The 56,871-nt window shown below is 69.6% G+C and carries 48 protein-coding genes and 3 tRNA genes (2 of these 51 only partly in view); 32 read left to right on the top strand and 19 right to left on the bottom strand.

The genetic code is table 11. The features are described from left to right. Positions 1-370, top strand: partial view of an L-lactate dehydrogenase gene (locus tag ABNQ40_RS29295; protein WP_109490519.1) — the 3' portion only. The gene continues 581 nt to the left of window position 1, outside the view; only the last 370 of its 951 coding nucleotides appear in the window; the start codon falls outside the window, past its left edge; it ends in the stop codon at positions 368-370. Positions 371-372: 2 nt separating this feature from the next. Here ABNQ40_RS29295 and ABNQ40_RS29290 read toward each other — a convergent pair whose 3' ends face one another. Next, complete coding sequence (locus ABNQ40_RS29290; RefSeq protein WP_247880131.1) at positions 373-1,431, bottom strand: LysR family transcriptional regulator; 1,059 nt, start codon at positions 1,429-1,431, stop codon at positions 373-375. On the opposite strand from ABNQ40_RS29290, the gene ABNQ40_RS29285 reads away from it, so the two are divergent. Beyond that, the gene (locus ABNQ40_RS29285; protein ID WP_247880132.1) at positions 1,409-2,470 is read left to right on the top strand and encodes an NAD(P)H-binding protein; all 1,062 of its coding nucleotides are present in this window, start codon (positions 1,409-1,411) and stop codon (positions 2,468-2,470) included. The two genes, ABNQ40_RS29290 and ABNQ40_RS29285, sit on opposite strands and share 23 nt — an antisense overlap. 167 nt (positions 2,471-2,637) lie before the next feature. Here ABNQ40_RS29285 and ppa read toward each other — a convergent pair whose 3' ends face one another. Further along, positions 2,638-3,195, bottom strand: a complete 558-nt coding sequence (ppa, locus tag ABNQ40_RS29280) for an inorganic diphosphatase (RefSeq protein ID WP_012975242.1) — start codon at positions 3,193-3,195, stop codon at positions 2,638-2,640. Positions 3,196-3,359: 164 nt separating this feature from the next. On the opposite strand from ppa, the gene ABNQ40_RS29275 reads away from it, so the two are divergent. From ABNQ40_RS29275 to ABNQ40_RS29260, 4 genes are all read left to right on the top strand, one after another. Then, entirely contained in the window at positions 3,360-5,201 is a 1,842-nt protein-coding gene (locus tag ABNQ40_RS29275; protein ID WP_109490521.1) for an extracellular solute-binding protein, read from the top strand. Between the two features lie 92 nt (positions 5,202-5,293). Further along, positions 5,294-6,790 carry an ABC transporter substrate-binding protein gene (locus ABNQ40_RS29270; protein ID WP_109490522.1) on the top strand — a complete coding sequence of 499 codons (1,497 nt, stop codon included), beginning with the start codon at positions 5,294-5,296 and terminating at the stop codon, positions 6,788-6,790. Between the two features lie 36 nt (positions 6,791-6,826). Continuing rightward, positions 6,827-7,789 (top strand): ABC transporter permease, encoded by a 963-nt coding sequence (locus ABNQ40_RS29265; protein ID WP_109490523.1) that lies wholly within the window; start codon positions 6,827-6,829, stop codon positions 7,787-7,789. Next, complete coding sequence (locus ABNQ40_RS29260; RefSeq protein ID WP_109490524.1) at positions 7,786-8,613, top strand: ABC transporter permease; 828 nt, start codon at positions 7,786-7,788, stop codon at positions 8,611-8,613. Before ABNQ40_RS29265 ends, ABNQ40_RS29260 begins: the two co-directional genes overlap by 4 nt. 25 nt (positions 8,614-8,638) lie before the next feature. Here the strand turns inward: ABNQ40_RS29260 and ABNQ40_RS29255 are convergent, their stop codons facing one another. Both ABNQ40_RS29255 and gpt read right to left on the bottom strand, forming a co-directional pair. Then, positions 8,639-10,291: a hypothetical protein gene (locus ABNQ40_RS29255; RefSeq protein ID WP_109490525.1), complete on the bottom strand. Its 1,653-nt coding sequence runs from the start codon at positions 10,289-10,291 to the stop codon at positions 8,639-8,641. Positions 10,292-10,450: 159 nt separating this feature from the next. Continuing rightward, positions 10,451-10,945 (bottom strand): xanthine phosphoribosyltransferase, encoded by a 495-nt coding sequence (gene gpt / locus ABNQ40_RS29250; RefSeq protein ID WP_042693907.1) that lies wholly within the window; start codon positions 10,943-10,945, stop codon positions 10,451-10,453. Positions 10,946-11,178: 233 nt separating this feature from the next. Here gpt and ABNQ40_RS29245 point away from each other — a divergent pair. Continuing rightward, positions 11,179-11,255: transfer RNA gene (locus ABNQ40_RS29245), tRNA-Arg, on the top strand. Between the two features lie 170 nt (positions 11,256-11,425). Here ABNQ40_RS29245 and ABNQ40_RS29240 read toward each other — a convergent pair. Beyond that, the gene (locus tag ABNQ40_RS29240; RefSeq protein ID WP_146255540.1) at positions 11,426-13,525 is read right to left on the bottom strand and encodes a methyl-accepting chemotaxis protein; all 2,100 of its coding nucleotides are present in this window, start codon (positions 13,523-13,525) and stop codon (positions 11,426-11,428) included. A gap of 466 nt (positions 13,526-13,991) precedes the next feature. On the opposite strand from ABNQ40_RS29240, the gene ABNQ40_RS29235 reads away from it, so the two are divergent. From ABNQ40_RS29235 to ABNQ40_RS29190, 10 genes are all read left to right on the top strand, one after another. After that, positions 13,992-14,068, top strand: a tRNA-Arg gene (locus ABNQ40_RS29235). A 144-nt stretch (positions 14,069-14,212) separates the two neighbouring features. Then, positions 14,213-15,163, top strand: a complete 951-nt coding sequence (pip, locus tag ABNQ40_RS29230) for a prolyl aminopeptidase (protein WP_109490540.1) — start codon at positions 14,213-14,215, stop codon at positions 15,161-15,163. Positions 15,164-15,228: 65 nt separating this feature from the next. After that, positions 15,229-16,071: a bifunctional DNA-formamidopyrimidine glycosylase/DNA-(apurinic or apyrimidinic site) lyase gene (mutM, locus tag ABNQ40_RS29225; protein ID WP_109490541.1), complete on the top strand. Its 843-nt coding sequence runs from the start codon at positions 15,229-15,231 to the stop codon at positions 16,069-16,071. A 13-nt stretch (positions 16,072-16,084) separates the two neighbouring features. Further along, entirely contained in the window at positions 16,085-16,537 is a 453-nt protein-coding gene (locus ABNQ40_RS29220) for a hypothetical protein (RefSeq protein ID WP_109490542.1), read from the top strand. A 108-nt stretch (positions 16,538-16,645) separates the two neighbouring features. Beyond that, entirely contained in the window at positions 16,646-17,422 is a 777-nt protein-coding gene (locus ABNQ40_RS29215; protein WP_109095875.1) for an enoyl-CoA hydratase, read from the top strand. Between the two features lie 195 nt (positions 17,423-17,617). Next, entirely contained in the window at positions 17,618-17,878 is a 261-nt protein-coding gene (rpsT, locus tag ABNQ40_RS29210) for a 30S ribosomal protein S20 (protein WP_098740746.1), read from the top strand. A 523-nt stretch (positions 17,879-18,401) separates the two neighbouring features. After that, positions 18,402-19,970, top strand: a complete 1,569-nt coding sequence (gene dnaA, locus ABNQ40_RS29205; RefSeq protein WP_109490543.1) for a chromosomal replication initiator protein DnaA — start codon at positions 18,402-18,404, stop codon at positions 19,968-19,970. Positions 19,971-20,082: 112 nt separating this feature from the next. After that, positions 20,083-21,009, top strand: a complete 927-nt coding sequence (locus tag ABNQ40_RS29200; RefSeq protein ID WP_158285641.1) for a diguanylate cyclase domain-containing protein — start codon at positions 20,083-20,085, stop codon at positions 21,007-21,009. Between the two features lie 163 nt (positions 21,010-21,172). After that, complete coding sequence (locus ABNQ40_RS29195; RefSeq protein ID WP_193548475.1) at positions 21,173-22,372, top strand: extracellular solute-binding protein; 1,200 nt, start codon at positions 21,173-21,175, stop codon at positions 22,370-22,372. A 19-nt stretch (positions 22,373-22,391) separates the two neighbouring features. Further along, on the top strand, positions 22,392-23,459 hold the full coding sequence (locus tag ABNQ40_RS29190) for an ABC transporter ATP-binding protein (protein WP_109490545.1): 1,068 nt from the start codon (positions 22,392-22,394) through the stop codon (positions 23,457-23,459). Between the two features lie 223 nt (positions 23,460-23,682). On the opposite strand, the gene ABNQ40_RS29185 is transcribed toward ABNQ40_RS29190, so the two are convergent. From ABNQ40_RS29185 to ABNQ40_RS29165, 5 genes are all read right to left on the bottom strand, one after another. Next, a complete protein-coding gene (locus tag ABNQ40_RS29185; RefSeq protein WP_199235445.1) occupies positions 23,683-24,765 on the bottom strand; it encodes a Tim44 domain-containing protein in 1,083 nt (360 codons plus the stop codon). Between the two features lie 114 nt (positions 24,766-24,879). Then, positions 24,880-25,332 carry an RNA-binding S4 domain-containing protein gene (locus ABNQ40_RS29180; RefSeq protein ID WP_109490547.1) on the bottom strand — a complete coding sequence of 151 codons (453 nt, stop codon included), beginning with the start codon at positions 25,330-25,332 and terminating at the stop codon, positions 24,880-24,882. A 183-nt stretch (positions 25,333-25,515) separates the two neighbouring features. Next, positions 25,516-28,053 carry a helicase-related protein gene (locus ABNQ40_RS29175; protein ID WP_109490548.1) on the bottom strand — a complete coding sequence of 846 codons (2,538 nt, stop codon included), beginning with the start codon at positions 28,051-28,053 and terminating at the stop codon, positions 25,516-25,518. A 98-nt stretch (positions 28,054-28,151) separates the two neighbouring features. Next, positions 28,152-28,286, bottom strand: coding sequence for a hypothetical protein (locus ABNQ40_RS29170; RefSeq protein WP_282187239.1), 135 nt, complete (start codon positions 28,284-28,286; stop codon positions 28,152-28,154). 154 nt (positions 28,287-28,440) lie between these two features. After that, positions 28,441-29,031 (bottom strand): Spy/CpxP family protein refolding chaperone, encoded by a 591-nt coding sequence (locus tag ABNQ40_RS29165; protein ID WP_109490549.1) that lies wholly within the window; start codon positions 29,029-29,031, stop codon positions 28,441-28,443. Between the two features lie 242 nt (positions 29,032-29,273). Between ABNQ40_RS29165 and ABNQ40_RS29160 the strand changes: the two genes are divergently transcribed. From ABNQ40_RS29160 to tagF, 6 genes are all read left to right on the top strand, one after another. Then, positions 29,274-30,017 carry a response regulator gene (locus ABNQ40_RS29160; protein ID WP_098740737.1) on the top strand — a complete coding sequence of 248 codons (744 nt, stop codon included), beginning with the start codon at positions 29,274-29,276 and terminating at the stop codon, positions 30,015-30,017. Continuing rightward, the gene (locus ABNQ40_RS29155; RefSeq protein WP_109490550.1) at positions 30,014-31,495 is read left to right on the top strand and encodes an ATP-binding protein; all 1,482 of its coding nucleotides are present in this window, start codon (positions 30,014-30,016) and stop codon (positions 31,493-31,495) included. Before ABNQ40_RS29160 ends, ABNQ40_RS29155 begins: the two co-directional genes overlap by 4 nt. A 337-nt stretch (positions 31,496-31,832) precedes the next feature. After that, complete coding sequence (locus ABNQ40_RS29150) at positions 31,833-34,319, top strand: transglycosylase domain-containing protein (RefSeq protein ID WP_109490551.1); 2,487 nt, start codon at positions 31,833-31,835, stop codon at positions 34,317-34,319. A 182-nt stretch (positions 34,320-34,501) separates the two neighbouring features. Continuing rightward, positions 34,502-35,833, top strand: coding sequence for a type IVB secretion system protein IcmH/DotU (gene icmH / locus ABNQ40_RS29145; protein ID WP_247880133.1), 1,332 nt, complete (start codon positions 34,502-34,504; stop codon positions 35,831-35,833). 10 nt (positions 35,834-35,843) lie between these two features. Further along, complete coding sequence (tssM, locus tag ABNQ40_RS29140) at positions 35,844-38,024, top strand: type VI secretion system membrane subunit TssM (protein ID WP_109490553.1); 2,181 nt, start codon at positions 35,844-35,846, stop codon at positions 38,022-38,024. Then, on the top strand, positions 38,021-38,719 hold the full coding sequence (tagF, locus tag ABNQ40_RS29135; RefSeq protein ID WP_247880134.1) for a type VI secretion system-associated protein TagF: 699 nt from the start codon (positions 38,021-38,023) through the stop codon (positions 38,717-38,719). Before tssM ends, tagF begins: the two co-directional genes overlap by 4 nt. 15 nt (positions 38,720-38,734) lie before the next feature. Here tagF and ABNQ40_RS29130 read toward each other — a convergent pair whose 3' ends face one another. Then, positions 38,735-40,291, bottom strand: coding sequence for an adenosine deaminase (locus tag ABNQ40_RS29130; RefSeq protein ID WP_109490554.1), 1,557 nt, complete (start codon positions 40,289-40,291; stop codon positions 38,735-38,737). A 194-nt stretch (positions 40,292-40,485) separates the two neighbouring features. On the opposite strand from ABNQ40_RS29130, the gene ABNQ40_RS29125 reads away from it, so the two are divergent. The 4 genes from ABNQ40_RS29125 to ABNQ40_RS29110 all read left to right on the top strand — a co-directional run bounded on the left by ABNQ40_RS29125 (position 40,486) and on the right by ABNQ40_RS29110 (position 44,856). Further along, a complete protein-coding gene (locus ABNQ40_RS29125) occupies positions 40,486-42,144 on the top strand; it encodes a tetratricopeptide repeat protein (RefSeq protein WP_109490555.1) in 1,659 nt (552 codons plus the stop codon). Between the two features lie 6 nt (positions 42,145-42,150). Then, positions 42,151-43,464 (top strand): MFS transporter, encoded by a 1,314-nt coding sequence (locus ABNQ40_RS29120; RefSeq protein ID WP_247880135.1) that lies wholly within the window; start codon positions 42,151-42,153, stop codon positions 43,462-43,464. A gap of 105 nt (positions 43,465-43,569) precedes the next feature. Then, positions 43,570-43,836 (top strand): hypothetical protein, encoded by a 267-nt coding sequence (locus ABNQ40_RS29115; RefSeq protein ID WP_109490556.1) that lies wholly within the window; start codon positions 43,570-43,572, stop codon positions 43,834-43,836. Between the two features lie 300 nt (positions 43,837-44,136). After that, complete coding sequence (locus ABNQ40_RS29110; RefSeq protein WP_391348164.1) at positions 44,137-44,856, top strand: hypothetical protein; 720 nt, start codon at positions 44,137-44,139, stop codon at positions 44,854-44,856. A 49-nt stretch (positions 44,857-44,905) separates the two neighbouring features. On the opposite strand, the gene ABNQ40_RS29105 is transcribed toward ABNQ40_RS29110, so the two are convergent. Then, positions 44,906-45,997 carry a PA0069 family radical SAM protein gene (locus ABNQ40_RS29105; RefSeq protein WP_109047763.1) on the bottom strand — a complete coding sequence of 364 codons (1,092 nt, stop codon included), beginning with the start codon at positions 45,995-45,997 and terminating at the stop codon, positions 44,906-44,908. Between the two features lie 219 nt (positions 45,998-46,216). On the opposite strand from ABNQ40_RS29105, the gene ahcY reads away from it, so the two are divergent. Beyond that, positions 46,217-47,515 (top strand): adenosylhomocysteinase, encoded by a 1,299-nt coding sequence (ahcY, locus tag ABNQ40_RS29100; protein ID WP_109490691.1) that lies wholly within the window; start codon positions 46,217-46,219, stop codon positions 47,513-47,515. Between the two features lie 76 nt (positions 47,516-47,591). Here ahcY and ABNQ40_RS29095 read toward each other — a convergent pair whose 3' ends face one another. The 4 genes from ABNQ40_RS29095 to ABNQ40_RS29080 all read right to left on the bottom strand — a co-directional run bounded on the left by ABNQ40_RS29095 (position 47,592) and on the right by ABNQ40_RS29080 (position 51,570). Continuing rightward, positions 47,592-48,770 carry a TIGR03862 family flavoprotein gene (locus ABNQ40_RS29095; RefSeq protein WP_247880159.1) on the bottom strand — a complete coding sequence of 393 codons (1,179 nt, stop codon included), beginning with the start codon at positions 48,768-48,770 and terminating at the stop codon, positions 47,592-47,594. Positions 48,771-48,932: 162 nt separating this feature from the next. Further along, positions 48,933-49,199 (bottom strand): hypothetical protein, encoded by a 267-nt coding sequence (locus ABNQ40_RS29090; RefSeq protein ID WP_098740726.1) that lies wholly within the window; start codon positions 49,197-49,199, stop codon positions 48,933-48,935. A 252-nt stretch (positions 49,200-49,451) separates the two neighbouring features. Beyond that, positions 49,452-50,423, bottom strand: coding sequence for an SH3 domain-containing protein (locus ABNQ40_RS29085; RefSeq protein WP_109047761.1), 972 nt, complete (start codon positions 50,421-50,423; stop codon positions 49,452-49,454). Between the two features lie 10 nt (positions 50,424-50,433). Next, positions 50,434-51,570 (bottom strand): hypothetical protein, encoded by a 1,137-nt coding sequence (locus ABNQ40_RS29080; protein WP_247879532.1) that lies wholly within the window; start codon positions 51,568-51,570, stop codon positions 50,434-50,436. Here ABNQ40_RS29080 and ABNQ40_RS29075 point away from each other — a divergent pair. Continuing rightward, positions 51,548-52,240, top strand: coding sequence for a ribbon-helix-helix domain-containing protein (locus ABNQ40_RS29075; protein WP_348982895.1), 693 nt, complete (start codon positions 51,548-51,550; stop codon positions 52,238-52,240). The genes ABNQ40_RS29080 and ABNQ40_RS29075 overlap by 23 nt on opposite strands. Positions 52,241-52,302: 62 nt before the next feature. On the opposite strand, the gene ABNQ40_RS29070 is transcribed toward ABNQ40_RS29075, so the two are convergent. Continuing rightward, complete coding sequence (locus ABNQ40_RS29070; protein WP_109047758.1) at positions 52,303-53,181, bottom strand: TIGR01459 family HAD-type hydrolase; 879 nt, start codon at positions 53,179-53,181, stop codon at positions 52,303-52,305. A 55-nt stretch (positions 53,182-53,236) separates the two neighbouring features. Next, on the bottom strand, positions 53,237-54,487 hold the full coding sequence (locus ABNQ40_RS29065; protein WP_109047757.1) for a glycosyltransferase family 4 protein: 1,251 nt from the start codon (positions 54,485-54,487) through the stop codon (positions 53,237-53,239). 115 nt (positions 54,488-54,602) lie between these two features. Between ABNQ40_RS29065 and ABNQ40_RS29060 the strand changes: the two genes are divergently transcribed. Both ABNQ40_RS29060 and ABNQ40_RS29055 read left to right on the top strand, forming a co-directional pair. Further along, positions 54,603-55,397 (top strand): alpha/beta fold hydrolase, encoded by a 795-nt coding sequence (locus tag ABNQ40_RS29060; RefSeq protein ID WP_109047756.1) that lies wholly within the window; start codon positions 54,603-54,605, stop codon positions 55,395-55,397. A gap of 96 nt (positions 55,398-55,493) precedes the next feature. Beyond that, a tRNA-Ser gene (locus tag ABNQ40_RS29055) sits at positions 55,494-55,584 on the top strand. 202 nt (positions 55,585-55,786) lie between these two features. Here ABNQ40_RS29055 and ABNQ40_RS29050 read toward each other — a convergent pair. Then, positions 55,787-56,281: a MarR family winged helix-turn-helix transcriptional regulator gene (locus ABNQ40_RS29050; protein ID WP_244592894.1), complete on the bottom strand. Its 495-nt coding sequence runs from the start codon at positions 56,279-56,281 to the stop codon at positions 55,787-55,789. A gap of 414 nt (positions 56,282-56,695) precedes the next feature. Between ABNQ40_RS29050 and ABNQ40_RS29045 the strand changes: the two genes are divergently transcribed. Beyond that, positions 56,696-56,871: the 5' end (the start) of a fumarylacetoacetate hydrolase family protein gene (locus ABNQ40_RS29045; RefSeq protein ID WP_109047755.1), read on the top strand. It continues 508 nt past the right edge of the window; 176 of the gene's 684 nt are visible here — the first part of the coding sequence; it begins with the start codon at positions 56,696-56,698; its stop codon lies beyond the right edge, outside the window.

Here is a 56,871-nt window from a genome sequence, read left to right as displayed (position 1 = left end):
CGCCCAGCTCCGCCGCCGCCTGACGGGCGACGACCGCGCCGCCATCGACGAGGGTGTGCGCCGCGCCGCCTACCGCATCATCAACGGCAAGGGCCACACCGCCTTCGGCATCGGCGGCGGGCTGGCCCGGCTGGTCTCGGCCATTGGCGCCGACGAACGGATGGTGGCGACCTGCGCCATGCTGACCGACGATGTCTGCGGCGTGCCGCAGGTGGTGCTGTCGCTGCCGCGCGTCATCGGCGCCGGCGGCGTGGTGGACACAATCCTGCCCAACCTGTCGGCGGAGGAGGAGACGGCGCTCCGCCGCAGCGCCGAAATCCTGAAGGAAGCCGCCGACGGCGTCGAACGCCGGATGGGCTGGAGCCGTTGACGCTACGTCACAGGATCCGCCGACACATGGTCCTTTAGCCCCGCCGCCAGCCCGTCGAAGACGGCGCGGCAGCGGGGGGTGGAGCGCAGATCCTCGTGCATGGCGACCCACATGCCCATCGGCATGTCGAAGGCGTCGGCCAGCAGCCGGACCAGACCGGGAGTCCGCCGCGCCAGCGGGACCTGGCAGATGCCGATGCCGAACCCGGCCTCGATGGCCGACAGCTGGGCCAGATGGCTGTCGGACCGCAGGGCGAAGCGGGGCAGGGTGAGGCCCGGCGCCCGCCGCATCATGGAGCGGATGTCGGGCGTCTCGCGGTCGAAGCCGATCAGGCTGTGGCGGCCGAGATCCTCCAGACACTGCGGAATGCCGTGGCGGTCGAGATAGTCGCGGCGGGCGTGCATGCCGAGCCTGACGATGCCGATCCGCCTGACCAGCAACGCCTGCTGGTCGGGTTCCACCATCCGCACCGCCACATCGGCATCGCGTTGCAGCAGATCGTCGACGGCGTTCGACAGCACCAGTTCGATCTCCAGGGCGGGGTGGCGTTCGCGCAAGTCTGCCAGGATCGCCGGCAGGATGCGGGCGCCCACCACCTCGCTGGCGGTGACCCGCACCGTGCCGCGCACCTCCGCCCCGCCCCCCGTCGTCCCACCACCCGTCCCGCCATAGCCCGATGCGGTGCGCCACAGGCTGGCCGCCGCCGCGTCCAGCGCCTCCGCCTGCGGTTTCAGCGCCAGTGCCGCGTCGGTGGGATCCAGTCCGTGCGGCGAGCGCACGAACAGCGAGCCGCCGACCGCCTCCTCCAGCGCCGCGACATGGCGGGCCAGCGTCGGTTGTGTCAACCCCAGGGCGCGCGCCGCTGCCGACAGCGACCCTTCGCGGATCACGGCCAGGAAACTGCGGTAAAGGTCCCAACTGGGCGGCGGCTGGCTCATCGATTTCAGTATAGCGGTTAGCCGCAGTTCGACAATTCCGTTCAGCCCTCTCCCAGGTCCATCCTCCTCCATCACCAAGCGGAAGGCGATGGAGGCGGCGATGGCAGGACAGATGACCGGCATGCAGGCGACCGGTAAGGGCAGGATCGCACTGGTTCTGGGGGCGACCGGCGGGGTCGGCGGCGAACTGGCGCGGGCGCTGGCGGCGCGCGGCTGGACTGTGCGCGGCCTGCGCCGCAAGCCGGCCGAGCAGGTGCAGCCGCAGCCGGGCAGCATCGAATGGGTGGTCGGCGATGCGATGAACGCCGCCGACGTGGCGGCGGCGGCCGAGGGGGCGGCGCTGATCGTCCATGCGGTGAACCCGCCCGGCTACAAGGATTGGGACCGGTTGGTTCTACCCATGGTCGACAACAGCATCGCCGCGGCCTGCGCGAACGGCGCCCGCATCCTGCTGCCCGGCACCGTCTACAATTACGGCCCCGACGTCTTCCCACTGATCCCGGAAACCGCGGCGCAGACCCCGCTGACCCGTAAGGGCGCCATCCGGGTGGAGATGGAGCGCCGCCTGCACCGCGCGGTGCAGCAGGGGGCGAGGCTGTTGATCCTGCGCTGCGGCGACTTCTTCGGACCCAAGGCCGGCAGCAGCTGGTTCAGCCAGGGCCTGCTGACGCCCGGCAAGCCGCCGACCCGCATCAACCAGCCGGGCCGGCCGGGGATCGGCCATCAATGGGCCTATCTGCCCGACGTGGCGGAAACGGCGATGCGCCTGCTCGACCGCGAGGCGGAGCTGGGCGACGATGCGACGTTCCACATGGACGGCCATTGGGATGCCGATGGAAGCCGGATGGCCGCGGCCATCGCCCGTGCGCTCGGCAAGCCCGGCCTGCCGGTGCGGCGGATGCCCTGGTGGCTGCTGCGGCTGGCCGGTGTGGCGGTGCCGCTGTTCCGCGAACTCGGCGAGATGCGCTATCTCTGGCAACGCCCGGTGCGGTTGGACAACCGCCGCCTGCTGGCCTTCCTGGGCGAGGAACCGCACACGCCGCTGGACCTCGCGGTGCGCCGGACCCTTGAAGGGCTGGGGCATCTCCCCGCGCAGCCGGCGGACATGCCGGAGGCGGGGAGATGCATGCCCGACCGTGTGGCCTCAGGTCAGCTTGGCTGAATGTCTGCAAGTCTTAGCGGAACCATCTTCGGCCGTCATCCCCGCGAAGGCGGGGATCCAGGAAACCTAGCAATCAAGTGCTTGAGTGATCTGGATTCCCGCCTTCGCGGGAATGACGGCCGAGAGAGGTCGTGGAAACTCACAAACTCTGAGGCCGCACGCTACCCTCAGACCACCGGACCCGGATTGCCCTTGTTGGCTTCCAGGGCGCGGGCGAGGCCTTCCTCGATCTTCTTGGCGGCCTCTTCGGCGTTGCCCCAGCCGCGGACCTTCACCCACTTGTTCTTCTCGAGATCCTTGTAGTGCTCGAAGAAGTGGGCGATCTGCTCGGTCACGATGGCCGGCAGGTCGGTGTAGTTCTTCACGTCGGTGTAGAACGGGTGCAGCTTGTCGACCGGAACGGCCAGCAGCTTCTCGTCCTCGCCGGCCTCGTCCTCCATGTACAGCACGCCGATGGGGCGCGAGCGCAGGACCGCGCCCGGGACGACGCCGTGCTGGCCGACGACGCAGACGTCCACCGGGTCGCCGTCACCCGACAGGGTGTGCGGGATGAAGCCGTAGTTGCAGGGATAGAACATCGCGGTGTGCAGGAAGCGGTCGACGAACACGGCGCCCGAGTCCTTGTCGACCTCGTACTTCACCGGCTGGCCGCCGATCGGAATCTCGATGACGACGTTCACGTCCCAGGGCACATTCTTGCCCGCGGCGAGCTTGCTCAGATCCATGTATCGCGTTCCTTCGACTGGCGTATTCAGGGCACATTCTTGTTTTGGCGCCGATGCCCGGTCCGGCGCCACGCGGGGCGGGAGTTTAGGCGGAACGCATCCTGAGTCCAAGGAACTTGCGCGGGCTCTTGCGCAGGTGCGGCAAAGCGGCAACCCTGCCGGTCATGCCCAGTCCGATCCTCCTTCCGATCGTCCTTCTTTTCACCCTTCTGGCCGTGCTGGCGCCCCATCCGGCTTCGGCGGAATCGCCGCATCACGGCATCGCCATGCATGGCGATCTGGCCCTGCCGGCGGACTTCACCGCCCTCCCCTACGTCAACCCGGCGGCACCCAAGGGCGGGACCATCCGGCAGGCGGTGACCGGCAGCTTCGACAGCCTGCACCCGCACATCGTCAAGGGCGTGCCGGCGCTGGGCATGGGCTACGTCTTCGAGACGCTGCTGACGCGCTCGTGGGACGAGCCCTTCTCGCTCTATGGCCTGCTGGCCGACCGGGTCGAGGTGGCGGACGACCGCTCTGCCGTCACCTTCCACATCGACCCGAAGGCGCGCTGGCATGACGGCACGCCGCTGACCGCCGCCGACGTGCTGTTCTCGCTGGAGGCGCAGCGGCAGCACGGCACCCCCAACCGCCGCCTGTTCTACGCCAAGGTCACGGCGGCCGAGGCGCCCGACCCGCAGACCGTCCGCTTCGCCTTCGCCCCCAACCCCGACGGCAGCATCGACCGCGAGATGCCGCTGCTGATGGGGCTGATGCCGATCCATTCGAAGGCCTTCTGGGCCGGGCGCGATTTCAGCCGGACGACGCTGGAGCCGATCCTGGGCAGCGGCCCCTACCGCGTCGCCTCCGTCGATCCCGGCCGCCGCATCGTCTATGAGCGGGTGCGCGACTATTGGGGCCGCGACCTGCCGGTCCGTGTCGGGCAGTTCAATGCCGACCGGCTGGAGTTCGACTATTACCGCGACGATTCGGTGGCGTTGGAGGCCTTCAAGGCGGGGCAGGGAGACGTTCGTTACGAGAGCGATCCGGCCAAATGGGCCACCGGCTACGACGGTCCCGCCTTGCGGGACGGCCGCATCGTCAAGGAGGAGTTGCCCAACCACCGCCCCGAACCGGCGCGCGGCCTGATCTTCAACACCCGCCGCCCGCTGTTCGCCGATGTCCGGGTCCGCCGGGCGCTGGGGATGGCGCCGGATTTCGACTGGATCGGCCGCAGCCTGTTCCACGGTCTGCTGACCCGCACCGCCAGCTATTATCCCAACTCCGAGCTTGCCGCCCAGGGACTGCCGCAGGGCGAGGAGTTGCAGGCGCTGACGCCCTTCCGCGACCGCCTGCCGCCCGATCTCTTCACCAAGCCCTTCACCCTGCCGGACATCGGCAACGGTAGCAGCAACGCCGGCAGCAATGGTGGCAGCAACGGGCCGGCCGGCCTGCGCGCCAACCGGCGCGAGGCGCTGCGGCTGCTGGAGCAGGCCAGCTGGCGGGTGCGCGACGGCCGGCTGACCGACGATGCTGGAAACCGTTTCGCCTTCGAAATCCTGCTGTCCGATCCGTCGGAGGAGCGGGTGGCGCTGGAGTTCGCCCGCTCGCTGGAGCCACTGGGGATCGCGGCCCGCGTCCGCACGGTGGACAGCGCCCAGTTCCAGGCCCGGCTGGAGCGTTTCGATTTCGATATGACCATGCGCTGGTGGGCCTCCACCCTCTCGCCGGGCAACGAGCAGCTCTATTATTACGGATCCGATGCGGCCGGACAGGAGGGTAGCCGCAACCTTGCCGGCATCCGCGACCCGGTGGTCGATGCGCTGGCCCGCTCCATCGCCGCCGCCACCACAAGGGCCGCCCTGGTCGGCCGGGTGCGGGCGCTCGACCGCGTCCTGCTGTGGGGGCATTACATGGTCCCGCTCTATCACAGCCCGGTCGACCGCATCGCCCGCTGGGCGACTCTGAACCGTCCCGCCGTCACCCCGCTCTACGGTCCGATGCTGGAAAGCTGGTGGGTGGAATAGGCACAGGGCTTCCCTTGCGCTCTCCCTCGCCGCACCGCATCATCGCGGCAAAGAGACCGTCGGTAACGACGAGACGGGGGAGTTTGCCAACCATGCCGACCGCCAAGCAGCGCTTCACCCTTGCCGCCGCCACCGCCGCGCTGGCGCTGGCCGCCGCATCGCAGGCGGCGCTGGCCCAGCCGCGCACCGACCTCGTGGTCGGCATGGCGCTGGAGCCGCCGCATCTGGACCCCAGCGCCGGTGCGGCCGGGGCGATCAAGGAAGTCACCTACGCCAACCTGTTCGAGCCGCTGCTGCGCGTCGATGCCGACGGCAGGCTGGTGCCCGGACTGGCGGAGCGCTGGAGCGTGTCGGAAGACGGGCTGACCTACCGTTTCACCCTGCGCCCCAACGCGAAGTTCCACGACGGCACGACCGCCGATTCCGCCGACGTGAAGTTCACGCTCGACCGTGCCCGCGCCGCCGAGTCGGTGAACGCGCAGAAGGCCTATTTCGCTCCCATCGCCCAGGTGGAGACGCCGGACCCGCAGACGGCGGTCGTCACCCTGTCGCGCCCCGACGGCCTGTTCCTGTTCCACATGGCGAGCGGCGACGCCGCCATCGTCGCCCCGGAATCGGCGGCGACCAACAAGCAGAAGCCCGTCGGCACGGGTCCCTTCAAGTTCGACCGCTGGGTCGCCGGCGACCGCGTCGTGCTGGTGCGCAACCCCGACTATGACGGGGCGAAGCCGAAGATCGACCGCGTCACCTTCCGCTTCATCAGCGATCCGGCCGCCCAGGTGGCGGCGCTGAAGGCCGGCGACATCGACGCCTTCACCCTGTTCAGCACCTACGAGGCGCTGCCGGAATTCCGCAACGACCCGAACTTCACGGTCATGGTCGGCTCGACGGAAGGCGAGACGCTGCTGTCGACCAACAACGCCCGCAAGCCCTTCGACGATGTCCGCGTCCGCCGCGCCATGGCCCATGCCATCGACCGCCAGACGCTGATCGAGGGCGTGCTCTACGGCAACGGCGTCGCCATCGGCAGCCATTTCCCGCCGCACCGCGAGGGCTATGTCGACCTGACCGGGATGTATCCCTACGACCCAGCCAGGGCGAAGGCTCTGCTGGCTGAAGCGGGATATCCCAACGGCTTCGACACCACGCTGCGCCTGCCGCCGCCGCCCTATGCGCGCCGCGGCGGCGAACTGGTCGCCGCCATGCTGGCCGAGGTCGGCATCCGCGCGAAGATCGAGCCGGTGGAGTGGGCGGCCTGGCTGGAAAAGACGTTCAAGGGCAAGGACTACGATCTGACCATGATCGCCCACACCGAGCCGCTGGACATCGACATCTACGCCCGACCCGACTACTACTTCAATTACAGGAGCGAGCGCTTCAACGCCCTCAACGACGAGCTGAACCGCACCCAGGACCCGGCGAAGCGCAACACCCTCTACGGCGAGGAGCAGAAGCTGTTGGCGGAGGATGCGGTCAACGGCTTCCTCTTCATGCTGCCGTCGGTGACGGTGCAGAAGGCCGGCCTGACCGGCATGTGGGTGAACCGCCCGGTCCAGGCCAACGACGTCACCGGCGTTTCCTGGAAATAAAGCCAAGCAAGTAAGGCCAAGTAAGGATAGACCCGCGTGCTTGCGTTCCTGCTGCGACGGCTGGTCAGCCTGACCGTCACCGTCTGGCTGGCCACCATCGTGGTCTTCACGGTGCTGCAACTGGTTCCCGGCGACCCGGCGCTGCTGATGCTGGGCATCGATGCCCAGCCCGACACGCTGGCGGCACTGCGCAGCCAGATGGGCCTCGACCGGCCCATCCTTACCCGCTACCTGCACTGGGCCGGCGGGCTGGCGCGCGGCGACCTCGGCGTCAGCCTGACCTATGCCCGCCCGGTGGCCGATCTGGTGGCGGAGCGGCTGGCGGTGACCCTGCCGCTGTCCCTGCTGTCCCTCGTCCTCAGCACAATGCTGGCCCTGCCGCTCGGGCTGCTGGCGGCGGCGCGGCGGGGCAGGGGGGGCGACTGGGCGGTGCTGGGCTTCGCGCAGCTCGGCGTGTCGATGCCCAGCTTCTGGATCGCCATCCTGCTGATCCTGCTGTTCTCGCTGACCCTCCACTGGTTTCCGGCCGGCGGCTTCCCCGGCTGGAGCGCCGGCATCGGCCCGGCGTTGCAGGCGCTGCTGCTGCCGGCATTGGCGCTGGCGGTGCCGGAGGCCGCCATCCTCGCCCGTGTCACCCGCACCGCCGTGCTCGACACGCTGGGCGAGGACCATATCCGCACCGCCCGCGCCAAGGGGGTGGGCCGCATGGCCGTCCTGCTGCGCCATGCCCTGCCCAACGCCCTGATCCCGGTGGCGACGGTGTTGGGATTGCAGATCTCCTTCCTGGTGGCCGGCGCGGTGGTGGTGGAGAATGTCTTCACCCTGCCGGGGCTGGGCCGGCTGCTCTATCAGGCCATCGGCCAGCGCGACCTGATCGTGGTGCAGGGGGTGGTCGTGCTGCTGGCGCTGTTCGTCGTGCTGGTGAGCGCCCTGGTCGACATCGCCTGCGCGCTGGCCGATCCACGGCCCCCGGCCGCAGGGCAAGGAGGGGTGCCGTGAAGCGCCGCCTTCCGCTCTCCCTCCATCTCGGCGCCGGGCTGACCCTGCTGCTGGTCGCCATGGCGCTCTTGTCGCTGCTGTGGACGCCCTACCCGGCGGAGCAGGTGCGGGTGATCGCCCGGCTGAAGCCGCCCACCGCCGCCCACTGGCTCGGCACCGACCATTTCGGGCGCGACGTGCTGTCGATGATCATGGTCGGCGCCCGCAACTCGCTGGCCGTCGGCGCGGCGGCGGTCGGGCTGGGGCTGCTGGGCGGGGTGCCGCTGGGGCTGCTGGCCGCCGGACTGGGACGCTGGGGGGACGAGGCGGTGGCGCGGCTGGGCGATCTGGTCTTCGCCTTTCCCGCCGTGCTGACGGCGATCCTGCTGACCGCCGCCCTGGGCGCCGGGGCGATCAACGTCGTCGTGGCGCTGGCCCTGTTCAATGCCGCGGTGCTGGCCCGCGTCACCCGCGGCGCCGCGCTGGCGGTGTGGCGGCGGCCCTTCGTCGGGGCGGCGCTGGCGCTGGGGCGGGGGCCGCTGTCGGTGACGCTGGTGCATGTGCTGCCGAACATCGCCGGCATCGTCGTGGTCCAGGCCACAGTCCTGTTCGCCGTCGCCATCGTCAACGAGGCGGCGCTGAGCTATCTCGGCCTCGGCATCCAGCCGCCCAGCCCCAGCTGGGGCAAGATGCTGGGCGACGCCCAGACCCACCTGTTCACCGCCCCGTTGCAGGCGGTCTTTCCGGGTGTGGCGATTGCGCTGAGCGTCATGGGGCTGACGATGCTGGGGGATGGCTTGCGCGACTGGCTCGACCCACGGCACCGGTCGTCTGGGATACTATGAGCCGGGGTGATGTGAAAGGCAGGGCTCACCCCGCCTGCCGCGTCCGCTCCGACAGTTCGATCAGGTCCATCAGCTCGTTGCTCTTCCAATAGCGCGACTTGCCCACCTCGGTGCGCGCCGTGGCGACGAGGTCGTCGATGATCGCCTGCTCGTCGCCGCCAAGCACGCCGCCGCGCTCCAGACGGTGCGACAGCAGGCGGGTCATGTTGTGGCTGAAGGTGGGAATCCAGGCGCTGACCCGCTGGCCGAACACGCCGGCGATGGCGTTGATGCGCAGGAGATGCTCCATCCGCTCGTCGAGCGGATCGGCGTCCTCGAACTTCATCGCCTTCTCGACGTTGGCGCGCAGCTCCTCTAGCAGGGTTTCGCGCCACTTCACCAGATCGTAGGTCTCGAAGCCGAAATCGCGCGACATCGCCTGCCAGCGCCACAGCAGCCGGTCCAGCCAGACGATGTCGGCATGGTCGATCACCGGCTGGCGCCGGGCGGCGGCGGCCTGGGCGGAGCGTTCCATCGCCACCGCGGCGACGCGGCTGCCGATGATCTTCGCCGCCTGGGTCCAGGCATTGCGGAAGGCCGGCTCGCTGCGCCGGTCCTCCATCAGCCCGGCCGAGGTCGCCGCGTGGACCAGCTGGTCCAGCCGCTGCACCAGCGCCTCCAGCCGCGCCTTCTCCTTGGCGCTGGGCCGGATGGCGGAGCCGGGAACGCGCTCGTTCAGCTTCAGGACGACGCTCAGCGCCGCGGTCAGCGCGCGGGTGACGCCGATGAAATGGCCGGTCAGCGCCGCGGTCATGGCGTCGCCGCGGCCGGGATCGACGCCGCTCTGCCGGATATAGAGCGCCGCCACCGGGTAGTTGCGATTCACCGACAGCACCGACAGCGGCAGCATGGCCGCCAGATCGTCGCCGCAGCGGTCGCGCAGCGATTCGGTGGCGTCCAGCAGCAGGTCGGCCAGCCGGTTCGCCTCCATCTCGCTGCTGCAACTGGCGGGGAAATCCTCCAGCCGGTCGGCGACCGGCTTCACCGGCCCCTCGGCGTTGGTCAGGACCAGATGCATCAGCCGCAGCGTGGCGAGGTCGATGTGCGGCGTCTTTTCCAGAAAGCCCGACATCAGGCGGGTGCGGCGCGGCCGGTTGCGCGACATGCCGGCCAGCAGCTCGTCCGCCGCCTTCTTGTTCGCCAGCACGGCGTCGAGATGCTTCACCGACGCGACGCGCATCCGCTCCTTCATCACCATGGCGACGGGGGAGCGCAGGATGCGGTCGATCACGTCGCCGCGCGCCATCTCGTCCAGCGTTTCCTGCGCCTCGACCGCCAGCAGGGGGAAGGCGTCGCGGCTCAGCGCCTCCCACAGGGCGCCGACATCGACCCGTTGCAGCATGCCGGGGATCGAGACGCCGGAATGGTACAGCACGTCGTCGTCGATCAGGAAGGCTTCGAACAGGTTGGTGAACAGGCGGCGGGCGCGGTTGGTGCGCTGGCGGTTCAGATACTCGATGACATACTGGCGGACGAGCTGGACCCGGTCGGTCGGCTCGCTGTCCATGCCTTCGATCTCGCTCAGCAGGCTGTAGACGAGGCTGGCCGGCAGCCGCGTCACCAGGGCGTCGATCTTCTGGCGCAGGTCTTCCTGGTGCAGCTCATCCGGGCGGAGGTCGCCGGTCAATTCGTCGCTCATGCGCGGGCCGCCACGCGATGTTGAAGGCGTCGGCGGGCGCAGGTGCTCCGCCGCGCGTCATTTAGGACGCAAACTGTAAATTTTTATGTAATGAACCGGGCGGGCCCTCCCCGGCCGGATGGGGCCGGACGGGAAGGACGAGCTTCGGTCGGGCGCCGGTCAGCCGTTCCGCTGCTTGGCGATCGGCTGCGAGAATTGCAGCTCGATGTCCCAGGGGAAGTGGATCCAGGTATCCTGGCTGACTTCGGTGATGAAGGTGTCGACCAGCGGCCGGCCGGCCGGCTTGGCGTAGACGGTGGCGAAATGCGCCTTCGGCAGCATCTTGCGCACGATCTCCGCCGTCTTGCCGGTGTCCACCAGGTCGTCGATGATCAGCCAGCCCTCGCCGTCGCCGGCATTGGCGCCTTCGACGCCCTTCAGGATCGTCGCGTTGCGCTGCTGCTGATGGTCGTAGCTGGAGACGCAGACGGTGTCGATCATGCGGATCTCAAGCTCGCGCGCGATGATCGCCGCGGGAACCATGCCGCCGCGCGTGATCGCGATGATGCCCTTCCACGGGCCGCGGTCGATCAGGCGCCAGGCCAGCGCCTTGGCATTGCGGTGGAGCTCTTCCCAGGACACCGGGAAATGCTTGTTGAAGGGGGCTTCGGCCACGGTACTGACTCTCCAAAAACAGCAAGTGGACTGTATAACCCAGCCGCCGCCGCCCGGCAATCCGGGGCGATTCGGCCGTCCGGGACCCACGGTCGCAGGGGCCGCCGCAGGGGGCTCCCGGCCGGGGCGAAAATTCGTGAAAAAAGCGCTTGCGGGGCAGGGGGCTTCTGAGTATGTTGCGCGCCTCGACGCCGACGGCCTGCCGCCGACGCCGGGATCGAAAGATACATAGCGCGCCCGTAGCTCAGCTGGATAGAGCATCAGACTACGAATCTGAGGGTCAGGAGTTCGAATCTCTTCGGGCGCGCCATCTTTCCAAAATCCGATACTGACGACTGGGCGGCCTCTGGCCGCCTTTAGTGTTTTCAGGCCCAGGCCCTGGCCAAGTCTTTGCCGGTCAAGTCTTCGCGTAGGCTGCGGTCCTGCGGAAAAGGGCGGGACCACTGGCCCCGCCCGGTCCTCGACCGGCGACGTCCGCCGTTACGCCCGCCGGATTTCCGCCAGGAAGCCGCCGACGTCGTCCTTCAGTGCTTCCGCCTGCCGGTTCATCAGCTCCGCCGCCTCCAGCACGTCGGCGGCGACGGTGCGCGACTGCTCCACCGTCCGGGCGAGGTCGGAGATGCTGGCGGAGATGCGGCCGGCGGCGGTCGACACCTCCTGCACGTTGCGGGCGATCTCGTTGGTCGCCGCCCCCTGTTCCTCCACCGCGGCGACGATGCCGGTGGTGACGCCGTTCATCTGCCGGATCACCGTCGACACCGACCGCACGCCGTCGACGGCGTCCTGGGTCATGGCCTGGATGCGGGCGATCCGGTCGGTGATGTCCTGGGTGGCGCGCCCCGTCTGCGTGGCGAGACCCTTGACCTCGCTGGCGACGACGGCGAAGCCCTTGCCCGCTTCGCCCGCCCGTGCCGCCTCGATGGTGGCGTTCAGCGCCAGAAGGTTCGTCTGGCCGGCGATGTCGCCGATCAGGGTGACGATGGCGCCGATGGCCTCGCTGGCGGCGGCCAGCTCGACGATGATCCTGTCGGTCCGCTCCGTCCGCTCGATGGCGTCCTGCGAGATGGTGGCGGATTCCGCCATGCGCCGGCTGATCTCGCCGATGGAGGCCGACAGCTCCTGCGCCGCGGCGGCCACGGTCTCGACGCCGGCGGAGGCCTCGTGGGCCGCGGCGGCGACGGCGCCGCTGTCGCCGGCCGACTGTTCCGAGATCCGCGTCACCGCTGCCGAAGTGCCCATCAGATGGGCCGCGGCGCTCTCGACCGACTCCAGGCTGGTGCCGACCCGGCCGCTGAAATCGCCGCACAGCCGGTCGACCGCCGTGGTGCGCGCCGCCGCCGCCGCCTGGGCGGCGACCTGCGCCTGCACCATGTCGGCATGCTGGCGCCCGTTGTCGCGCAGCACCAGCAGCGCCTGCTGCATCCGGCCGATCTCGTCGCCGCGCCCGTCGTTCGGCAGCTCGACCTCGTAATCGCGCTGGGCCAGCCGGTCGATGGCTACGGTCAGGATGTGGATCGGCCGGGTCACCCGGCGCCACACCAGCAGCAGCCCGGCGGCCGACAGCCCGATGGCCAGCGCCAGGATGACGGACTGGGTGAACAGTTCGCGCTCGGCCCCGCTCGCCTTCAAGTCGGCGTGGGCCACCATCTCCTCCAGCGCGGCGTTGACCAGCGCGTTGAGCGGCGCCTGGTCGGCGGCCTCGCGCTTCACCCAGGCCTCCGCGGTGATGTCCGGCTTGCCGCCGGTGGACAGGGCGTCGAGGACGGTCTTGCGCCGGGCGCCGCCGGTCTCGAAGAACTTGCTCTGGGCGGCCTCGACGGCCTCGACGATGCGCTTGGGCGTGTCGGGACGCTTCGCCGCATCGGTGATGATCCTCCAGGCCGTATCGATCCGGCCGCGCTCCTCCGCCGCCGTCAGGATTTCCGCCTGGGTCCAGGGCCGGCCCTCGCCGATGGCGGTGCTGGCCGACAGGATTTCGGTGGAGGTGCGCAGGCGGACGACCCAGGCGGCGCGCTTCAGGGACAGAAGCTGGTCGGTGGTCGGATCGACCAGGGCCATGCCGGCATCGACGGCGTCGGTCGCCGCCTGCACCGAGGCCAGGTAGGCATCGGCGACCTTCGGCCAGGACTCTGCGGTGGCGCGGTCGCGCGTCGCCTTCGGCGTGCGCAGCGCGGTGTCCACCTGCCCGCGCAGCTGGTTCAGGGCATCGTGGCTCGACCGGATCGCCATCGCGTACTTGCCGAAACCGGCAGGGTCGAGCCGGTCGAGCGCCGCCATGCCGGGGGCGAAGGCGGCCTCGGCCTTCCCCCGCAGCTCTGCCACCGCTTTCACCGTTGCGTCATCGGCCACTGTGTCGGCCCGCAGCGGGACCAGCGTCGTGGCGCGCTCCAGCCGCACCGAGCGCAGGGCCTCGTAAAGCTGCTGGCTGGTCGCGGCGAGCGTGGCGACGCGGCCGGCATCGCGGGCGTTGCGCGCCGTATCGACGAGGTCCGAGACGCTCGTGAAGACCGCGAGCAGTCCGATGGTACCGATCACCACGCTGAGAACCGCTCTGAGCGAAGTCTTTCGAAGCTGAATCATGGACGGGTCACACTTCATCCGTATATGCGGCGATACCGCTTCGTTGCTGGTGAGCGTCCCGCTCCCTACAAGGTGACCGTTCTTCTTCAAGCCGGACCATCGATTCCAATGAACAGCCATGGTTGCCGTTCATTGTTTTCTGTCCGACGGGGCGGTTCTTCAACTGTTTGGCGCAAATTCACAAGCGTACGCTCGTCAATACCGCATCATAGGCCGGGAAATCTCTTATGAAACCTTAATCTTGCGACGATATGTCACACAAAAAACCGCTTTCATTGCCAGATCCGCAAGTCGCCGGTGCCCATCCGGGCGGCATGGGAAGCGGATGTATCGTGAACGGATCGTCGGCCGGGCAGGGCGCGATTTTTCGATAAAAAAGCGCTTGCGGGGCAGGGGGCTTCTGAGTATGTTGCGCGCCTCGACGCCGACGGCCTGCCGCCGACGCCGGGACTGAAGGATACACAGCGCGCCCGTAGCTCAGCTGGATAGAGCATCAGACTACGAATCTGAGGGTCAGGAGTTCGAATCTCTTCGGGCGCGCCATTCTTCAAAAGCACAGTGATCGACATGCAAGGCCGCCTCCGGGCGGCCTTTGTCGTTTGGGGTTCCGCTTCTGAGCCTCGTCGCGCTGGCGCAAGCCCCGGTGGCTCCTCTACACTCGGGGCCCGCACCACTGGATGCATGGCCATGCCCCGCAGCGACTTCTATCCGCCCATCGACCCGTTCCAGACCGGCACGATTGCCGTCGACGGGATCCACACGGTCTATTGGGAGCAGGCGGGCAACCCGCGCGGCGTGCCGGTGATGTTCCTGCATGGCGGTCCGGGGGCCGGCGCCTCGCCCACCCACCGCCGCTTCTTCGATCCCGCCCATTACCGCATCGTCGTGATGGACCAGCGTGGTGCCGGCCGCTCCACGCCCTTGGGCGAAACGCGCGAGAATACCACCGAACGGCTGGTCGAGGACATCGAGACCCTGCGCCGCCATCTCGGCATCGAGCGCTGGCACCTGTTCGGCGGCTCCTGGGGTTCGACGCTGGCGCTCTCCTATGCCCAGACCCACCCGGACCGCTGCCTGGGGCTGATCCTGCGCGGCATCTTCCTGATGCGGAAGAGCGAGATCGACTGGTTCCTCTATTCCATGCGCATCCTCTTCCCCGAGGCCTGGGCCGCCTTCGCCGGCCATATCCCGGAAAACGAGCGCGGCGACCTGCTGGAGGCCTTCTGGAAGCGGCTCGATTCGTCCGACCCGACGGTGCGCATGGCCGCCGCGCGGGTGTGGAGCATCTATGAGGGAAGCTGTTCCTCGCTTCTGCCGTCGCCCGACCTGATCGCGGCCAGCGGCGAGGACCGCCACGCCCTCGGACTGGCGCGGATCGAGGCGCATTACTTCCGCTCCAACCGCTTCACGCCGGAGGACAAGCTCCTGCGCGACGTCGACCGCATCCGCCATCTGCCGGCGGTGATCGTGCAGGGCCGCTACGACATCGTCTGCCCGGTGATCTCCGCCGACGCTCTGCACCGCGCCTGGCCGGAAGCCGACTACCGCATCGTTCCCGACGCCGGCCATTCCGCCATGGAACCCGGCATCCGCGCCGCGCTGATCCAGGCGACCGAGCGGTTCAAAGAGTACCGTTGAGATCCACCCTCTCCCGTCCCGGGAGAGGGCTTTAACTTCTGCCCCTCCCACCCCACACTCTGCCGATGCCTGAACTTCCCGAAGTCGAGACGGTGTGCCGGGGCCTCGCCCCGCATCTCGAAGGCCGGCGGCTGGTCCGTGTGGAACAGCGGCGGCCGAACCTGCGCACCCCCTTTCCGCCGCGCTTCTGCGAAAGGCTGACCGGGCGTGTGGTCACGTCGGTGCGGCGGCGCGCCAAATACATCCTGATGCATCTGGATGACGGCGGCGTGCTGATCGCCCATCTCGGCATGTCCGGCCGCATGATCATCGCGCCGGAACGGCCCGACGCCTTCGACAAGCACGATCATGTGGTGTTCGAGACCGATGCCGGCACCATCGTCACCTTCAACGACGCCCGCCGCTTCGGGCTGATGGACCTGACGGTGGCCGACGCGCTGGGCGACCACCCGATGCTGCGCAATCTGGGGCCGGAGCCGCTCGGCAACGAATTCTCCGGCCCCGACCTCGCCCGCCGTCTGGCCGGCAAGATCACCCCGATCAAGGCCGCCCTGCTCGACCAGAGCATCGTCGCGGGTTTGGGCAACATCTATGTGTCGGAGGCGCTCTACCGATCCGGCATCCTGCCGACCCGCACCGCCGCCAGCCTGACCGCCGGGGAGGTCGACCGCCTCGCCGCCGCGGTGCGCGAGGTGCTGGAGCGCGCCATCGCCGCCGGCGGCTCCTCGCTCCGCGACTACCGGCAGGCGTCGGGGGAGCTGGGCTATTTCCAGCACCAGTTCGCCGTCTACGACCGGGAGGGGGAGGGCTGCCCCGACTGCGACTGCGATCCTGCCCGGACGGGGGGCGTTCAGCGGATTGTACAGTCGGGCCGCTCGACTTTCTTTTGTGCGGCGCGCCAACGGTGATATAGCTGGGAGCATGACGGCTCTACCGGCCATGCTCCGGGCGGCGTCCGCCGCTTTCCTCCTTGCCGGCCCCGCAGTTGCGGGCCTGGGGAGCTTCCTCATTCCCATTCCTTCGGTACTGGCAGCCCAGCTTGCCGCAGCCGAGTCCGGGCCTTTCGTCCCCGGCACCACCGACGTTCCGGTGATGCCCGGGCTGGCGTCCGCCGAATCGGAGCCGCTGGTCTTCGACAAGCCGGGCGGACGGATCGTCCAGGCCGTGCTGTCGGGCGACGTGCCGCGACAGGCGGTGCTGGCCTTCTACGACCAGACCCTGCCGCAGCTGGGCTGGCGCCGGACCGCCGACCGCGTCTTCGTCCGCGAGGGCGAGGAATTGCGGCTGGAGTTCCCGCAGGCTGCCCAACAGGCCGCCCAAAAGGCGAAATCCGCCGCCGGGACCGCCGTCCGCTTCACTTTGACGCCGCGCTGACCGCGGGAACACCCGCCATACTCGCGGCAGCCCTAGCCATCGAACACCCTCAACAACCACGAGTCCCGGAAGCAACCGGGCTCGCCCCATCGGGAGAGTGCTGCAGCCATGTCCTATGAAACCATCCTCGTCGAGACGCGCGGCCCGGTCGGCCTGATCACGCTGAACCGTCCGAAGGCGCTGAACGCGCTGTGCGACCAGCTGGTGACCGAGCTGGGCCAGGCGCTGGACGCCTTCGAGGCCGATCAAGCCATCGGCGCCATCGTCGTCACCGGGTCGGAGCGGGCGTTCGCCGCCGGCGCCGATATCAAGGAGATGGCCGGCTTCTCCTATATGGATGTCTACAATTCCAACTTCATCACCGCGAAGTGGGAGCGGCTGGCCAAGTGCCGCAAGCCGACCATCGCCGCGGTCGCCGGCTTCGCGCTGGGCGGCGGCTGCGAGCTGGCGATGATGGCCGACTTCATCCTGGCCGCCGACACCGCCAAGTTCGGCCAGCCGGAGGTCACCATCGGCACCATCCCCGGCGCCGGCGGCACCCAGCGCCTGACCCGTTTCGTCGGCAAGTCCAAGGCGATGGAGATGGTCCTGACCGGCCGCATGATCGATGCCGCCGAGGCCGAGCGCTGCGGCCTCGTCTCCCGCATCGTCCCGGCCGCCGAGCTGGTCGAGGAGGCGGTGAAGGTCGCCACCAAGATCGCCTCGCTGTCGCAGCCGGTCATCGCCATGGCGAAGGAGGCGGTCAACGTCGCCTATGAGTCGACGCTCGCCGAGGGCATCCGCTTCGAACGCCGCCTGTTCCATTCGACCTTCGCCACCGAAGACCAGAAGGAAGGCATGGCCGCATTCGCCGAGAAGCGCCAGGCCGGCTGGAAGAATCGCTGAGTCGTCGCGCCAGCTTCGACTCTGCCGCTGGAACCGTCCCCTGCATCTTGCGGGGGACGGTCCAGATCCCATCAAGATGTCGTTCAAGTACGATTAGTCAAAATCATCGGGCGTCCACGCCTTGACTCGCGGTGCGCTGCCGCGTATAAGGCGCGCTCGCATCACGACAGCCGTGTCGTTCGGAGTAGGGTTTCCATGGCCAATCATAAGTCCGCTGAAAAGCGCATTCGTCAGACCGAGCGTCGCACGGAAGTCAACCGTGCCCGCGTCAGCCGCATCCGTTCCTTCGTGAAGAAGGTCGAGGGCGCGATCGAGAGCGGCGACAAGTCCGCCGCCGCCGAGGCGTTCAAGTCCGCTCAGCCGGAGCTGATGCGCGGCGTGTCGAAGGGCGTGCTGCACAAGAACACTGTGTCGCGCAAGCTGTCGCGTCTGTCGGCTGCGATCAAGGCTCTCTGATAGAGCTTTCATACGCTGCTTTCAAAAAGCCGCGCCCGTGACTCGGGGCGCGGCTTTTTGCGTTTAAAGTAAATCTGTCGATGCTCGACAATTGTCTTAGATTGTTCTGAGGGTCGTGTATGAGATTCGGGATCGGTCATGCGGTCAATGCGAACGTTTTTATCTTTTTGGCCCGTTCGCCATCTGTCCCATTGCCAGATTTCCGCAGCATGGTTAGACTTTTGGTCCATTCGGTCGGGCGAAATAGGGTGATGCAACACTCTGTGTCCGTCTGAACACAGCAGCGAAATACTGAAGGTCTTACGCCGGATCAGGGCTTGTTGAGTCCCGGTCGTTCGCACGATCTTCTTTTACTTACAAGCTGTCGCGCCTGGGGCGGGATTTTCAATCCCGTCGACTCCGGCGTGTGCTTTTTGGATATAGTGTTCCGTTCGGTTTTTCCTTGCCCGGAGTCTTTCGGGCTGGACCAGACGGCGGCCATCCGGTTTTGGCCGGCCGGCGGAAGGAGCGGGGGTAAGGGAGCATGTCGGTCGGCGTGTCGTTGGATCAGCAGTGGGCGCGCATTCGCGGACGCCTGAAGGAAGAGGTGGGCGAGATCGCCTACCGGAGCTGGCTTCAGCCGCTGTCCGTCGCCAGCCTGATCGGCGGCGAGGTGTGCATCGTCGTGCCCACGCGATTCATGCGCGACTGGGTGCTGACCCACTATGCCGACCGCATCCGCGCCCTCTGGTCCGGCGAGAATCCGGAGGTGCAGTCGATCGACGTCATCGTCGCCTCCACGAATCCGCCGGCGGCGCTCGTCGCCGACAATGACGACATCGACGACGACCGCCCCGCTCCGCCCAGAGGCATCGAATCGCGCGGTTTCGATTCGCGCGCTGCCGATTCCCGTCCCGCTCTCCGCCCGGCCCCGCCGCCAGGGGCGCCATCCTGGTCGTCGATGCGCCCGTCCGAATCCGGATTCTCCGGCGAGCAGGCCCCGTCCACCGTCTACACCTCGGCCTCCTATGGCGGGGCGTCGGACGAATCGCCGACCGCGGTGCCTGCGATTCTGGAGGACCGGTCCGACCTGTCGGCAGCGCTCGACCCGCGATTCACCTTCGAGAATTTCGTCGTCGGCAAGCCGAACGAGCTGGCCCACGCCGCCGCAAGGCGCGTCGCCGACGCCACCACCGTGACCTTCAACCCGCTGTTCCTCTATGGCGGGGTGGGGCTGGGCAAGACCCACCTGATGCACGCGCTGGCCTGGCAGATCCGCAAGAACGACCCGAACCGCAAGGTGCTGTACCTGTCGGCCGAGAAGTTCATGTACCAGTTCATCCGGGCGCTGCGCTTCAAGGACACGATGGCCTTCAAGCAGCAGTTCCGCTCGGTCGACGTGCTGATGATCGACGACGTGCAGTTCATCAGCGGCAAGGACTCAACCCAGGAGGAGTTCTTCCACACCTTCAACGCGCTGGTCGACCAGAACCGGCAGGTCATCATCTCCGCCGACAAGAGCCCGTCCGACCTGGAAGGCATGGAGGAGCGCCTGCGCTCCCGCCTCGGCTGGGGGCTGGTCGCCGACATCCACCCGACCACCTACGAGCTGCGGCTGGGCATCCTCCAGGCCAAGGCCGACGCGCTCCAGGCCAGCATCCCGATGAAGGTGCTGGAGTTCCTCGCCCACAAGATCACGTCGAACGTGCGCGAGCTGGAAGGGGCGCTGAACCGCATCGTCGCCCATGCCGAGCTGGTCGGCCGCTCCATCTCGCTGGAGACGACGCAGGAGGTGCTGCACGACCTGCTGCGCGCCAACGACCGCCGCGTCACCATCGACGAGATCCAGAAGCGGGTGGCGGAGCATTACAACATCCGCGTCGCCGACATGCATTCCGCCCGCCGCGCCCGCGCGGTGGCCCGCCCGCGCCAGATCGCCATGTATCTGGCCAAGCAGCTGACCGCCCGCTCCCTTCCGGAGATCGGCCGCAAGTTCGGCGGCCGTGACCACACCACGGTCATGCATGCGGTCAAGAAGGTGGACGAGCTGCGCGCCACCGATCCGTCCTTCGCCGAAGATGTCGAGCTGCTGCGCCGCATGCTCGAAAGCTGAAGAGCGCTCGATCCACCGGTAACGGTGTGTTGCCACGCCACTATGCCATAGCACCGTGGAGTCTGTTAAGGTCCGCGCGCACGGACTCTTCGCCGAGGACATGGGTGTGCTGGTGGAAACGACTGTTCTTGTCGCCGACGATTCCAATTTCTTTCGCGAACTGATCCGGGAAGAGCTGGAAAGCACCGGTTATCGCGTTCTGCTCGCCAAGGATGGCGGGCAGGCGCTCGCCCTCTACCGCAGCCACGACATCCACATCCTCGTCACCGATCTGGAAATGCCGGTGATGACCGGGCTGGAGCTGTGCTGGCATGTCCGGGCGGCGGACGACCAGCACCGCACCTTCACCATCCTGATGACCGGCGACAGCGAGACCGCGCGGCGGGTCGAAGCCTTCGAGTCCGGCGCCGACGAGTTCCTGGCCAAGCCCATCGACCTGCCGATGCTGCGCGCCCGCGTGCGGGCCGGCGAGCGCATCACCCGCATGCACCGGGTGATGGTGGAGATGCTGAACACCGATTACCTGACCGGGGTGGCGAACCGCCGCTATTTCATGGAACGGCTGGAGCAGGCCTACCGTGCCGCGAAGGAGACCGGCTCCCCCATGGCGGTCGCGATGTTCGACATCGACCATTTCAAGGCGATCAACGACACCCACGGCCACGGCAACGGCGACCTCGCGTTGAAACGCTTTGCCGACCATTGCGCCGCCCATGTGCCCGACGGCGGCTTCCTCGGCCGGCTGGGCGGGGAGGAGTTCTGCCTGTGCCTGCCCTCCGGCGACCTGGAGGGGGCGCTGGCGCGGGTGGAGGCGATCCGCCGCTCCACCGCCGAGCTGACGGTGGAGACCGGCAGCGGCGCCAGCTTCGGCTTCACCGTCAGCATCGGCATGTGCCTGGACCGCGACACCGTCTCGGTCAGCGACCTGATGAACCAGGCCGACGAGGCGCTCTATTTCGCCAAGCGCAGCGGTCGCAACCGCACCGTCCTGCGCGGCGCCGAGGGCGTGACGGTGAAGGCGCGATTCTATGTGATGTGATCGGGCGATGTGACGGCTCTATGAAGTTTGGCGGAGCTTCATCTTCCCCCATGGACGGGCGGCTTTTATCTCAGGCACACTTTGCGTCTTGAGCGGGGCTGCGCCAACGCGCCGAAACGCCGCCCGTCCAAACGCCATCCAAGAGCCAGGGAGACCGGACGTCATGTCCAAGATCGTTCACACCACGCTCGATCACGCCCAGACCGAATCCCAGCGGTCCAGCGCCGAGACCCAGCGCGCCGCCAAGAGCTTCACCCGCCGCCTGCTGCTGCAAAGCGCTGCGGCCGCCGCCGGTGTCGCCTCGGTCGGTCCCTTCGTCCTGCGCGAGGGCCACGCGGCGTCGGGCAGCGTGAAGATCTTCTCCTGGGCCGGCTACATCAGCCCGGACATGCTCGCCGACTTCGAGAAGAAGACCGGCGTCAAGGCGACCCTGACCGAATACGGCACCAACGACGAGCTGCTGAACCAGCTGAAGGCGACCGGCGGCGCCGGCTTCGACATCATCCACCCCACCGTCGACCGCGTGCCGAACTATGTCGAGTTCGAGCTGGTGCAGCCGATCGACGAGGCCAAGGTGAAGTGGGACGGCTGCCTGAAATCGTCGGTCGAGGGTTCCGCCGGGATGGGCGGCGTCGTCGGCGGCAAACGCTATTTCGCCCCGGCCGACTGGGGCACCGAGGCGCTGGCCTATGACATGAAGAAGGCGCCGCTCGCCTACGGCACCGCCAGCTACGGCGATCTGTGGGCGCCGGCCAACGCCGGCAAGGTGACGGTGCGCGGCCATTCCTCGCTGATCGGCATCGCGCTGTGGCTGGAAAGCCAGGGCAAGCTGCCGCACCCCGTCCGCGACCAGTTCAAGGACGAGGCGAAGGCGCGGGCCAACTTCGACGCCATCCTGAAGGTGGCCGCCGCCAACAAGAAGTCGGTCGCCCAGTTCTGGACCAACGAGAACGAGGCCCAGGGCGCCTTCCGCACCAACGGCTGCGTCATCGGCCAGACCTGGGACAGCAGTGCGGTGGCGCTCCGCAAGGAAGGGCTGCCGGTCCGCTTCGTCGCTCCGAAGGAGGGCGCGCTCGCCTGGATGGAAGGCTTCGCCATCCCGAAGAAGGCGGAGAACCTGGAAAACGCCTATGCCTGGATCAACTGGTTCTACACGCCCGAGGCCGGCGCGCTGTACACCAACCATTCCGGCATCTCCAGCACCGCGGTCGGCGCCGAGGCCCATCTGACCGACCTGAACAAGCAGTTCTTCGCCGACGCCTATCCCGGCGACGCCCTGCAGAAGCTGTGGTGGTGGCCGATCCAGGAGGCGTGGTACGTCTCCATCCGCAACGAGTACCAGGATCGCTTCCTGGCGGCGTGATCCGCACACAGCAGGGGCCATGAGCCAAGACGTCCAACTCGACCACGTCACCATGCGGTTCGGCGACACCGTCGCCGTCCGCGACGTCTCGCTGACCATTGCGGCCGGGGAGTTCTTCAGCTTCCTCGGCCCCTCCGGCTGCGGCAAGACCACCATCCTGCGCATGATCTCCGGCTTCATGGAGCCGACCGACGGCACCGTCCGCATCGGCGGCCGGGACATGAAGGGGATCGGTCCGAACAAGCGGCCGACCGCGCTGATCTTCCAGAACCTCGCTTTGTTTCCGCTGATGACGGTGGCGGACAACATCGGCTTCGGGCTGGAGGTGCGCGGCGTGCCGTCGGCCGACCGCAAGCGCCGGGTGCGCGAACTGCTGGAGCTGGTGGCGCTGCCCGACACGGCGGACAAGCGGGTGACCGACCTGTCCGGCGGCCAGCGCCAGCGCATCGCCATCGCCCGCGCACTGGCGGTGGAGCCGGCGGTGCTGCTGCTCGACGAACCCTTGTCGGCGCTGGACCTGAAGCTGCGCCAGCACATGCGCGCCGAGCTGCGCGAGTTGCAGAAGCGCACCGGCGTCACCTTCATCTACATCACCCATGACCAGGGCGAGGCGCTCACCATGTCCGACCGCATCGGCGTGATGTCGCGCGGCGTGCTGGAGCAGGTGGGCGACGGCAAGACCATCTACGACCATCCGGAAACCGCCTTCGTCGCGTCCTTCGTCGGCGAGGCGAACCGCTTCGCCGGGCGGGTGACGCAGGCGGCCGACGGCTGGGCGGTGCTCGACAGCGCCTTCGGGCCCTTGCGCGGGCGCAATCCGCGCGGGCTGGCGGTGGGCGACCGCGCCACCCTCTATGTCCGGCCGGAACGTCTGGCGCCGGAGCGTCCGGGGGCGGGCGAGAGCGACAACAGCCTGACCGCCCGCGTCAGCCACAGCGACTTCGAAGGCGCCTTCGTCAACGCCTTTCTGGACGGCGGCCTGACCGTGCAGATGCCGCATCTGGGCCAGGAGCCGGCCTTCGTCCCCGGCGAGACCGCCCGGCTGGGCTTCCGCGCCGCCGACGCGGTGGTTCTGCCGACGGCCTGAGACTCCCTCTCCCGCCCCAGGAGAGGGAAGGGGCCCAAGCGAAGCTTGGGAAGGGTGAGGGGTGAGGCAAGGATCAGAAATCCATGTCCAGATCGCCCCTCACCCTCCCCACACCTGCGGCGCGGGTCCCCTCCCTCTCCCGAGGCGGGAGAGGGCACACCCCCCAAACGAAAACGCCCCGGCCGATTGGCCGGGGCGTTTCGCATTCCTGGACCCGAAAGCCTCAGTTGGCCTGCTGGATCGCCGACAGCTGCCACTGGCCGCCGCGCGGGCGGACGAAGGTCCACAGCTCGGTCGCCTCGGTCGGCTGCGAGGCGTTGCCCTCGATCACCCGGCCGCTGGCGCGGTCCACCGTGACGTCGGTCAGCGCGAAGCGCATGGCGACGGTGGCGTACTCCTGCGCCCCTTCGCGCCAGCCCTCGGCCAGATCGCCCTGGAGCAGGCGGACGTCGCTGACCTTGTTGACGACGCCGCGGCTGCGGTTCTCGGCCAGATCGTCGCTGAAGTAGGAGAACATCTCCGGCGTCGTCGCGGCGCGCAGGGCGTCGGCATCCTCACGCCCGTAGGCGGTCTGGACGGTGACGAGCAGCCGCTCGAACGACTCGAAGTCGGCCGGCTGGATGCCGATCTCGTCGGCGGCCTGACGGCGCTGGGCCGGGCCGGCGTTGCCGCCACCCATGCCGCGGTTGCCCATCGGGTTGTAGCCGACGTCGGCCGCGTCGCGGTTCATCTGCTCACCCTGCGGGCCGCCGGCATAGGCCGGCCGGTTCCCACCCAGCGGACCGCCGGACGCCGCGGTGTTCGCGGTCTGCGAGCGGTTGCGGAAGAAGCGCATGGCCAGACGGACCAGGAAGACGACCAGCAGGATTTGCAGCAGGAAGCCCAGGATGCCGGCGAAGCTGCCCAAGCCCTCGAAGAAGCCGCCGCCGAACAGCATCGCGCCGATGCCGGCGCCGATCAGGCCGCCCATCAGGCCCGACATGAAGCCGCCGCCGAAGAAGCCGCGCGAGGGAGCCGCCGCCGGGGCGGTGGCCGCGGCGCCGGGGCGCTGCATGCCGGGCGACGCCGCCGGAGCGGTTGAGCGCTCCATCGGCGACACGGAGTTGGGGGCGGTGCTGGTGGCGGCCGGCGCCTCGGTCGTGCGGCTGCCGCGGCTGCCGGACGAGCTGCTCTTGCCGGCGCGGGCGTCGGCGGTTCCGGCGGCCAGCGCCATCACCAGCGCTACCGCCACGGCGGTCGCAGCGCGGGCGCCGCGCTTGGTGTTGGAGGTGGCGGAAAGGCTCGAAGGTCGGGTCTTCTCGCTCATGATTATGCTCGCTTGTCGCATCTGGTCGGTTATCCAGCCTTCCCAGATGGGGGTGGTCCCGCCTCCGTTTAAGAGGCGGTCTCACTTTTTTCGAGCAACAATCAGCATCGCCGCCTAATCGGTCTCACTTTGCCAAACATTGCTCATCGGTCCATCGCCCATCGGGCCGTCGCCGTGCAGGGCGTCTATCGCCCGGCGGTCGCGCTTGGTCGGCCGCCCGGCGCCCGGCGGCTGGAAGGGGGCGCGATAGGGGTCTTGCAGGCGCTCTTCCGCCACCGGCGGGGCGAGGTCCTCGTACAGCGCCTGGGCCTCCGGCGCCGGGCCGCGGCGGCTGCCCAGCGCCACCACCTTGATGACGCGGATGTGCCGCCCCTGGGCGAAGGTCAGCACGTCGCCCGGCTTCACCGCCGCATGCGCCTTGGTCACCACCGCCCCCGACAGCCGCACGCCCCCGTCGTTGCACAGCTTGGCGGCGAGGCTGCGCGTCTTGAAGAAGCGCGCATACCAAAGCCACTTGTCGATCCGCAGCCGGCCGGGGGTGGAGTCTTCGGTGTCGGTGTTGCTCATCGCGCACCCTCCGCCCAGGATCCCCTCTCCCCCCCGGGGAGAGGGTTAGGGTGAGGGGGACGCATGGCGAGGATTCTCGGGATGGCACGCAGTGCATCCCCCTCACCCCGACCCTCTCCCCGGGGGGGAGAGGGGGAAAAGTCGCTGATCGGCTGTGCGTTCATTCCACTCCCCACACTTACCTCACATCCCCGACAGCTGCCGCAGCTTGGCGAACGGGTGGTCCTCGTTGGTCGGCTTCTCCCGCCGCTGCCGGCTCGCCTGCTGCTGGCGGGAGGGCCGCTTGCGCTTCCAGGTCACCGCCCCGTCTTCGCCCTCCGTGCGGACATAGCCGAGCCCGGTCAGCACCGCCGCCAGCTCCTCCGCCGACAGGCCGACGCGCTGGCCGAGCGCCACCTCGCGGATCGGCGCATTGGCCCTGGACGCGGTCAGCAGTTCGGTCTCCAGCCGGTCGAGCATGTCGACGCGCAGCGCCCGCCCGCCGGCCAGCGGATAGCCGATGGCTTCCCAGAAGCCGGGGGGCGCGCCGCCTTCCTTCCCCAATAGCGCTTCCACCGACACCCGGCCGGGCGGCGGGATCGGGACGGGCAGGGGATGGCCCTTCGACACCGCCCACAGCAGCCCGCGCAACGTCACCGCCGCCGGCTTGGCCAGCGCGGTCAGATAGAGGTGCGACACCCCCAGCCGGACGCCCAGCCCGGTCAGCGCCTTGCGGTCCTCGCGCTCCAGCCGCTCGACCATGTCGGCGACCGGCTGCCGCGGCAGCACCCCCAGCCCCTCCACCAGCTGGAAGGCCAGTCCGCGGCCGGCGCCGGACAGGGCTTGCGCGGCGGACAGCGCGAAGAGCGGTTTCAGCCGGGCGGCGATGTGGTCCTTCAGCCAGCGCTCCAGCCGTGCCCGCACCCGCTCGCGCTGGGCTTGGTCCAGCATGCCGTCGTCGAACGGCACCACCAGCGGCGCCAGCACCGACGGCCCGGCGGCCAGCCGCGCCACCGACAGATTGTCGGCGCTCAGCACCCCGTCGGACCCCAGCGCGAAGGCGTCGTCCGGCTCCGCCTCGAAGGCGCGCAGCCGCTTGGCGAGTTCGTCGCGCAACGCCCGCCGGGCGGCGGTCAGCAGCGACTTCGCCTCGTCGGAGCGGTCGGGCGCGTCGGGGACGAAGCGGAAGCCTTCCAGCTTGCCGACGACATGCCCCTCCACCACCACCTCGCCGTCGGCGCGCACGCCGCCCAGCAGGGAGCGCCCGTCCTTCAACGTGCGGGCCAGCGTGGCGGAGCGGCGGTCGATGAAGCGCTGGGTCAGCCGCTCGTGCAGGGCGTCGGACAGCCGGTCCTCGATGGCGCGGGTACGTTCCTGCCAGTGCAGCGGGTCCTTCAGCCAGGTCGGCCGGTTCGAGATGTAGGTCCAGGTGCGGATGTGGGCGATGCGGGCGACCAGCGCGTCGATGTCGCCCTCGGTGCGGTCGAGCCGGGCGATCTGCTTCGCCACCCAGTCGTCGTCCAGCCGGCGCAGCGGCGTGCGCAGGCTGCGGAAGATCTGGCCGAGCAGCTTGGTGTGGGCATCCGACAGCACCTTGCGGAAGTCGGGGACCTGACAGACCTCCCACAGCAGCTTCACGGCATCGCGGCCGCGCGCCAGATCCATGATCTCCGGATCGCGCACCAGCGCCTGGAGCGCCAGATGGTCGTCGGCCTCGCGCACACGGGACAGCTCTGCGAGGGGCGCCCGTTCCTCCAGCGACTTCAGCAGGAAGCCCGGCGTGTCGAAGCGGAGATCGCTGTTGCGCCAGGACAAGGCCTTGACCGTCTCGAACTCGTGGTTCTCGACGCGGGTGACCAGATCGGCGTCCAGCTCCCCCACCTCGTCGGTGGTGCCGAAGGTGCCGTCGCGCATGTGGCGGCCGGCGCGGCCGGCGATCTGCGCCACCTCGGCGGGGCGCAGGCGGCGCGGGGCGAAGCCGTCGAACTTGACGATGCGGGCGAAGGCGACATGGTCGACATCCATGTTCAGCCCCATGCCGATGGCGTCGGTCGCCACCAGATAATCGACCTCGCCCGCCTGATAGAGCCCGACCTGCGCGTTGCGGGTGCGCGGGCTGAGCGCGCCCAGCACCACGGCGGTGCCGCCGCGCTGGCGCCGGATCATCTCGGCGATGGCATAGACGTCGGTGGCGGAAAAGGCGACGACGGCCGAGCGCGGCGGCAGCCGCGTCAGCTTCTTGTGGCCGGCATAGGTCAGCTGCGAGAAGCGCGGCCGGCTGATGAACTCCGCCTTCGGCACCAGCCGGCGGATCATCGGCTGCATCGAATCGGATCCCAGCACCATGGTCTCGACCATGCCGCGGGCGTTCAGCAGCCGGTCGGTGAAGATGTGGCCGCGCTCGGGATCGGCGCAGAGCTGGATTTCGTCCACCGCCAGGAAATCGACCGCGCGGTCCAGCGGCATCGATTCGACGGTGCAGACCCAGTAGGACGGGTTGGGGGGCAGGATCTTCTCCTCCCCCGTGACCAGTGCGACCGCGTTCTTCCCCTTGATCCCGACGATGCGGTCATAGTTCTCCCGCGCCAGCAGGCGCAGGGGAAAGCCGATCATTCCGGACCGGTGACCGAGCATGCGCTCGATCGCCAGATAGGTCTTGCCGGTGTTGGTCGGTCCCAGCACGGCGACCACACGGCCCCCCCGCCCGAGACCGCCGCCCGCCGAAGCGTGAGAGGACGTCATAGGGTTAAGCTTTGGGGTGCGCGAGGCCGCAATGCAAGCGGCGGCTTGGCGATGTATGGCGATTGCGCCGATCTCGGCGGCCGGTCGCCGCCGGACGGCTAATGCCGCAGGGAGAATGCTCGGCCGGCGCGGAGCGAACGGAGCCCGCTCCGGGCAATGCCGAGGATCAGCAGATAGTCCTGCTTGATGATCGACAGGCTGAAGAACAGCGGGGAAAGATCGAGCGCGCTCATGGGAATGATCCCGGATTTCCAGGGGGAAGCGAACGGAACTGGAAACGAAAGGCTGGAGACGGGAAGGGCCGCCGAATGGGGGTTCGGCGGCCCTCGGGCTCACGGCGGCTGCGTTGGGGGGCTTGGGGTCGCCGCCGGGAGTCTGTCTGTTACGTCAGCCCTTGGGCGCCTCCTGCGGTGCCGGGCCCGGACCGGGGCCCTTCCCCGGACCCATGCCATGCCGCGGACCGTCATGGTCGCCCATGGGTCCGCCATGGTGCGGGCCCATATGGTGGCCGCCCATGCCGCCCGGTCCCGGGTTCAGCATGCGGTCGGCCTGCTTCTGCTGGTCGGGCGTCAGCTGGGCGTAGAGGTCGGTCAGGGCCGGGCGGACGGTCTGGACCTGCTGCAGGTGGGCCTGCATCATCTGCTCGGCGCGTTCAAGGCGCTGCGGCAGGGCCGCCGGCGGCGGGGCGTCCTTGAACTTGACGCACAGATCCTGCGTCGGCTTCAGGCTGGAGCGGGCGGCGTCGGCGAACTTGGTCCAGGCGGCGCGCTGCTGCTCGGTGATGTTCAGCTTCTTCTCCGCATAGGCCAGCTTGCCGGCCAGACGGGCCTCCTGGTCCTCGCACATGCGGGCGAAGTGGCGGTCGGGACCGCCGGCCGGGCCGGGGCCGCCGGGCTGCGGACCACCCTGGGCGAAGACCGGAACGGCCACGCCGAGACCGGCGACCAGCAGGGCGGACGTCAGAAGGGCGCGTTTCATGGTGTCGACTCCTCGGTGTGTTGGTGCTGTCTAAACCCCGGATGGAGGGGGCTTATTCCGCTGGGACGGTGCCGGCCTCATCGCCGCCGCTGTCCCGATGACCAGAGATTGGGCGCCGAACGTTGCGGTCGAATGTCCGCAAACCGGTCATTTGGTAACAGAGTGTAACCGTCCGGCCCCCCGTAACCGGGCGTTACACATTTCCCCTTCACGCCCGGCGCCCCCCGCCCGATCATGGGGACATGGACCGCACGCCCCACCTCCTCGTCGTCGACGACGACCGCGAAATCCGCTCCCTCGTCGCCCAGTTCCTGACCAAGCACGGCTTCCGGGTCACCGGGGTCCGGGACGGGGCGGAGATGATGCGCACGCTCGACGGCGCCCGCGTCGACCTGATCGTCCTCGACCTGATGCTGCCGGGGGAGGACGGTCTGTCGCTCTGCCGACGGCTGCGCGCGACGCCGCAGACGGCGCAGACCCCCGTCATCATGCTGACCGCCATGGGCGAGGAGACCGACCGCATCGTCGGGCTGGAGATGGGTGCCGACGATTATCTGGCGAAGCCCTTCAGCCCGCGCGAACTGCTGGCCCGCATCAAGGCGGTGCTGCGCCGCGTCTCCGCCCCGCCGGTGGCGGGTGCGCCTGCGGCGGCCGGCACGGTGCTGCGTTTCGAGGGCTGGTCGCTCGACCTCACCAAGCGCGAGCTGCGCTCGCCCGACGGTGTGCTGGTCCAGCTGTCGGCCGGCGAATACGACCTGCTGGTCGCCTTTGTCGAGCATCCGCAGCGGGTGCTGACCCGCGACCAGCTGCTCGATCTGGCGCGCGGCCGCTCGGCGGTGCCCTTCGACCGCTCCATCGACGTGCAGGTCAGCCGCCTGCGCCGCAAGATCGAACCCGATCCGGCCGATCCGACGCTGATCAAGACGGTGCGCGGCGGCGGCTACCTCTTCACGCCCACCGTGTCCAACGGCGGTGTGGCGCCATGACCGCCCAGCCGGAAACGGCCAAGTCCCAACCGGAAACGGCCAAGTCCAGGCTCGCCCGCCGCCGGGGCAGCTTCCGCCGGCTTCCCTTCCGCTTCCCCGACAGCCTCGCCGCGCGCATCGCCCTGACGGTGGTGCTGGCGCTGCTGCTGACCCAGGCGATCAGCGCGCTGGTCTATCTGACCGACCGCAGCGAGGGGCCGCCGATCCACGGTCCCAACGTGCTGATCCAGCGCATCACCGCCATCGTCCAGCTGGTGGAGAGCACGCCGCCGCAGGGGCGCGAGCGGGTGGTGCGCGCCATCGACGACCCGGTCCTGCGGGTGGAGTTGAGCCCAGACCGGCCGCCGCCGCTGTCGCCCGGCTCCTATGCCGGCGGCCGGTTCGAAGGGCTGAAGCGCCGGCTGAGCGAGCAGCTCGACACCGCCGACCGCAACATCCTGATCGAGGTCCAGCGCCCGCCCCGCGGAGAGCCCCGCGACGACCCCCGTCCGCCGACGCCTTTCATGGCGGGCGACGAGCCCCGGCACTGGGGGCCGCATGTCCGGCTGTCGGTGCGGCTCGGCGACGGCTCCTGGCTCAGCTTCACCGGCGGCGAGCCGCTGCCCGGCCCCTTCGGCATCGTCCGCTTCGTGCTGTGGATGGGGGCCATCGTCGCGGTGATCCTGCTGGTGTCGCTGCTCGCCGCCCGCCGGGTGACGGCGCCGCTGGCCGGCTTCGCCGCCGCCGCCGAACGGCTCAGCGTCGACGGGCAGGCCGATCCCCTGCCGGAGGAAGGCCCGCGCGAGCTGCGCGCCGCCACCCGCGCCTTCAACCGGATGCAGGCGCGCCTCGCCCGCTTCGTCGCCGACCGCACCCAGATGCTGGCGGCGATCGGCCACGACCTGCGCACGCCGATCACCCGGCTTCGCCTGCGCGCCGAGCTGGTCGACGATCCGGAGATGCAGCGCCGGATGCTGGCCGACCTCGACGAGATGGAGGCGATGATCTCCGCCACGCTGGCCTTCGCCCGCGACGACGCCCAGCGCGAGCCGCGCGGCCGCTTCGACCTTGCCGACCTGCTGCAGAGCCTGTGCGACGACCGCGTCGACGCCGGCCACCGCGCGCTCTACGACGGCCCCGCCCATGCGGTGGCGGAGGGCCGCACCGTGGCGCTGCGCCGGGCGCTGGCCAACCTGATGGACAACGCCATCAAGTATGGCGGCGGCTTCACCGTCCGGCTGGAGACCGGCCCGGACGGCAGCCAGCATCGCAATGCCCTGATCCACATCGACGATGACGGCCCCGGCATCCCGGAGGCGGAGTTCGAGAAGGTCTTCGCCCCCTTCTACCGGCTGGAGCGCTCCCGCTCGCGCGACACCGGTGGCGTCGGGCTGGGCCTGTCCACCGCCCGCAGCATCATCCGCGGCCATGGCGGCGACGTGACGCTGGCGAACCGTATGGAAGGCGGCCTGCGCGCGACGGTGACGCTGCCGCTTTGATCCCCCCTCTCCCGCCTCGGATCCCCTCTCCCCCCCGGGGAGAGGGTTAGGGTGAGGGGGTCGCACGGCGTGGCATTCCAAGCATTGCGCACTTCCCGCTCCCAACTGAATCCCCGCTCTGCCTCCCCCTCACCCCGCCCCTCTCCCCGGGGGGGGAGAGGGAGACTCTCCCACCTCCGAAATTTCGGATAGAGTCATTCTTTCGCCACGGTCGGGAGACAAATAATCGCCGGCCGCTGACCGGTCTTCCGGCCCAGAGGCAGTGGGCGTATGAGGATCGAAGCGGGAACGTTTCCCGCACTCATCACACAGACCTGACAGGGCCAGCGAGCGCGCCGTGACCGCCGACCGACCGGACCACCACACGGACCCGGACCAGCGCAGGGCCAGCCAGCTCTACGCCGGCCCCCGTCCGATCCGCACCCGCGAAGACCCGTCGCCGCTCGACCGGCTGACGGCCGGCGAGTTCGCGCGCCTGTTCGCCGCCAAGGCGGTCGAGCTTGCCCGCGACCGGCTGGCGGCCGCCGGCAAGGCCAAGCCGCGCCGCAAGTCCCCTCCGCCCTCCGCCGCCCCGCCGCCGACGCCCTTCAGGCAGCCCCGCCGCCGGTCCCGCGGCCTGCCCAGCTTCAAGTTGCCCAACTTCAAGCTGCCCAACTTCACCCTGCCGTCCATCTCCCTTCCAAGGATCTCCTTGCCGAAACCGAAGCAGCAGCCGAACCCATCTGCCCGCCGGTCCGGCGGCAGCCAGCCGCCGCAGCCCCCCTCTTCGCAGCTCTCGGCCCAGCCCGCCGGCCGCCCCGGCCGGGCGCCGCAGCCGGCCCGGAAAAGCGGCGGCAACGGCGGCGGCTGGATGAGGCGCCTGGTCCAGTGGGGCCTCGTCGCCGCCATCTGGTGCGGTATCGGGCTGGGTGCCGTGCTGGCGTGGTTCGCGCTCGATCTGCCGGACATCTCCAAGGTGGCGCAGTTCGAACGCCGCGCCTCGATCACCGTGCTGGCCGCCGACGGCAGCGAGTTCGCCCGCTTCGGCGATCTGCACGGCACGACGCTCAGCGTGCGGGACCTGCCGCCGCATCTGGTCGGCGCCGTGCTGGCGATCGAGGACCGCCGCTTCTACAGCCATTTCGGCATCGACCCGCTGGGTCTGGCCCGCGCCGTCTACGTCAACTGGCGTTCCGGCCGGGCGGTGCAGGGCGGCTCCACCATCACCCAGCAGCTCGCCAAGAACCTGTTCCTGACGCCCGAGAAATCGCTGAAGCGCAAGATCCAGGAGGCGATGCTGGCGCTGTGGCTGGAGAGCCGCTTCACCAAGGACCAGATCCTCACCGCCTACCTGAACCGCGTCTATCTCGGCGCCGGCACCTTCGGGGTGGACGCCGCCGCCCGCACCTATTTCGGCAAGCCGGCGACCGAGGTCGACGTGCGCGAGTCGGCGGTGCTGGCCGGCCTGTTGAAGGCGCCCTCGCGCTACGCCCCCAGCTCCAACCCCGACGAGTCGGCGGAGCGGGCGCGGGTGGTGATGGCGGCGATGCTGGATGCCGGCTACCTGACCCAGCCGCAGTACGAGGCCGCCCGCACCGCCAAGCCGTCGCCCAAGCGCAAGCCCGGCGGCGACGGCCGCTATTTCGCCGATTGGGTGACCGATCTGGTGCCGGGCTTCGCCGGCCCCGACCATGGCGACGTGATCGTCCGCACCACGCTGGACCTGAAGATGCAGCGCGCCGCCGAACAGCGGCTGGAGGCGCTGCTGGCCGGTCCCGGCGCCGCCGCCAACGTCCGCCAGGGGGCGCTGGTCGCCATGAGCCCCGACGGCGCGGTGCGGGCGCTGGTCGGCGGCCGCGATTACGACGGCAGCGAGTTCAACCGCGCCACCCAGGCGCTGCGCCAGCCGGGATCGGCCTTCAAGCCCTTCGTCTATCTGGCGGCGCTGGAGTCGGGCTGGACCCCCGACAGCCTGATCGACGACGCTCCCGTGCAGCTCGCCAACTGGAGCCCCGGCAATTACGACGGCAAGTACCGCGGCAGCATCACGCTGGCCTCGGCGCTGGCCCATTCCTCCAACACCGCGACGGCGCGGCTGATCGACCGGGTCGGCACCGACCGGGTGCGGCGCATCGCGTCCAACCTCGGCATCTCCTCGCCGCTCACCCGCGACCTGTCGCTGGGCCTCGGCACCAGCGAGGTGACGCCGCTGGAGCTGGTGCGCGCCTATGCCGGCATCGCCAACCGCGGCGTCCCCGTCTGGGCCTATGCCATCACCGAGATCAGGAGCCGCGACGGCGTCGTTCTCTACCGTCGCCAGGGCGGCGGCGGCAGTGCGGTGGTCGATCCCGCCCATGCGGTGCAGCTGTCCCACATGATGACCGGCGTGCTCGATTACGGCACCGGCCGCAGCGCGAAGCTGAACCGCCCGGCGGCGGCCAAGTCCGGCACCACCCAGGACTATCACGACGCCTGGTTCGTCGGCTTCACCGCCGATCTGGTCGCCGGCGTCTGGCTGGGCAACGACAACAACGAGGCGATGAAGAAGGTCACAGGCGGCACCCTGCCGGCCAAGCTGTGGCGCGAGTTCATGGCAGACGCCCATGCCGGCAAGCCCGCCCGCCCGCTCCCCGGCCTGGACGGCGCCCCCGCCTGGACCCCGCCCCCTGGAAGCGTGATGCCGCCAAGCGTGATGCCGGGCGTCGCTCCGCCGGGCGGGGTGCCGGTGGCGTCCGCCGACGCGCGGTCGGGCGGTGGGATCGGCTCGCTGATCGAGAAGATCGCCGGCGGTTCCGGCGCCGCGCCCAGGGTGCAGTACGACTACAGCAACAGCGGCGTGCGATAAACACCCTCTCCCGCCTCTCGCACAAACGAAGTTTGTGCTGACGGCGTCAGGCGGATCGAAGATCCGCTGAGAGCCTCGGGAGAGGGCTTCCGCGTCCCCCAGGTTTCCCCCGCCGCCCCGACCCTGCTATACCTCCCCCCGGATTTCTCCAGAGTGGACGACAGATGCAGGCGGAAGAGCGATTGGACGGACCGGGCATGGCGGAGGCGGACGAGCGGCCCCTCGACGCCGTCCTTGCCGCCCTGGCGTCCGACGACCTTGCCCCCGGCCCCGCAAATGGCACCGCCAATCCGTTCCCCCGCCCGCCGGTCACTTCGGGCCCTGCACCCCTCAACCCGCCCCTCAATCCCCTGCTCAGCATCGCTGCGCCGGTGCTGGCGCTCGTCGGCGCCTTGCGCGACCGCAGCCTGACCGATCAGCCCCGCGCCGCCGCCGCCGCGGCGCTGGAGCGTTTCGACCGCGCCGCCTCCGCCTCCGGCTTCGACCCGGACGAGATCCGCGCCGCCCACATCGCGCTGGCCGCCACCCTGGACGACGTCGCCCGTGCCGCCGGCCATGGCGGGGCCGCCGTGGCGGAACCGGGGGCAGGCGTGCGTTTCTTCGACCTGCTCGACGGCATGCTGGGCGACCCGCGCCGCCACCGCCATGCGCTGGAGCTGTTCTACGCCTGCCTGTCGCTGGGCTTTGAAGGCCGGTTCCGCGACCGGCCCGGCGGTGCCCACGACCTCGCCCGCCTGCGCGACGAGCTGTACCGCATCCTGCGCCGCGCCCGCGGCGACGTGGCAGCGGAGCTGTCGCCGGCCTGGACCGGGGTGGCGGAGCCGTTCCGGCCGCCCAACAACAACCCGTTCGGCAATCCGTTGAGCGCTGTGCCGGGCTGGATCGTCTGGGCGGTGGTGGCGCTGGGCCTGTCCGGCCTCTACGTCCATCTCGCCGGCACCCTCGACCGGCAGGCCGAGCCGGTGGTCGCCCGCATCGCCGCCTTGCTGCCCGACCGGCTGATCGAGATCGCCCGGCTGGTCCCGCCGCCCCCGCCCACCGCCGGCCCGGCGCTGATCGGCCGCATCACCGGCCAGCTCGCCCCGGAAATCCGCACCGGTGCCGTCGAGGTGCTGGCGGGGGAGGATGGCGCCCTGGTCATCCGCATTCCGGCGGCGGCGATGTTCGCCACCGGCAGCGACGCCGTGAAGGCCCGCCACCGCGCCATCGTCGAGCGGGTCGGCCAGACCCTGGCGGCGGAGTCCGGCAGCGTGCTGGTGGTCGCCCACACCGACGACCAGACCCCGCCGGGCGGCCGCCTTCCTGCCGCCCAATCCCTGGCCGCCCAATCCCTGGCGGCCCAATCCCTGACGGACGCCCGTGCCGAGGCGGTGCGCAAACTGCTGGAGCGCTCGCTGCCGCCCGCCCGCCTGTCGGCCGAGGGCCACGGCGATCAGGAGCCGATTGCGCTGAACGACACGCCGGCCGGGCGCGATGCCAACCGGCGGATCGACATCCGCCTCTATCCGCATTAGGGCGCCCGCCATGGCCGAACCCCGCTCTCCCAAGGCCGGCGCCCGGACGGCGAAGACGGCCGGCAAGGGCCGCAAGCCCGCCGTCATCGCCGCTGCCCCGTCGCCGCACCGCTCCGCCCGCACCCGCTGGGCGACGTCGCTGTCGGGGGTGCTGGCGCTGGGGCTGGCCGGCTGGCTGCTGCTGCCGCGTCTGGCCGCAGCCTTCGCTCCGCACCTGCTGCCGAACATCCAGCCGGACTGGAGCGTCCGCCTGCTGCCGCTGGTCCTGGCGCTGGCCGCCTGGATCGCCGTCAACCGCCGCATCGACGCCCGCGAGCGCGCCGCCAACGCCCGCCTGCTGGAGGCGCTGGCCGCCACCCGCGATCCCGAGCTGAAGGCCTCGCTGGAGGAGATCGGCACGGTCCGCAAGCGGCTCGACGGCGTGCTGGCCCAGCTGCGCAAGCGCCGGGGCGGGCGCTATCTCTACCAGCTTCCCTGGTATCTGGTGATCGGCGCCCCCGGTTCGGGCAAGACCACGGCGCTGGCCAACACCGGCCTCGCCGTCCTCTCGCCCGGCGGCGGCGTGGCCGAACCTCTTGCGGGCCCCTTCATGGGGTTGGGCGGCACCCGCAACTGCGACTGGTGGTTCACCGACCGCGCCGTGCTGATCGACACCGCCGGCCGCTACACCACCCAGGACAGCCGGCGCGCGGTCGATGGCCGGGTGTGGTCCGGCCTGCTCGACCTCCTGAAGGAGCACCGCCCGCGCCAGCCCGCCAACGGCGTCCTCCTCACCGTCAGCATCCCGGAACTGACCGGTTGGACCGACGCCGAGCGGCGCAACCACGCCATCCTGATCCGGCAGCGCCTGAACGAGCTGCGGGTGCAGCTGGGCGTGCGACTGCCGGTCTATCTGCTGCTGACCAAGGCCGACCTGCTCGACGGCTTCGCCACCTTCTTCGACCCGCTCGACCGCGAGGCGCGCGGGCAGGTCTGGGGCCTGACCCTGCCGGCGGAGGAGCCGGCACCCGACACCTCCGGCGGTCCGCTTCCCGTCTTCCGCGCGCTTTATGCCGGGCTGGTGCGGCGGCTGGACGAGCGGCTGCTCGACCGGCTGCACCAGGAGCCGGACATCCGCCGCCGCAGCGACGCCTTCGCCCTGCCGCTGCGCGTGGCGGAGCTGGAGCCGGCGCTGGCCGACATCGTCGACACCGCCTTCGGCTCCGAACATGGCGAGGAGACGCCGCGCCTGCGCGGCCTCTATCTGACCAGCGCCACCCAGACCGACGCCTCGCTCGCCCTGCTCGATCCCGAGGGCGGCGGGCCGGCCTCCACCTATTTCCTCGAACGGCTGCTGCCCGACGTGGTCTTCCCGGAGGCCAACCTCGCCCGCGTCGACCGGCGGGTGGAGCGCGCCCGCCGCCGCCGGGCGCTGCTGTCCGCCGCCGCCGCGCTGACGCTCGCCCTGGCCGTCGGCGGCTGGTGGCTGGTCAGCGCCCGCGGCAACGCCGCCTTGCTGGAGCGCGCCGATGCCGGCGCCGCGGCGGTGGAGGCGGCGCTGCGCCCGCTCGACACCGCGCCGCGCTCCCTGGTCCGGGTGGACGATGCCGACCCCGCGGCGATCCTGCCGGCGCTGGAGGCCCTGCGCGCCCTGCCGCTCGCCTTTGACGATGCGCAGAATCGGCCGGGACAGGGTTGGGCCGGTGAGATGTGGACAGGCCAGATGTGGGCCGGTCCGGCGCTGGCCGGCGGGCTCTACCAGGGTGGCCGCATCGCCGCCCCGGCGCAGGAGGCCTACCGCCGCGCCCTGCGCAGCCAGTTCCTGGCCCGCATCGCCCTGCGGCTGGAGGAGCGGCTGCGCGCCGACTGGGCCTTGCCCGACCAGCTGCGCCAGACCCTGCGCGTCTACCGCATGATCACCGGGCGCACGATCGCCGGGCAGATGGCGGGCGGGCAAATGGCCGGCGGGGCGGAGCCGATGGATGCGGGCGCCATGGCGGAATGGCTGGCGCTCGACTGGCAGCGCACGCTGCCCGGCCCGGCCAACGAGGCGCGGCGCCGTGCGCTGGGCGACCATCTGGCCGCCCTGTTCGCCGTCGGCTTCGCCCCGGTCCCGCCCGACGAGGTTCTGGTCGCCCGCGTGCTGGAGGTGCTGGCGCAATCGACGCCCCAGGCCTCTTCCGTCCAACCCAGCCGGGCCGCTCAGCCATGATGGGCTATTTCGCCACGCCGCGCGCCATGGCGCCCGGGGTCGGCGGGATCGGTGCTGATCCGGTGGTGGGATTCCACGGCAAGGTGCCGGCCCGCGGCGATTTCATCGGCCATGGCCTGCCGTCGGCGGTCCTCGGCCCCTGGGACCGCTGGCTGTCCGCGGCGCTGGGCGAGGCCGGCCGCCGTCTTGGCGCCGAGTGGGAGCCCCTGTTCGCCCAGGCCCCGGTCTGGCGCTTCGCCCTGTCGGCCGGCCTGTGCGGCGCCACCCCGCTGGTCGGGGTCTGGATGCCCAGCGCCGACCGGGTCGGCCGTCTCTATCCCTTCACCATCGCCGCCGGCCTTCCCGCCGGCTTCGACATCGCCGACGCGCCGGCCGCCTGCGGCGCCTGGCTGTCCCGCGCCGAGTCCCTTGCCGCCGACGCCTGCCGTGCCGGTGCCGACGTGGAGGGGTTGCCGGCCCGCCTCGCCATCCTCGGCCGGCCGGAACCGGAGCGCGTCAGCCCCGCCACCCGCGCCCTGCTCGACCGCCTGTCCGGCTCCTTGCGCGCCGACGCCAGCCTGTGGTGGACCCGCGGCGCCGGCCGGATCGCGCCGTCGCTGCTGTCCTGCCCCGGACTTCCCGCCGGCCCCCGCCTGACCGCCTTCCTCGACGGCGCCTGGGCCCGCTGGGGCTGGGAGAACGCCGACGAGGGGTAGGGGGGAAGGGACAGCTTATGGCGTCCCCGCCATCTCGCGGTCGAAGCGGGCCAGAGCCTCTTCCAGCCCCCACTGGACCCGCGCCTTCTCGCTGCGCGCGGTCACGGCGCGGCAGGCGTCCTCACGCACCGGCGGCGTGCAGCCGGGGGCGGACCACAGGCTGTCGCCGGGCAGGAAGCTGTGCTCCAGGCTGGCGCGGGCCAGTCCGACGAGGTCGGCATAGCCGAAGCCGAACTCCTCCACCGCGCGCTGCAACTCGTTGGTCAGGTCGATCCGGCTGACGCCCTCGTCGTCGGTCGACAGCACCACCGGCACCCCGGCGGCGCGATAGACCGGCAGCGGGTGCGCCTTGCCGCTGACGCCCAGGATCTTGTCGTTGCTGGTCAGGTTGATCTCGACCGCCACCTTGCGCCCGGCCATCGTCCGCAGCAGGCCGTGGGGATCCTCCTCGTACATCACGTCGACGCCATGGCCGATGCGTTTGGCCCCGGCGATCTCCACCGCCTTGCGGATGTGGTCGCGCAGCCGCTCCGGCGGGACGAGGCCCAGCGTCAGCTCGCCGGCATGCAGCGCGACGTTGGTGCCGGGCTGGCGCCTTTTCGCCTCCGCCACCATGCGCATGTGCAGGTCGTAATCGTCGAGCGCCACCGGGTTGTCCTCCGGCGCCACGAAGTTCAGGCCGACGACGCGCGGCTCCTGCGCTTCCAGCAGGGCGTTGAACAGGGTGGTGGCATAGACCGGGCCGGGGCTCTGCGTGCGCGAGACCTGCTGGAGATAGCGCACCGACACCGTGCAGCCCGGCCGCGCCGCCGGCGTGCCGCAGCCGAGCACGCTGCGCATCCGCGCCTCCGCCGCGTCGATCTCCTGCCGGGCCGGGGCGACCAGGGCCGGAAGCCCGGCGGCGATCAGCCGGTCGGCGGTGCCCGGCAGGTCGGCCGCCGCCTGCGGCGTCCAGGCGAAGGACTTGCCGATGGCGGCGGCCGGGCCGGTGCCGAAGGACACCATCAACTCGACATGCTGCTCGCCCTGCCGGCCGGCGCGGTCGACCACCTCGGCCAGCAGGTCGCCGGTGGAGGTGGAGGTCGCACCGGCGGCGGCGCGGAACCGCCCGAAGGTGGCGAAGAACTGGTCGTGCAGGCTGTAGCCGGAGACCGGCAACGCGTCGCGCGTCGACAGGGCGTCCAGCGCCACCGGGTAGAGCACGCTGTCGGCGATGACCGCCGCGGCGCCCGGCCGGGCGGATTTGGCGTCGCCGCAGGGCGCCTGCGCCGTCGGCGCCACCAGCGTCAGCGCCTTGACGTCGAAGCAGAGCCCGGCATCCGCCGCCATCCGCATGTAGGTCTCGGCATAGACCGCACCGGTCAGGTGGCTGTGCAGGTCCGCGCCCTTGGGCATGCGGTAGAGGAAGGCGCGCAGCTCCGGCGGGCTGGTCCGCACCGCCTGGAACCGCCGCGCCGCCGCCGACCCGCCGGCATCGGCGCCCCCGCCGGGGTTGCCGCCGCCCATCTCCGCCGTGGCGCAGCCCGCCAGCAGCAACGTCGCCGCCAGCGCCCCCGTCACGCGTCTGGTCATTCGCACATCAAGCATATACCCGACTCCATATTCTCCTTTTGCGAGTATGGATGCGCTGATAATCGCGCGGACACAACCGCCCTGTGCGGATCGAAAGGCTGTAGCGGGGCGGCAATTCCCGGTATGGTGCGGCGACCTTTCCGTGTTCCCGCCCATCCCGCCTTCCGTATCCCGCCGTCTTTGGAGCCGCCGCGATGACCGACACTTCCGCCCCGACCCTGCTCGATGCGGCCAAGCGTTTCCGCAGCAACGATCTGGCGGGGGCGGAACAGGTCTGCCGGGCGATCCTGACGACCGACCCGCACAACGCCCAGGCGCTGCATCTGCTGGGGCTGGTCGCCGCCCACACCGACAATCCGGACAACGCGCTCGCCCTGTTCGCCCAGGCCATCGCGGAGAACGGCAACGACCCGTCCTTCCACAACAGCCGCGGCAGCCTGCTTTTCCAGCAGGCCCGGCCGGCGGAGGCGGAGGAGGCGTTCCGTGCCGGCCTCGCCCTCAACCCGCGGCTGCCGGAGCTGCATGGCAACCTCGGCAACGCGCTGAAGGCGCAAAGCCGGCTGGAGGAGGCGGCGGACTGTTTCCGCATTGCGCTGGACCTGCGGGCGCAAGCGCCGGAGATGCATCATTTCCTCGCCGCCACCCTGCGCGAGTTGGGCGAGCTTGAGGAGGCGGAGGAGCATTTCCGCACCGCGCTGGCCCAGGCGCCCGACTATCTCGACGTGCATTACAGCTTGGCGGAGCTGCTCTCCACCCGCGGCCGGCTGGCCGAGGCGGAGGCGGAATTCCGCATCGTGCTGGCCGCCGCCCCGCGCTTCGTCCCGGCCCAGGTCGGGCTTGCCCATGTGCTGCAAAGCCTCGACCGCGCGGCCGAGGCCATCGAGGTGATCGAGGCGGCGCGCGAGCAGGCCCCCGACCACCCGATGGTGAAGTTCACCCGCCGGCTGATCTATTCCAACGCGGTGCCCGGCTGGCACCTGCCGATGATCAACGATTTCGAGCGGAACGAGGCCTACAAGCAGTCGCTGGAACGGGCGGTGAAGCCCGGCCAGCTGGTTCTGGAGATCGGCACCGGCTCCGGCATCGTCGCCATGATGGCGGCGCGCGCGGGTGCCGGGAAGGTGGTGACCTGCGAGGTCAACCCGATCCTCGCCCGTGTCGCCAAGGAAACCGTGGCGCGCAACGGCTATGCCGACCGCATCGACGTGGTGCCGCGCCTGTCGACCCAGCTGACGGTGGGCGAGGGCGGCGACCTGCCGGAGAAGGCTGACATCTTCGTCTCCGAACTGATCAACATCGGTATGCTGGCCCCGCGCATGCTGTCGGTGCTGCAACATGCCCGCACCCATCTGGTGAAACCGGGCGGCGCCATCATCCCGCGCGCCTCCACCGTCTACGCCATGCTGGTGGAGACGCCGGAGCTGGCCCGCATCAACCCGGTGGAGACCATCGACGGCTTCGACATGGGCAGCTTCGACGTCTTCCGCTCGCCCGGCTACCAGCAGATCGACCTCGGCGCCGACGCCCACACCCCGCTGTCGAAGCCCTTCACCGCGCTGGATTTCGACTTCACCCGCAACATGCCGGAGGAGGGCGAGCGGGTGATCGACGTGACCATCGTCACCGCCGGCACCTGCCATGGCGTCGCCTTCTGGTTCGACCTCTTCATGGATGACGAGGTGGTCTACAAGTCGGAAAGCCGGTCGCGCACCAACCACTGGAAGCAGGCGATGACCTTCCTTGAGAAGCCGATCGCGCTGTCGGCCGGCGACCGCCTGCGCATCGTCGCCCGCTACGACAACAACCAGATCTCCTTCGGGGTGGACGGGCTGACGGGGGGCGGGCGGGAGTAAGCGGGCGTGAGCGAAGCCGTCCCTTCCAGCGACACTCCTGCCGGCGACATCCCCTCCCGCCGGGCCATCGTCTCCTGGTGCCTCTACGACTGGGCGAATTCGGCCTACAACACCATCGTCACCACCTTCGTCTTCTCGGTCTATTTCGCCCGCGGCGTCGTCGGCGACCCGGTCGAGGGCACGGCGCGGTGGAGTGCGGCGATGACCGTGGCCGGCGTCGCCATCGCGCTGCTCAGCCCGCTGCTGGGCGCCATCGCCGACCGGGCCGGGCGTCGCAAGCCCTGGATGGCGCTGTTCACCCTGGTCACCGTCCTGTTCACTGCGGCACTGTGGTGGGTGCGTCCCGATCCCGCCGACGCCGCCTTCGCGCTCGCCTGCGTGGTGGTCGCCACCGTGGCGTTCGAGCTGGCCAACGTCTTCTACAACGCCACCCTGCCGGGGCTGGTGCCGCCGCGGCTGCTCGGCCGGGTGTCGGGCTGGGGCTGGGGGATCGGCTATTTCGGCGGGCTGGCCTGCCTCGTTCTGGCGCTGGTCGGCTTCGTCCAGGCGCCGGCCCCGCTGTTCGGCCTGTTCGGGATGGAATGGGCCGACTGGGGCCAGCAGGCCAATGTCCGCGCCACCGCCCTGCTCGCCGCGGCGTGGTACGGGCTGTTCGCGCTGCCCTATTTCCTGTGGGTGCCGGACGAGCCGGCGACCGGCCACGGCCTGTTGCGGGCGGCGCGCGAGGGGGTGGCGACCTTGCTCGCCACGCTGCGTCAGGCCCGGCGTTACCGCGAGGTCGGGCGCTTCCTGATCGCCAGCGCCTTCTACCGCGACGGCATCAACACCATCACCGCCTTCGGCGGCCTCTTCGCCGCCGGGACCTTCGGCATGAGCTTCGAGGAGATCCTGGTCTTCGCCATCGCGCTCAACGTGGTGGCGGGAGCGGGGGCCATCGGCTTCGCCTGGATGGACGACCGGGCGGGAGCCAAGCCGGTGATCCTGATCGCGCTGGCCGGCATGACCGTCTGTTCGGTGCCGCTGCTGCTGGCGACCGAGCGGCTGTGGTTCTGGATCTTCGCGCTCGGGCTCGGGCTGTTCTTCGGGCCGGCCCAGGCGGCCGGGCGGTCGATGATGGCGCGGCTCGCCCCGCCGGGCATGGCGGGCGAGATGTTCGGCCTCTACGGGCTGACCGGCCGCTTCGTCGGCTTCTTCGGGCCGCTGCTGTTCGGGCTGGCGACCCAGGCCTTCGCCAGCCAGCGCGCCGGCATGGCGACGGTTCTGGCTTTCTTCGCCATCGGCTTCGGGCTTATGCTGGCGGTTCGCGAACCGGCCCGCTAGAAAAGGGCCTGTGTCAAAGCGCCGCACATGAGACCATTCGAGGGCAGAGCTGTTACCTTCGTTTTTGCTGCGACGCACAAAAGTCGAAGCCGAGGGGTACGGACCATGCTGCACATCAAAGACATCGAAGCCTTCGCCCGCATCAACGAGGCCCTGAACGAGGAGCCCGGCGCGGATGGCGGCACGGATAATCGGCCGGAGCAGACCGGCCAGGACTCAGACGGCCAGCACAATTCCGGCCCGGCGCATCCGGCGCTGGTGATGGCGATGCTGGCGACCGGCCGCCTGCCGCTGTCGGCGCTGCCGAAATCCGATCAGGCAAAGACCCCGGACGTGTCGACGCCTTGGACCAGGATGTTCCGCCGCTCCTGACGGCAGTCGGTCCGGGTGGGACGCCGTGGAGTCGGTGGGCAAGATCGACACGGATTTCAGCACGGATTTCACGGATGTGGCGTTCCGAAACCCCAGCTTCCGGGGGAGGCCGCCGCTTCGGCAAGACCGGAAAAATCCGTGTAATCCGTGCCGAAATCCGTGACATCCGTGTCGATCTTGTTCCCCATGCAATGACTCCGGGACCGGAGGCCGATACCGGAGGCCGTTGCAAAAATTCCGCCATAAAGGAAATTATTCTTATACGCTTCCCGCAGACCCACTTTTCTGCGGAGCCGACCCATGCCCCTCGACAGCCGTAGTTTCACCAACGACCAGTTCCCCCGCTGGGCCGAAGAGCCGCCGACTCCGTCCGAAGGCTCGCTGGTGCCCGGTTCGCAGTTCCATGAAGAGCAATGGATCATGGCCGCCGGCATGCTGGCCCGCGGCAACAGCTTCCTTCAGGTCTCCCGTGCCATGGGGTGCAGCCGGACGACACTCTGGCGCGCCTATTACGGTTCCAAGGATTTCCGTCACAGGGTTTGGTGGGAACGGCAGGCCCTGAACCGCGAGGCCGAGCTGCGCCTGTCCTCGCTGCGCATTCTGGTCGCCGAGCAGATCGAACGGCTGGTCACTTCGGGCGATCCCGCCACCGTCCGCTGGCTGGCCGAGCGGCTGGGGCTGTTCGCCGGCCTCGATACTCCAGCCTCCAAGCGGCAAACCACGCAACCGGATCGTCAGCCCGTCCCCGAACTCGACGACGACCTTTCCGGTAGCCTGTGCGAGGGCACCGCGGATTGCCCTCTCTCCCCCGGGGAGAGGGAGGGGACCCGCGCCGCAGGCGTGGGGAGGGTGAGGGGGCCGGCGCGCGATCCGCGCGCCGCCAAGGGGCATGCTGCCCCTTGGCAATCCCCTGGCGCGGTCGTTCCGTCCGCGCTGCCCCCCTCACCCAACCCTCTCCCCAGGGGGGAGAGGGCTTATAAGCTGTCGCCTTACCCAACGGCTCTGCCGCGCCACCGGTAGGCGGCGGATGGAACATCGGCCGGACAGCGTTCCACGCTGTTCCATCCCCTCACAGAAGCGACAGCTGGTCCCCAATCGCCGGCGGCACCCGGAAACGGCTGCAATCGAGCTGCCAGCTCCGGCCGCCCAGCCCATGCTTCCGGCAGGCCAGCGTGAAGCGGTGGCGCAGAAGCTCGGCATAGGGGCCGCTGCCCTTCATCCGCGTGCCGAAGCCGGAGCGATAGAGCGCGCCGTCGCGGCTCTGCCGCATCAGGCTCAGCACGCGGTCGGCGCGGTTGGGGGCGTGGACGCGCAGCCATTCCTCGAACAGCGAGGCGATCTCCAGCGGCAGGCGCAGCAGGATATAGTTGGCGGCAGTCGCCCCGGCGCCGGCCGCCGCCTCCAGGATGGCTTCCAGCTCATGGTCGTTGAGTGCCGGGATCATCGGGCTGGCAAGGACCGCCACTGGCACGCAGGATTCCGACAGGGCGCGGATCGCCTCCAGCCGGCGCGGCGGGGTGCTGGCCCGCGGCTCCATCACCCGGGCAAGATCGCGGTCCAGCGTCGTGACCGAGACCGCGACCGACGCCAGCCCTTGCGCTGCCATCGGTCCCAGGATGTCGAGGTCGCGCAGCACAAGCGCCGATTTGGTGATGATGCTGACCGGCTGGTTGAAGTCGCGGCAGACCTCCAGCACCCGGCGGGTGATCCCCTCCGTCCGCTCGATGGGCTGGTAGGGATCGGTGTTGGCCCCCAGCGCCAGCGGCTGGCAGACATAGGATTTCGCCCGCAGCTCCTTGGCCAGCAGCTCCGCCGCGTTGCGTTTGGCGAACAGCTTCGTCTCGAAATCCAGACCCGGCGACAGGCCGAGATAGGCGTGGGTCGGCCGGGCGAAGCAATAGATGCAGGCATGCTCGCAGCCCTGGTACGGGTTCACCGAGCGGTCGAACGGGATGTCGGGCGACTGGTTGCCGGTGATGATCGACTTGGCCGAGGCCGGCGAGACGCTGGTGCGGACCGGATCGGACAGCGCCTCGTTGCCGCTCTCGGCATAGCCGGTCCAGCCGTCGTCGGTCAGGACGCGGGTCTCGCGTTCGAACCGCCCGGTGGCGTTGCTGACCGCCCCGCGGCCCTTGATCGGGGATCGCCGTATCTCGTCCATGGCCGCAGCTTAGCCGGGGCAAAATGGAACGTAAAGCGAACAAACGGGGCAAGGTGCCTTCATCGCTTCCGCTGCCGAACAAACATAAAGATATCTTTATGCTTGCATGGTTCCGGGAGCGCTGATACACCGATGGCCAATTACAGCGGCAGGGCCGGGGATCCGGTGCGCCTGAAATTCCGCTGCCCGACCGTCACCGCCCACCAGGAGTCATCCCTCATGGCCGCCGAATTCACGGACTACAAGGTCAAGGACATCAGCCTCGCGAACTGGGGCCGCAAGGAGATCACCATCGCCGAGACCGAGATGCCGGGCCTGATGGCCCTGCGGTCGGAATTCGGCGCCTCCAAGCCGCTGGCCGGTGCCCGCATCGTCGGCTGCCTGCACATGACCATCCAGACCGCCGTGCTGATCGAGACGCTGACCGCGCTCGGCGCCACCGTGCGCTGGTCCTCCTGCAACATCTTCTCGACCCAGGACCAGGCCGCCGCCGCCATCGCCGCCGCCGGCATCCCGGTCTTCGCCTGGAAGGGCGAGACGGAGGAGGAGTTCTGGTGGTGCATCGAGCAGACGCTGCGCGGTCCCGATGGCTGGACCCCGAACATGATCCTGGACGATGGTGGCGACGTCACCCAGATCATGCACGACAAGTATCCGGAGATGCTGGCCGACGTCCGCGGCCTGTCGGAAGAGACCACCACCGGCGTCCATCGTCTCTATGAGATGATGAAGAAGGGCACGCTGAAGGTTCCGGCCATCAACGTGAACGACAGCGTCACCAAGTCGAAGTTCGACAACCTCTACGGTTGCCGTGAGTCGCTGGTCGACGGCATCAAGCGCGCCACCGACGTGATGGTCGCCGGCAAGGTCGCCGTGGTCGCCGGCTATGGCGACGTGGGCAAGGGTTCGGCCGCCTCGCTGCGTTCGCAGGGTGCGCGCGTCCTGGTGACGGAGATCGACCCGATCAACGCGCTCCAGGCCGCCATGGAAGGCTATCAGGTCGTGACGATGGAGGATGCCGCTCCGCAGGGCGACATCTTCGTCACCGCCACCGGCAACGTCGACGTCATCACCATCGACCACATGCGGGCCATGAAGGACCGCGCCATCGTCTGCAACATCGGCCACTTCGACAGCGAGATCCAGATCGACGCCCTGCGCAATCTGGTCTGGGAAGAGGTCAAGCCGCAGGTCGACGAGGTCGTGTTCCCCGACGGCAAGCGCCTGATCGTGCTCGCCCAGGGCCGTCTGGTCAATCTGGGCTGCGCCACCGGCCACCCCAGCTTCGTGATGAGCGCCAGCTTCACCAACCAGGTGCTGGCCCAGATCGAGCTGTGGACCAACGCCGCCAACTACGAGAACAAGGTCTACGTCCTGCCCAAGCACCTGGACGAGAAGGTCGCCCGCCTGCATCTGGACAAGATCGGCGCCAAGCTGACCACCCTGACCGACAAGCAGGCTGCCTACATCAGCGTGCCGACCGCCGGCCCGTACAAGCCGGACCACTACCGCTACTAAGCGGTTGCGGGGTTGAAAAAGAAGGGCCGTCCTTGTGGGGCGGCCCTTTTTCTTTGGCTGTTCTTCAAAGGAAGAGTCAGCTGTCTTGCGGGTTTCCTGCGGCCAGCCACTCCACCATCCCCTTGCCGGCCGCCACGCCCATGGCGAAGCAGCCCTGCAACAGATAGCCGCCGGTCGGCGCCTCCCAGTCCAGCATTTCGCCGGCCAGGAACAGGCCGGGGCGGCGGGTCAGCATCGACCGCTCGTCCAACTCCGACAGGCGGACGCCGCCGGCCGTGGAGATCGCCCGTTCGATGGGGCGGACGCCGGTCAGCACCATCGACAGCCCCTTGATCTGGCGGGCCAAAGCCACCGGGTCGGTCAGGTCGGTGGCGGGGGCGAACTCGCGCAGCAGGGCGGCGCGCGGGCCGGTCAGGGACAGCGACTTCTTCAGGAAGGTGGACAGCGACTCCGCACCGCGGCGGCGCAGGCGTTTGACCAGTTCGGCCTCGGCCATGTCCGGCAGCAGATCCAGCGTCAGGGTCGCCCAGCCCTCCGCCGCGATGGCGTCGCGCAAGGGCGCGCTCAGCGCATAGACGGCGCCGCCCTCGATCCCGGTTTCGGTGATGACGAATTCGCCCTTCAGGCGCCGGCCGGCAGCGGAGAGACCGACGCTCTTCACCGGCTGGCCGGCGAAGCGGTCGCGCAGGTGATCGGACCAGGGCACCTCGAAGCCCATGTTGGAGGGAACCAGCGGCGCGACCTCCACCCCCAGCCCTTCCAGCAGCGGAACCCAGCCGCCGTCCGACCCGGTGCGCGGCCAACTCGCCCCGCCCAGCGCCAGCAGGGTGGCGCGCGGGGCGACGGTCACGCTTTCCTCGCCCTGGCGGAAGGTGAGGGCGCCGGTCGCGTCCCAGCCGGTCCAGCGATGGCGGCTGTGCAGGGTCACGCCCAGACCGTCCAGCCGCCGCAGCCAGGCGCGCACCAGGGTGGAGGCCTTCATCTGCACCGGGAAGACACGGCCGCTGCTGCCGATGAAAGTCTCGATGCCCAGCCCGGCCGCCCAGCCGCGCAGGGCGTCGGGCGAGAAGCCGGCCAGCAGGCGGCGGAACAGCGGTTCGGCGGCGCCATAGCGCGGCAGGAAGCGGTCGAGCGGTTCCGAATGGGTCAGGTTCAGCCCGCCGCGCCCGGCCAGCAGCAGCTTGCGCGCCGGGGTGGGCGTGTGGTCGAACACGGCGACCCGCAGGCCGGCGGCCGCGGCGATCTCCGCCGCCATCAACCCGGCGGGGCCGGCGCCGACGATCGCCACGTCAGGGGTGAGGTGGGGCACTTGGAAACGCTTTCACGAAAGGGATCGCCCCCGCCCATCCCATGCTGCGCGGGCAGGGGCAGGGGCACGGGCGGGGGCATGCGGGGCTCGGCCTCGGTTCCCCGCGGATCAGTCCTCGTAATCCTGGTCCTGGGCCACTTCCTCGGCCAGATCGGCGGCGAGGTCGGCGAAATAGCCGGCATCGACCTCCAGGCCGTTCTCCTCGCAGATGCGCATGAAGATGCGGTAGGCATGCAGGATGGCGACGTCGAGGACGACGAGGTCCCCTTCCTCGCTGTGGCGGTCGGTGATGTCCCGCTCCTGAAGGGTGCCGACGATGTCGTGCGCGGCGGCCTGCAGGACCGCGTCCATGGCTTGCTTGTGTTGGGTCGACATCGTGTGAATCCTCGTTCCGGTCGTGCTTCGCGTCCCCGCCCGGCCGGACCGGCGCCGCATGGCCGGCGGGGGTGGTCGAACCGTCGGAGGAAACGGGCGCGTCGGGGGCTCCGTTCGTCCGCGAAAGTTCGGCCTCCCCCTTGTTGTAGAATCCTTTTTCACGGCCGAACAAGCCCCTTCACGGGGGGCCGGGGCGGGTCCTTCCGGGTAGCCTCGTACCGGCCATGGAGGGGGCGGTGGAAGGAGGCCGCTTCAGCGTGCGACGGGGGCCAGCAGGGGAGCGCCGACATAGCCCAGCGCCTTGCCTTTCCGCCCCACCTTGTACCAGCCGCCGATGGCCTCCAGCACGGTGACGCGGTCGCCGGCCTCCAGCACATCCAGCACCTTGGCGTCGCAGACCGGGGCGACCCGCAGATTGCCGGCGGCCCGCAGCCGGGCGACGGTTCCCCCGGAAAGCTTTGGCCGCTGCACCCGTCCGGGCAGGTCGTCGGGCAGGGCGCAGCCGCGGTCCTCGCGGTCGGCCCTGGCATAGCGGCCGGGCTTTGTGGCGGTTGCGGGCTCGGTGCCGGCGGTCCGCGTGGGCACGGCTTCGGCCAGATAGGCGCTGGTGACGTAGCCCTGCGGCTTGCCGCTTCGGCCGATCCGCTGCCAGCCGTCGGACGGCGCGCCGAAGGCCGTCACCCGCTCGCCCTTTTCCACCGTGTCGAGGACCCGGCCCTTGGCGTCCGGCGTCGCCCGCAGGTAGATGCCGGCGGTGGCGGTCATCGGCCGTTGCGCGGGAACGACCGAAGGCTGCCTGGCAGGGGCTTCCTGTGAAGCCGGCTCCTTGGCGACAAGTTGGGGTGCTGTCTCAGCTTGTGGCTTCATCGCCGGCAGCGGTGGAATCTTGACGGCCGGCGGTGCCTCCGCGGCCTTGGGATCGGGCGCCTTCGCGGCCGCGGCCGCTACCGGGGGCGGAGCGGGTTGCAGGCCGGGCGGTAAGAGCGGACCCGACAAGGGACCGGGTGCTTCCGGGGGATGCTCCCAGAGCACACCGGGAGTCAGGGGTGGGGAAAGCGCCTGTGCCGGCGTCAGGCGGGGAAGGGCGACGATGGGGGCGGGCGACGGGGTCAGCCGTTCGGCCGCGCTGTCCGTCAGCGCGCCGGCCGGGCAGCCGAACGGGCTGCCCAGCAGCAGGGCCGGTGCCGCGATCCGCAGCCAAGCGATCAGCCGCGCTCCAGCCATCACCCCCTCCTCAGTCGAGCGTGATGCGGGCGATCAGCGTCGGCAGCGTCTGACAGCGCAGAAGCCCGTCGAGCGTCCGGTGTTCGGCCAGCCGCAGGGTCAGCGCGCAACCGAAGGAGTTCACCGCCAGTTCGGTCTGCGCCAGGGTGCCGATGATGCTGGATGAACGCGCGATGCTGTAGCCGGGCGCGCCCAGCTTGCCGGCCAGCGCGCCGTTGACCGGGCTGAACCCGTCGATCTCCAATGTCATCGGTCCCAGATTCTGCACCACCACCTCGGAACTCGGATCCTCCTTGGTGGCGTAGAGCTGGACCGGGACGGCGCGGTGTCGGGCGATCCAGTCCTTCAGCGCGAGGTTGGCGACCACCGGGTCGCGGCTTTGCAGCGCCGCCTCCATCGCCGTCTGGCGCAGCGCCGGGTCGTTGCCGCCCAGCGCCGCTTCGAAAGCGGCCAGCCGTGCCGCGCGGTCCGTGCCGGTCAGCTTGCCGCGCAGGTCGGCGACCTGGGCGATGCGCGCCTCGACCGCCCGGCGCTCCGTTTCGGCGCGGGCGGCTTCGGCCTTGGCGGCGGCGGTCTGCTGCGCCAGCCTTTCCTCCTCGCGCCGCCGGCGTTCGCTGTCCTCGGCCAGCCGCTGGGCGGCGTCGCGATCCAGCTGCTCGCGCAGGTTTTTGGCTTCGGGTGTGCCCAGCACGACCGTGCGGCCGGGCAGTTCGGCGGCCGGCTTGCCGATGCCGTCGAGCAGGCCGGGGGACTGTGGCGTCAGCGCCACCGTCCACCCGCCGGCACCGCGGGTGGCGAGCGCCGTCGCCACCCAACTCTTGCTCAGTCCGGCCTCCGCCGCCGGGCGCAGGAAGGTCACCGGCCCTTCACGGCTGTCCACCAGATAGGTCGGCCCGCCCAGAACCAGCTTGGCGCTGACCCGTGCCGCCACCTGCGGTTCCGAAGATTGCGGTTCCGGCAGCGGTTCGACGCTCAGCGACTCGATGCGCCAGGGGGCGGGCAGCAGCGCTTCGATCCGCGCACGCAGGAGGGAGTCCGGGATCGTCTCGACCGTGGGAACCTTGGCGGTGGCCTCCGCAGCCCGGGCACCCTCGACCGGTGCACCCAGTGCGACCCAGCCGGCGATGAGAGTTGCGCCCAGGCTCACTCTTGGGCCTGCCCCGAGGCCCGGCCCGGCACCGGCTGCGATGCGGGCCGCGAATCGTCCGTTCCCCGGTCGCTTCATCGCCGATCCTTCCCCCCGTGTCCGCCGTCCAATATCCGCCGTCCGGCACTGGTATAGCGAAGGTTCCAGCCAAGGGAAGCGGCTTTTCCCGGCAACCTGTCGATCTGTGGTTGGATGCAATACCCGCCTGCGCCGGATTGTCGCGTCAATCCGCACCCATGGGTCGAATTGGACTTGGACGCCACACGCCACTTGCAATATGGTCACACAAATGGATGTATTGGCCCCGTATCGAGAGATCGGGACACGCAACGGATGGGGAACGGGGTTTCCGATGGAGGGCACGGGCGGAGGTAAAGACGGACCGGGGCTGCTCTGCCGCAATGTCAAAGTGAGCGGCCGCCGAACCAGTTTAAGAATGGAGCCGTATATTTGGGATTCGCTGAAGGAAATCTGTGAGCGGGAGCAGATGACCCTCAACGAAATCTGCACCCAGATCGACGAACGGCGTGGGGAGGCGAACCTGACTGCCTCCATCCGCGTCTTCATCGTCAGCTATTACCGCACCGCCATCGGTCAGCGCGGTTTTTCGGAAGATGGTCAGTCGCCTCTGCTGCGCAGGGCGATGGACGACGCCGTTCCGCTGGAGTGACAAGTGCGGGTATAACGGGCCAGAGGTGACGGGAGCGGGCTATGCGCTCCCGTCCACCGGGCTCACCAGCGCAGGCTGGGAACCGCGTATGTCGGCATGTGACCCGACGCATCGGCCAGGGCGCGCAGGTTGACCGGATCGACCGAAGCCCCCCAGGCTGCACCGCCCAGTTCCTCCTGGTGGATGCCTGCGGTGACCAGTGCAACATCGATTCCGGCGGCATTGGCACCGGCGACATCGGTGCGCAGGCTGTCGCCCACCGCCAGGATGCGGCTCTTGTCGGCGATGCCCAGCAGCTTGAAGCAGCGCTCATAGACGGGGGCATGGGGCTTGCCGTGCTGGCGCACGTCGCCGCCCATCTCCTCGTAGCGGGCGGCCAGCGTGCCGGCGCAGATCACCAGCATCGGTCCCACCATCACCACCAGATCGGGGTTGGCGCAGATCATCGGCAATCCTGCGGCCAGGCACGCGTCCAGCTGCGGCTGATAGTCCGCCACCGTCTCGCCGAAGGTGACGATACCGGTGTTGACGACGAAATCCGCGTCCTCCGGCGTAGCGGCAACCCGATAGCCGATCCCGGAGAAGACATCGATGTCGCGCTCCGGTCCGATGTGGTAGAGCCGCCGTCCGAGGGCGGCATGCCAGGGATCGTCGCGGTCGCGCAGCGCCTCGTAGGTCGCCTCGCCCGAGGTCATGACATGGTGGTAGCGCTCGCGCCCCAGCCCCATGCCGTCCAGCTTCTCAATGACGCCGGTGGTTCGGCGCGGTGCATTGGACAGCAGGCAAATTGTCTTGCCGGCGGCTCGCATGCTGTCCAGGCAGTCTGGCACGCCGGGATAAGGCTGCTCGCCGTCATGCAGCACGCCCCAGAGGTCCAGGATGAACCCGTCATAGCGGTCGATGACCTCGGCGATGCCGGAAATCTGTCGGATGTCGGCCATGGTGTCCGGTCGGTTCGTGGAAGGACAAAGATCGGATTGCATCGACAAGCCGATCTCAGCGTGGTTGTAGCAACTCTGCGTAAACCGCCAGCGTGTCGGCGCACATGCGGTCCTTGGTGTAGCGGTCGGCGACGAAGGCCATGGCGCGGGTGCCGATGGCGTCCCGTTGCTCCGGCGTCAGCGACAGCGCCTCCTCCAGTGCCTGGGCCAGCGCGTCGGGATCGTCCGGCGGCACCACCCAGGCGGTTTCGCCGGGGACGACGGTCTCCTGATAGGCGCCGATGGCCGAGACGATCACCGGCTTGCCCATCGCCTGAGCCTCGACGATCACCCGCCCGAAGGCTTCCGGCTCGCGCGAGGCGGAGACGACCACCGTCGACAGCAGGTAAGCCGCGGCCATGTCGCTGCAATGGTCGGTCATCCGCACCACGCCGCGCAGGCCGGCATTGGCGATGCGGTTCTCCAGCTCTTCCCGGTAGCCGGTGCGACCCTGGTCGGAGCCGACCAGCAAGGCCAGCACATCCTTGCGCCCCAGCTTGGCCAGCGCGTCGATCAACACGATCTGGCCTTTCCAGCGGGTCAGCCGGCCGGGCAGCAGGATCACCGGCCGGTCGTCCGGCAGGTTCCATTGCTTGGCAAGGGTCACCAGCCGTGTCGGGCTGACCCGGTCGGGTGCGAAGACGCCGCGGTCGATGCCGCGGTGGATGACGCGCACCTGTTGCGGATCGACCGGGTAGTTGCCCAGCACATGGTCGCGGATGAAGCCGGAGATGGCGATCACCCGCTCGCCGCGCGCCATCACCGAATTGTACCAGCGCTTCAGCCGCCCGCCGACCAGCCCCGAACCGAAATTGTAGGGCGCGTGGAAGGTCGTCATGTAGCGCGCACCCGTCTCGCGGCAGGCCAGCCAAGCGCTCCAGGCCGGCGCGCGGGAGCGGGCATGGACGATGTCCACCTTGTGCTCACGGATGACGGCGGCCAGCCGGCGGGCATTGCGTCGGATGGTCAGCGGGTTCTTCGAGGCCAGCGGCAGCGTCAGATGGGCGATGCGGGCGCGGTCCAGCTCCCGCACCATCGGCCCGCCCTGCGACGCCACCAGGGGCGTGCCGCCGGCGGCCTGCAGGGCGAGCGCCATGTCGATGCAGCCGCGCTCCGCCCCGCCGGTTACCAGCGTCGGCACCACCTGCAGCACCGTCGGCGCCCTCCCTCTCGGCCAATGCTCGGGCCAGCCGGGGGCAGGGGTGTCCTGATGGGCGTCCGCGTTGCGCGGGGAATGGTCGGTGGTAAGGTGGGGGTCGAAATCCATGATGCCGGCTGCTCGCAAGGGGCGGCCCGGGACCGGCCGCGGGGCCCGGCAAGCCGGCGCCCCATCGAGCCCGGTGCCCGACCGCGTGCCGGTGTCCGTTGTCGAAGGTGACCGTATGACCGAAACCGCAGCCCAACCGGGCGGCGCGCACCATAGCCTAACGCGCGGTGCCGCGACCATAGCCTATCACCACAGCCCTGCCGGCCCGTCCGGGCAGGGCAAGCCGGGCGTGATGTTCCTTGGCGGCTTCATGTCCGACATGACCGGCGGCAAGGCGACGGCGCTGGAAGCCTGGGCGGTGGCGCGCGGCCTGTCCTTCACCCGCTTCGACTACCAGGGCCACGGCGCTTCCAGCGGGCGGTTCGCCGACGGCACCATCGGCCTGTGGGCCGACGATGCGCTTGCGGTGCTGGACGAGGTGACGACCGGGCCGCAGATCCTGGTCGGCTCCTCCATGGGCGGCTGGATGATGCTGCTGACTGCGCTCCGCCGGCCGGGGCGGGTTTCCGGGCTGGTCGGCATCGCGCCGGCCCCCGACTTCACCGAAGACCTGATGTGGGACATCTTCGAAGCCGACATCCGCCGACAGATCATGGAGGTGGGCGTTTGGAACCGCCCCTCGGACTACGGTCCCGAGCCGCAGCCGATCACCCGCGCCCTGATCGAGGACGGCCGCACCCATCTGCTGCTGCGCGGCCCTATCGCCTTCGACGGTCCCGTCCGCCTGCTGCATGGCCAGCGCGACCCCGACGTCCCCTGGCAGTTCAGCCTGCGCATTGCCGAGGCGCTGACCGGCGACGATGTCCGCGTCACGCTGGTCAAGGACGGTGACCACCGCCTGTCCCGTCCCCAGGATCTGGACCTGCTGTGCCGCAGCGTCGGCGCTCTGGTGGATGGATTTGGCGGATGAAATCGGAGCGGTTCGGCATGCCGCCAAAAAAACGTCGTCCGTGTGAAACAGAGGCTTGCATCGCCGCGAACCTCTGGCTATAACCCGGGCCTCTGCGGAGGGGTGGCCGAGTGGTTGAAGGCGCACGCCTGGAAAGTGTGTATACGTCAAAAGCGTATCGAGGGTTCGAATCCCTCTCCCTCCGCCACTAAGTTTCCGGGTTAGACCGGCAAAAAAGGCTCAGCTGACAAGCTGAGCCTTTTTTGTTTTGCGCTGTTCTTCGGCGGACCATCCGCCCCTTTCGTTCCAGCGCACCCCAAATAGAAAAGCCCGCCCCGCACTTGGCGATTGCCGGTGCGGGGCGGGCTGTCAGTCGTTTCCGGTGCCTGGAACGGAAGGGGCCTCGCCCCTTACTTCGACCGCGACACGCGGCGCAGGAAGTCGATGAACTGCGTCTGCTCTTCCGGAGACAGGTCCTTGACCATGCCCTGGTCATGAGCCTGGACGCGTGGGATCAGGTCATCCATCAGCGTCTGGCCTTCCGGCGACAGGCGCAGCGCGTAGGAGCGGCGATCGTTGGGCGACGGGGCGCGGACGACCAGGCCGCGCGACTCGAGCCGGTCGATCACGGCGACCATCGTCGACCGGTCGATGCCGACCGCCGTGCCCAGATCGGACTGCGACAGGCCTTCATTCTCCCGGATCATGATCAGCACGCCGAACTGGCCGGGCGTGATGTCATGCGGAGCGACCGCGTTCTGGAAGCTCTGGAACACCGCGACCTGAGCCTTGCGCAGGTTGTACCCCACAAGCTCGGGAAGGGGGCCGAGGGCAAGCTTGCCGTTCTTTCCGGGCCGCAGACGCGACCGCCGGTCGGCGGGGGTGGAACGCTCGTTGTCAGTCACCGTGGATGCCATATTTTGGGTGAATTATCGGATGAACGGATAAAATGCGGGTATGGCTTTCGTTTGTCAGCAAGAACTGCACAGGCGATAGGCTATGCATGCCAGATATGCGTCTGGCGTATTGGTGGGAGCGCGCACAAATTCCATCTTGAAGAGTCAAGAAGTGATCGACGCCGATTCGACGCCGATCGCCCGTCCTGCGGTTTCCCCTGCCGCGCGCGGGTTCCCGAATCGGAGCTTCCGACGCCCGGTCCCCCCCAGACCGGGCGTCTTCGTTTCCAGACGGATCCGCCCCGAACCTTGCCCCCGGCACGCTGGAGCGCTTTGCAGGGCAGGGCGGATGGTTGGGCGCTTGGTCCGTTGCCGGCTTTCGGGTTAGCTGTTCGACAGTGTCCCAACCAGAGAGCCGATGCCATGGCCTTCGCCATTCCCCTGTGGTCCCAGCCGGTCGTCCCCGTCACGGGCGGCGATCCGTTCCCGGTGCGGCGTATCTACTGCGTCGGCCGCAACTATGCCGCCCATGCGCGCGAGATGGGCGCCGATCCCGACCGCGAGCCGCCCTTCTTCTTCATGAAGCCGGCCGATGCCAT

Source organism: Azospirillum sp. A23, from assembly GCF_042938965.1.
Taxonomy (GTDB): Bacteria; Pseudomonadota; Alphaproteobacteria; order Azospirillales; family Azospirillaceae; genus Azospirillum; species Azospirillum melinis.
This window is presented reverse-complemented; position numbering and strand designations above follow the sequence as displayed.

What these genes read in the sequence shown, in the direction of transcription:
- ABNQ40_RS29285 (WP_247880132.1), top strand. Translation starts at nt 1,409, where the DNA reads ATGGCAGGACAGATGACCGGCATGCAGGCGACCGGTAAGGGCAGGATC.
- ABNQ40_RS29290 (WP_247880131.1), bottom strand. Translation starts at nt 1,431, where the DNA reads ATGCCGGTCATCTGTCCTGCCATCGCCGCCTCCATCGCCTTCCGCTTG.
- ppa (WP_012975242.1), bottom strand. Translation starts at nt 3,195, where the DNA reads ATGGATCTGAGCAAGCTCGCCGCGGGCAAGAATGTGCCCTGGGACGTG.
- ABNQ40_RS29275 (WP_109490521.1), top strand. Translation starts at nt 3,360, where the DNA reads ATGCCCAGTCCGATCCTCCTTCCGATCGTCCTTCTTTTCACCCTTCTG.
- ABNQ40_RS29270 (WP_109490522.1), top strand. Translation starts at nt 5,294, where the DNA reads ATGCCGACCGCCAAGCAGCGCTTCACCCTTGCCGCCGCCACCGCCGCG.
- ABNQ40_RS29255 (WP_109490525.1), bottom strand. Translation starts at nt 10,291, where the DNA reads ATGAGCGACGAATTGACCGGCGACCTCCGCCCGGATGAGCTGCACCAG.
- ABNQ40_RS29240 (WP_146255540.1), bottom strand. Translation starts at nt 13,525, where the DNA reads ATGATTCAGCTTCGAAAGACTTCGCTCAGAGCGGTTCTCAGCGTGGTG.
- pip (WP_109490540.1), top strand. Translation starts at nt 14,213, where the DNA reads ATGCCCCGCAGCGACTTCTATCCGCCCATCGACCCGTTCCAGACCGGC.
- mutM (WP_109490541.1), top strand. Translation starts at nt 15,229, where the DNA reads ATGCCTGAACTTCCCGAAGTCGAGACGGTGTGCCGGGGCCTCGCCCCG.
- ABNQ40_RS29220 (WP_109490542.1), top strand. Translation starts at nt 16,085, where the DNA reads ATGACGGCTCTACCGGCCATGCTCCGGGCGGCGTCCGCCGCTTTCCTC.
- ABNQ40_RS29215 (WP_109095875.1), top strand. Translation starts at nt 16,646, where the DNA reads ATGTCCTATGAAACCATCCTCGTCGAGACGCGCGGCCCGGTCGGCCTG.
- rpsT (WP_098740746.1), top strand. Translation starts at nt 17,618, where the DNA reads ATGGCCAATCATAAGTCCGCTGAAAAGCGCATTCGTCAGACCGAGCGT.
- dnaA (WP_109490543.1), top strand. Translation starts at nt 18,402, where the DNA reads ATGTCGGTCGGCGTGTCGTTGGATCAGCAGTGGGCGCGCATTCGCGGA.
- ABNQ40_RS29195 (WP_193548475.1), top strand. Translation starts at nt 21,173, where the DNA reads ATGTCCAAGATCGTTCACACCACGCTCGATCACGCCCAGACCGAATCC.
- ABNQ40_RS29190 (WP_109490545.1), top strand. Translation starts at nt 22,392, where the DNA reads ATGAGCCAAGACGTCCAACTCGACCACGTCACCATGCGGTTCGGCGAC.
- ABNQ40_RS29185 (WP_199235445.1), bottom strand. Translation starts at nt 24,765, where the DNA reads ATGAGCGAGAAGACCCGACCTTCGAGCCTTTCCGCCACCTCCAACACC.
- ABNQ40_RS29180 (WP_109490547.1), bottom strand. Translation starts at nt 25,332, where the DNA reads ATGAGCAACACCGACACCGAAGACTCCACCCCCGGCCGGCTGCGGATC.
- ABNQ40_RS29175 (WP_109490548.1), bottom strand. Translation starts at nt 28,053, where the DNA reads ATGACGTCCTCTCACGCTTCGGCGGGCGGCGGTCTCGGGCGGGGGGGC.
- ABNQ40_RS29170 (WP_282187239.1), bottom strand. Translation starts at nt 28,286, where the DNA reads ATGAGCGCGCTCGATCTTTCCCCGCTGTTCTTCAGCCTGTCGATCATC.
- ABNQ40_RS29165 (WP_109490549.1), bottom strand. Translation starts at nt 29,031, where the DNA reads ATGAAACGCGCCCTTCTGACGTCCGCCCTGCTGGTCGCCGGTCTCGGC.
- ABNQ40_RS29160 (WP_098740737.1), top strand. Translation starts at nt 29,274, where the DNA reads ATGGACCGCACGCCCCACCTCCTCGTCGTCGACGACGACCGCGAAATC.
- ABNQ40_RS29155 (WP_109490550.1), top strand. Translation starts at nt 30,014, where the DNA reads ATGACCGCCCAGCCGGAAACGGCCAAGTCCCAACCGGAAACGGCCAAG.
- tssM (WP_109490553.1), top strand. Translation starts at nt 35,844, where the DNA reads ATGGCCGAACCCCGCTCTCCCAAGGCCGGCGCCCGGACGGCGAAGACG.
- tagF (WP_247880134.1), top strand. Translation starts at nt 38,021, where the DNA reads ATGATGGGCTATTTCGCCACGCCGCGCGCCATGGCGCCCGGGGTCGGC.
- ABNQ40_RS29130 (WP_109490554.1), bottom strand. Translation starts at nt 40,291, where the DNA reads ATGACCAGACGCGTGACGGGGGCGCTGGCGGCGACGTTGCTGCTGGCG.
- ABNQ40_RS29125 (WP_109490555.1), top strand. Translation starts at nt 40,486, where the DNA reads ATGACCGACACTTCCGCCCCGACCCTGCTCGATGCGGCCAAGCGTTTC.
- ABNQ40_RS29115 (WP_109490556.1), top strand. Translation starts at nt 43,570, where the DNA reads ATGCTGCACATCAAAGACATCGAAGCCTTCGCCCGCATCAACGAGGCC.
- ABNQ40_RS29110 (WP_391348164.1), top strand. Translation starts at nt 44,137, where the DNA reads ATGCCCCTCGACAGCCGTAGTTTCACCAACGACCAGTTCCCCCGCTGG.
- ABNQ40_RS29105 (WP_109047763.1), bottom strand. Translation starts at nt 45,997, where the DNA reads ATGGACGAGATACGGCGATCCCCGATCAAGGGCCGCGGGGCGGTCAGC.
- ahcY (WP_109490691.1), top strand. Translation starts at nt 46,217, where the DNA reads ATGGCCGCCGAATTCACGGACTACAAGGTCAAGGACATCAGCCTCGCG.
- ABNQ40_RS29095 (WP_247880159.1), bottom strand. Translation starts at nt 48,770, where the DNA reads ATGGCGGCGGAGATCGCCGCGGCCGCCGGCCTGCGGGTCGCCGTGTTC.
- ABNQ40_RS29090 (WP_098740726.1), bottom strand. Translation starts at nt 49,199, where the DNA reads ATGTCGACCCAACACAAGCAAGCCATGGACGCGGTCCTGCAGGCCGCC.
- ABNQ40_RS29085 (WP_109047761.1), bottom strand. Translation starts at nt 50,423, where the DNA reads ATGGCTGGAGCGCGGCTGATCGCTTGGCTGCGGATCGCGGCACCGGCC.
- ABNQ40_RS29075 (WP_348982895.1), top strand. Translation starts at nt 51,548, where the DNA reads ATGAGAGTTGCGCCCAGGCTCACTCTTGGGCCTGCCCCGAGGCCCGGC.
- ABNQ40_RS29070 (WP_109047758.1), bottom strand. Translation starts at nt 53,181, where the DNA reads ATGGCCGACATCCGACAGATTTCCGGCATCGCCGAGGTCATCGACCGC.
- ABNQ40_RS29065 (WP_109047757.1), bottom strand. Translation starts at nt 54,487, where the DNA reads ATGGATTTCGACCCCCACCTTACCACCGACCATTCCCCGCGCAACGCG.
- ABNQ40_RS29060 (WP_109047756.1), top strand. Translation starts at nt 54,603, where the DNA reads ATGACCGAAACCGCAGCCCAACCGGGCGGCGCGCACCATAGCCTAACG.